Origin of the sequence: Spiroplasma endosymbiont of Eupeodes luniger (assembly GCF_964019525.1) — a bacterium.
Classification (GTDB): Bacteria; Bacillota_I; Bacilli_A; order Mycoplasmatales; family Nriv7; genus Nriv7.
Genome location: NZ_OZ026453.1, coordinates 692,057 through 749,727, shown reverse-complemented (window position 1 = coordinate 749,727; position 57,671 = coordinate 692,057). Strand labels below are relative to the sequence as shown.

At 25.3% G+C, this 57,671-nt stretch carries 87 protein-coding genes, 1 other RNA gene, 1 pseudogene and 1 riboswitch (1 of these 90 cut by a window edge); of the genes and pseudogenes, 52 read left to right on the top strand and 37 right to left on the bottom strand.

Annotation, left to right across the window (positions count from 1 at the left end; translation table 4 throughout):
* The 12 genes from AACK86_RS04425 to AACK86_RS04370 all read left to right on the top strand — a co-directional run.
* A protein-coding gene (locus AACK86_RS04425; protein WP_338981599.1) for an MBL fold metallo-hydrolase crosses the window boundary here: on the top strand, positions 1–162 show its 3' end. It extends 195 nt beyond the left edge of the window; the window shows 162 of its 357 coding nt (coding positions 196–357); its start codon lies off the left edge, out of view; the stop codon is at positions 160–162.
* Positions 149–490, top strand: coding sequence for a hypothetical protein (locus tag AACK86_RS04420; protein WP_338981596.1), 342 nt, complete (start codon positions 149–151; stop codon positions 488–490). Before AACK86_RS04425 ends, AACK86_RS04420 begins: the two co-directional genes overlap by 14 nt.
* Before the next feature lie 65 nt (positions 491–555).
* Positions 556–1,386, top strand: a complete 831-nt coding sequence (locus tag AACK86_RS04415) for an IS5 family transposase (protein WP_338981594.1) — start codon at positions 556–558, stop codon at positions 1,384–1,386.
* A 197-nt stretch (positions 1,387–1,583) separates the two neighbouring features.
* A complete protein-coding gene (locus AACK86_RS04410) occupies positions 1,584–2,264 on the top strand; it encodes a hypothetical protein (protein ID WP_338981592.1) in 681 nt (226 codons plus the stop codon).
* A gap of 257 nt (positions 2,265–2,521) precedes the next feature.
* Positions 2,522–3,391 (top strand): thymidylate synthase, encoded by an 870-nt coding sequence (gene thyA / locus AACK86_RS04405; protein WP_338981590.1) that lies wholly within the window; start codon positions 2,522–2,524, stop codon positions 3,389–3,391.
* Positions 3,392–3,393: 2 nt separating this feature from the next.
* Complete coding sequence (locus AACK86_RS04400) at positions 3,394–3,879, top strand: dihydrofolate reductase (RefSeq protein ID WP_338981588.1); 486 nt, start codon at positions 3,394–3,396, stop codon at positions 3,877–3,879.
* Positions 3,872–4,621, top strand: a complete 750-nt coding sequence (locus tag AACK86_RS04395; RefSeq protein ID WP_338981586.1) for a lysophospholipid acyltransferase family protein — start codon at positions 3,872–3,874, stop codon at positions 4,619–4,621. The genes AACK86_RS04400 and AACK86_RS04395 overlap by 8 nt, the downstream gene beginning before the upstream one ends.
* The gene (locus AACK86_RS04390; RefSeq protein ID WP_338981584.1) at positions 4,621–5,925 is read left to right on the top strand and encodes a thymidine phosphorylase; all 1,305 of its coding nucleotides are present in this window, start codon (positions 4,621–4,623) and stop codon (positions 5,923–5,925) included. The genes AACK86_RS04395 and AACK86_RS04390 overlap by 1 nt, the downstream gene beginning before the upstream one ends.
* 28 nt (positions 5,926–5,953) lie before the next feature.
* Positions 5,954–6,721 carry a segregation and condensation protein A gene (locus AACK86_RS04385; protein WP_338981582.1) on the top strand — a complete coding sequence of 256 codons (768 nt, stop codon included), beginning with the start codon at positions 5,954–5,956 and terminating at the stop codon, positions 6,719–6,721.
* The gene (scpB, locus tag AACK86_RS04380; protein ID WP_338981580.1) at positions 6,705–7,259 is read left to right on the top strand and encodes an SMC-Scp complex subunit ScpB; all 555 of its coding nucleotides are present in this window, start codon (positions 6,705–6,707) and stop codon (positions 7,257–7,259) included. Before AACK86_RS04385 ends, scpB begins: the two co-directional genes overlap by 17 nt.
* Positions 7,260–7,270: 11 nt before the next feature.
* The gene (locus AACK86_RS04375) at positions 7,271–8,005 is read left to right on the top strand and encodes a pseudouridine synthase (RefSeq protein WP_338981578.1); all 735 of its coding nucleotides are present in this window, start codon (positions 7,271–7,273) and stop codon (positions 8,003–8,005) included.
* 125 nt (positions 8,006–8,130) lie between these two features.
* On the top strand, positions 8,131–8,670 hold the full coding sequence (locus tag AACK86_RS04370; protein WP_338981576.1) for an HNH endonuclease signature motif containing protein: 540 nt from the start codon (positions 8,131–8,133) through the stop codon (positions 8,668–8,670).
* Positions 8,671–8,823: 153 nt separating this feature from the next.
* On the opposite strand, the gene AACK86_RS07750 is transcribed toward AACK86_RS04370, so the two are convergent.
* From AACK86_RS07750 to AACK86_RS04360, 3 genes are all read right to left on the bottom strand, one after another.
* Positions 8,824–9,216, bottom strand: coding sequence for a transposase (locus AACK86_RS07750; RefSeq protein ID WP_422398371.1), 393 nt, complete (start codon positions 9,214–9,216; stop codon positions 8,824–8,826).
* Complete coding sequence (locus AACK86_RS07745) at positions 9,201–9,485, bottom strand: transposase family protein (RefSeq protein ID WP_338982246.1); 285 nt, start codon at positions 9,483–9,485, stop codon at positions 9,201–9,203. The genes AACK86_RS07750 and AACK86_RS07745 overlap by 16 nt, the downstream gene beginning before the upstream one ends.
* A 346-nt stretch (positions 9,486–9,831) precedes the next feature.
* Positions 9,832–10,383 (bottom strand): inorganic diphosphatase, encoded by a 552-nt coding sequence (locus AACK86_RS04360; protein ID WP_338981574.1) that lies wholly within the window; start codon positions 10,381–10,383, stop codon positions 9,832–9,834.
* Between the two features lie 89 nt (positions 10,384–10,472).
* On the opposite strand from AACK86_RS04360, the gene AACK86_RS04355 reads away from it, so the two are divergent.
* The 10 genes from AACK86_RS04355 (at position 10,473) to AACK86_RS04310 (ending at position 17,433) form a co-directional block, all read left to right on the top strand.
* Positions 10,473–11,126, top strand: coding sequence for a hypothetical protein (locus AACK86_RS04355; protein ID WP_338981572.1), 654 nt, complete (start codon positions 10,473–10,475; stop codon positions 11,124–11,126).
* A gap of 27 nt (positions 11,127–11,153) precedes the next feature.
* Positions 11,154–11,867, top strand: a complete 714-nt coding sequence (locus AACK86_RS04350; RefSeq protein WP_338981570.1) for a hypothetical protein — start codon at positions 11,154–11,156, stop codon at positions 11,865–11,867.
* A gap of 43 nt (positions 11,868–11,910) precedes the next feature.
* Positions 11,911–12,603, top strand: coding sequence for a (d)CMP kinase (gene cmk, locus AACK86_RS04345; RefSeq protein WP_338981567.1), 693 nt, complete (start codon positions 11,911–11,913; stop codon positions 12,601–12,603).
* An 11-nt stretch (positions 12,604–12,614) separates the two neighbouring features.
* Positions 12,615–13,934 carry a ribosome biogenesis GTPase Der gene (gene der / locus AACK86_RS04340; protein ID WP_338981565.1) on the top strand — a complete coding sequence of 440 codons (1,320 nt, stop codon included), beginning with the start codon at positions 12,615–12,617 and terminating at the stop codon, positions 13,932–13,934.
* Positions 13,935–13,955: 21 nt separating this feature from the next.
* A complete protein-coding gene (locus tag AACK86_RS04335; protein WP_338981564.1) occupies positions 13,956–14,951 on the top strand; it encodes an NAD(P)H-dependent glycerol-3-phosphate dehydrogenase in 996 nt (331 codons plus the stop codon).
* Between the two features lie 5 nt (positions 14,952–14,956).
* Positions 14,957–15,523 carry a hypothetical protein gene (locus tag AACK86_RS04330; RefSeq protein WP_338981563.1) on the top strand — a complete coding sequence of 189 codons (567 nt, stop codon included), beginning with the start codon at positions 14,957–14,959 and terminating at the stop codon, positions 15,521–15,523.
* 4 nt (positions 15,524–15,527) lie between these two features.
* Positions 15,528–15,860 carry a DivIVA domain-containing protein gene (locus tag AACK86_RS04325; RefSeq protein ID WP_338981561.1) on the top strand — a complete coding sequence of 111 codons (333 nt, stop codon included), beginning with the start codon at positions 15,528–15,530 and terminating at the stop codon, positions 15,858–15,860.
* A 22-nt stretch (positions 15,861–15,882) separates the two neighbouring features.
* An RNA gene (gene rnpB / locus AACK86_RS04320) (RNase P RNA component class B) lies at positions 15,883–16,278 on the top strand.
* 58 nt (positions 16,279–16,336) lie between these two features.
* A complete protein-coding gene (pgsA, locus tag AACK86_RS04315; RefSeq protein WP_338981559.1) occupies positions 16,337–16,954 on the top strand; it encodes a CDP-diacylglycerol--glycerol-3-phosphate 3-phosphatidyltransferase in 618 nt (205 codons plus the stop codon).
* A gap of 23 nt (positions 16,955–16,977) precedes the next feature.
* Positions 16,978–17,433: a CinA family protein gene (locus AACK86_RS04310; RefSeq protein ID WP_338981557.1), complete on the top strand. Its 456-nt coding sequence runs from the start codon at positions 16,978–16,980 to the stop codon at positions 17,431–17,433.
* A gap of 332 nt (positions 17,434–17,765) precedes the next feature.
* Here the strand turns inward: AACK86_RS04310 and AACK86_RS07740 are convergent, their stop codons facing one another.
* A complete protein-coding gene (locus AACK86_RS07740) occupies positions 17,766–18,158 on the bottom strand; it encodes a transposase family protein (RefSeq protein WP_422398306.1) in 393 nt (130 codons plus the stop codon).
* Positions 18,143–18,598 carry a transposase family protein gene (locus AACK86_RS07735; protein ID WP_422398228.1) on the bottom strand — a complete coding sequence of 152 codons (456 nt, stop codon included), beginning with the start codon at positions 18,596–18,598 and terminating at the stop codon, positions 18,143–18,145. Before AACK86_RS07735 ends, AACK86_RS07740 begins: the two co-directional genes overlap by 16 nt.
* 124 nt (positions 18,599–18,722) lie before the next feature.
* On the opposite strand from AACK86_RS07735, the gene AACK86_RS04300 reads away from it, so the two are divergent.
* The 7 genes and pseudogenes from AACK86_RS04300 (at position 18,723) to AACK86_RS04265 (ending at position 23,380) form a co-directional block, all read left to right on the top strand.
* Positions 18,723–18,881 (top strand): hypothetical protein, encoded by a 159-nt coding sequence (locus tag AACK86_RS04300; RefSeq protein ID WP_338981553.1) that lies wholly within the window; start codon positions 18,723–18,725, stop codon positions 18,879–18,881.
* A complete protein-coding gene (locus AACK86_RS04295; RefSeq protein ID WP_338982687.1) occupies positions 18,872–19,051 on the top strand; it encodes a hypothetical protein in 180 nt (59 codons plus the stop codon). Before AACK86_RS04300 ends, AACK86_RS04295 begins: the two co-directional genes overlap by 10 nt.
* Positions 19,052–19,059: 8 nt before the next feature.
* Positions 19,060–19,580, top strand: a pseudogene (locus AACK86_RS04285) (hypothetical protein).
* 206 nt (positions 19,581–19,786) lie between these two features.
* Positions 19,787–21,325, top strand: a complete 1,539-nt coding sequence (rny, locus tag AACK86_RS04280) for a ribonuclease Y (protein WP_338981547.1) — start codon at positions 19,787–19,789, stop codon at positions 21,323–21,325.
* Between the two features lie 221 nt (positions 21,326–21,546).
* Positions 21,547–21,957, top strand: a complete 411-nt coding sequence (locus tag AACK86_RS04275) for a hypothetical protein (protein ID WP_338981545.1) — start codon at positions 21,547–21,549, stop codon at positions 21,955–21,957.
* A 184-nt stretch (positions 21,958–22,141) separates the two neighbouring features.
* Entirely contained in the window at positions 22,142–22,360 is a 219-nt protein-coding gene (locus tag AACK86_RS04270) for a hypothetical protein (protein WP_338981543.1), read from the top strand.
* Between the two features lie 51 nt (positions 22,361–22,411).
* Positions 22,412–23,380, top strand: coding sequence for a hypothetical protein (locus AACK86_RS04265; RefSeq protein ID WP_338981541.1), 969 nt, complete (start codon positions 22,412–22,414; stop codon positions 23,378–23,380).
* A gap of 191 nt (positions 23,381–23,571) precedes the next feature.
* Here the strand turns inward: AACK86_RS04265 and AACK86_RS07730 are convergent, their stop codons facing one another.
* Entirely contained in the window at positions 23,572–23,964 is a 393-nt protein-coding gene (locus AACK86_RS07730) for a transposase family protein (protein WP_422398306.1), read from the bottom strand.
* Positions 23,949–24,401, bottom strand: a complete 453-nt coding sequence (locus AACK86_RS07725; protein ID WP_422398227.1) for a transposase family protein — start codon at positions 24,399–24,401, stop codon at positions 23,949–23,951. Before AACK86_RS07725 ends, AACK86_RS07730 begins: the two co-directional genes overlap by 16 nt.
* Before the next feature lie 443 nt (positions 24,402–24,844).
* Between AACK86_RS07725 and AACK86_RS04255 the strand changes: the two genes are divergently transcribed.
* Both AACK86_RS04255 and AACK86_RS04250 read left to right on the top strand, forming a co-directional pair.
* On the top strand, positions 24,845–25,996 hold the full coding sequence (locus AACK86_RS04255) for a hypothetical protein (protein WP_338981537.1): 1,152 nt from the start codon (positions 24,845–24,847) through the stop codon (positions 25,994–25,996).
* Positions 25,997–26,051: 55 nt separating this feature from the next.
* Complete coding sequence (locus AACK86_RS04250) at positions 26,052–26,555, top strand: hypothetical protein (protein ID WP_338981535.1); 504 nt, start codon at positions 26,052–26,054, stop codon at positions 26,553–26,555.
* Positions 26,556–26,827: 272 nt separating this feature from the next.
* On the opposite strand, the gene AACK86_RS04245 is transcribed toward AACK86_RS04250, so the two are convergent.
* From AACK86_RS04245 to AACK86_RS07690, 8 genes are all read right to left on the bottom strand, one after another.
* Positions 26,828–27,214, bottom strand: a complete 387-nt coding sequence (locus AACK86_RS04245) for a hypothetical protein (RefSeq protein ID WP_338981533.1) — start codon at positions 27,212–27,214, stop codon at positions 26,828–26,830.
* Positions 27,215–27,383: 169 nt separating this feature from the next.
* Positions 27,384–27,776, bottom strand: a complete 393-nt coding sequence (locus tag AACK86_RS07720) for a transposase (protein ID WP_422398359.1) — start codon at positions 27,774–27,776, stop codon at positions 27,384–27,386.
* Positions 27,761–28,213, bottom strand: coding sequence for a helix-turn-helix domain-containing protein (locus AACK86_RS07715; protein ID WP_422398226.1), 453 nt, complete (start codon positions 28,211–28,213; stop codon positions 27,761–27,763). The genes AACK86_RS07720 and AACK86_RS07715 overlap by 16 nt, the downstream gene beginning before the upstream one ends.
* A gap of 105 nt (positions 28,214–28,318) precedes the next feature.
* Positions 28,319–28,867: a DUF1295 domain-containing protein gene (locus AACK86_RS07710; protein WP_422398225.1), complete on the bottom strand. Its 549-nt coding sequence runs from the start codon at positions 28,865–28,867 to the stop codon at positions 28,319–28,321.
* 230 nt (positions 28,868–29,097) lie between these two features.
* Entirely contained in the window at positions 29,098–29,490 is a 393-nt protein-coding gene (locus tag AACK86_RS07705; RefSeq protein ID WP_338982644.1) for a transposase family protein, read from the bottom strand.
* Positions 29,475–29,927 carry a transposase family protein gene (locus tag AACK86_RS07700; RefSeq protein ID WP_422398224.1) on the bottom strand — a complete coding sequence of 151 codons (453 nt, stop codon included), beginning with the start codon at positions 29,925–29,927 and terminating at the stop codon, positions 29,475–29,477. The genes AACK86_RS07705 and AACK86_RS07700 overlap by 16 nt, the downstream gene beginning before the upstream one ends.
* A gap of 501 nt (positions 29,928–30,428) precedes the next feature.
* The gene (locus tag AACK86_RS07695) at positions 30,429–30,821 is read right to left on the bottom strand and encodes a transposase family protein (protein WP_422398306.1); all 393 of its coding nucleotides are present in this window, start codon (positions 30,819–30,821) and stop codon (positions 30,429–30,431) included.
* Complete coding sequence (locus tag AACK86_RS07690) at positions 30,806–31,258, bottom strand: transposase family protein (protein WP_338982632.1); 453 nt, start codon at positions 31,256–31,258, stop codon at positions 30,806–30,808. Before AACK86_RS07690 ends, AACK86_RS07695 begins: the two co-directional genes overlap by 16 nt.
* Positions 31,259–31,423: 165 nt before the next feature.
* Between AACK86_RS07690 and ffh the strand changes: the two genes are divergently transcribed.
* The gene (gene ffh, locus AACK86_RS04225; protein WP_338981524.1) at positions 31,424–32,764 is read left to right on the top strand and encodes a signal recognition particle protein; all 1,341 of its coding nucleotides are present in this window, start codon (positions 31,424–31,426) and stop codon (positions 32,762–32,764) included.
* 162 nt (positions 32,765–32,926) lie between these two features.
* On the opposite strand, the gene AACK86_RS04220 is transcribed toward ffh, so the two are convergent.
* Positions 32,927–33,154, bottom strand: a complete 228-nt coding sequence (locus AACK86_RS04220; RefSeq protein WP_338981521.1) for a hypothetical protein — start codon at positions 33,152–33,154, stop codon at positions 32,927–32,929.
* A 316-nt stretch (positions 33,155–33,470) separates the two neighbouring features.
* Between AACK86_RS04220 and AACK86_RS07685 the strand changes: the two genes are divergently transcribed.
* Positions 33,471–33,842 carry a helix-turn-helix domain-containing protein gene (locus tag AACK86_RS07685; protein ID WP_422398223.1) on the top strand — a complete coding sequence of 124 codons (372 nt, stop codon included), beginning with the start codon at positions 33,471–33,473 and terminating at the stop codon, positions 33,840–33,842.
* Complete coding sequence (locus tag AACK86_RS07680; RefSeq protein WP_422398370.1) at positions 33,827–34,219, top strand: transposase; 393 nt, start codon at positions 33,827–33,829, stop codon at positions 34,217–34,219. Before AACK86_RS07685 ends, AACK86_RS07680 begins: the two co-directional genes overlap by 16 nt.
* Before the next feature lie 254 nt (positions 34,220–34,473).
* Here AACK86_RS07680 and AACK86_RS04210 read toward each other — a convergent pair whose 3' ends face one another.
* The 11 genes from AACK86_RS04210 to AACK86_RS07670 form a co-directional block, all read right to left on the bottom strand.
* On the bottom strand, positions 34,474–34,974 hold the full coding sequence (locus AACK86_RS04210; RefSeq protein WP_338981519.1) for a hypothetical protein: 501 nt from the start codon (positions 34,972–34,974) through the stop codon (positions 34,474–34,476).
* Between the two features lie 41 nt (positions 34,975–35,015).
* Complete coding sequence (locus tag AACK86_RS04205) at positions 35,016–35,261, bottom strand: hypothetical protein (protein ID WP_338981516.1); 246 nt, start codon at positions 35,259–35,261, stop codon at positions 35,016–35,018.
* Positions 35,262–35,270: 9 nt separating this feature from the next.
* Complete coding sequence (locus AACK86_RS04200) at positions 35,271–35,597, bottom strand: hypothetical protein (RefSeq protein ID WP_338981513.1); 327 nt, start codon at positions 35,595–35,597, stop codon at positions 35,271–35,273.
* A gap of 13 nt (positions 35,598–35,610) precedes the next feature.
* Positions 35,611–36,600, bottom strand: a complete 990-nt coding sequence (locus tag AACK86_RS04195; protein WP_338981511.1) for a hypothetical protein — start codon at positions 36,598–36,600, stop codon at positions 35,611–35,613.
* Between the two features lie 31 nt (positions 36,601–36,631).
* Positions 36,632–36,868 carry a hypothetical protein gene (locus AACK86_RS04190; RefSeq protein ID WP_338981509.1) on the bottom strand — a complete coding sequence of 79 codons (237 nt, stop codon included), beginning with the start codon at positions 36,866–36,868 and terminating at the stop codon, positions 36,632–36,634.
* 16 nt (positions 36,869–36,884) lie between these two features.
* Positions 36,885–37,070, bottom strand: coding sequence for a hypothetical protein (locus AACK86_RS04185; RefSeq protein WP_338981507.1), 186 nt, complete (start codon positions 37,068–37,070; stop codon positions 36,885–36,887).
* Positions 37,071–37,155: 85 nt separating this feature from the next.
* The gene (locus AACK86_RS04180; RefSeq protein ID WP_338981505.1) at positions 37,156–37,350 is read right to left on the bottom strand and encodes a hypothetical protein; all 195 of its coding nucleotides are present in this window, start codon (positions 37,348–37,350) and stop codon (positions 37,156–37,158) included.
* Positions 37,351–37,423: 73 nt separating this feature from the next.
* Positions 37,424–37,993, bottom strand: coding sequence for a rolling circle replication-associated protein (locus AACK86_RS04175; RefSeq protein ID WP_422398369.1), 570 nt, complete (start codon positions 37,991–37,993; stop codon positions 37,424–37,426).
* Between the two features lie 208 nt (positions 37,994–38,201).
* On the bottom strand, positions 38,202–38,690 hold the full coding sequence (locus AACK86_RS04170; protein ID WP_422398222.1) for a transposase family protein: 489 nt from the start codon (positions 38,688–38,690) through the stop codon (positions 38,202–38,204).
* A 155-nt stretch (positions 38,691–38,845) separates the two neighbouring features.
* Positions 38,846–39,238: a transposase family protein gene (locus AACK86_RS07675; protein ID WP_422398368.1), complete on the bottom strand. Its 393-nt coding sequence runs from the start codon at positions 39,236–39,238 to the stop codon at positions 38,846–38,848.
* Positions 39,239–39,495: 257 nt separating this feature from the next.
* On the bottom strand, positions 39,496–39,675 hold the full coding sequence (locus AACK86_RS07670) for a hypothetical protein (protein ID WP_422398221.1): 180 nt from the start codon (positions 39,673–39,675) through the stop codon (positions 39,496–39,498).
* Positions 39,676–40,097: 422 nt separating this feature from the next.
* On the opposite strand from AACK86_RS07670, the gene AACK86_RS04160 reads away from it, so the two are divergent.
* The 5 genes from AACK86_RS04160 (at position 40,098) to AACK86_RS04140 (ending at position 43,099) form a co-directional block, all read left to right on the top strand.
* Positions 40,098–41,036 carry a hypothetical protein gene (locus AACK86_RS04160; RefSeq protein WP_338981502.1) on the top strand — a complete coding sequence of 313 codons (939 nt, stop codon included), beginning with the start codon at positions 40,098–40,100 and terminating at the stop codon, positions 41,034–41,036.
* Positions 41,037–41,186: 150 nt separating this feature from the next.
* Positions 41,187–42,017, top strand: coding sequence for a hypothetical protein (locus AACK86_RS04155; RefSeq protein ID WP_338981500.1), 831 nt, complete (start codon positions 41,187–41,189; stop codon positions 42,015–42,017).
* Entirely contained in the window at positions 42,007–42,495 is a 489-nt protein-coding gene (locus AACK86_RS04150; protein ID WP_338981499.1) for an alkaline phosphatase family protein, read from the top strand. Before AACK86_RS04155 ends, AACK86_RS04150 begins: the two co-directional genes overlap by 11 nt.
* Complete coding sequence (locus tag AACK86_RS04145) at positions 42,492–42,941, top strand: alkaline phosphatase (RefSeq protein ID WP_338982686.1); 450 nt, start codon at positions 42,492–42,494, stop codon at positions 42,939–42,941. Before AACK86_RS04150 ends, AACK86_RS04145 begins: the two co-directional genes overlap by 4 nt.
* Entirely contained in the window at positions 42,935–43,099 is a 165-nt protein-coding gene (locus tag AACK86_RS04140) for a hypothetical protein (protein ID WP_338968912.1), read from the top strand. Before AACK86_RS04145 ends, AACK86_RS04140 begins: the two co-directional genes overlap by 7 nt.
* A gap of 255 nt (positions 43,100–43,354) precedes the next feature.
* On the opposite strand, the gene AACK86_RS07665 is transcribed toward AACK86_RS04140, so the two are convergent.
* The 8 genes from AACK86_RS07665 to AACK86_RS04110 all read right to left on the bottom strand — a co-directional run bounded on the left by AACK86_RS07665 (position 43,355) and on the right by AACK86_RS04110 (position 46,630).
* A complete protein-coding gene (locus AACK86_RS07665; protein ID WP_422398367.1) occupies positions 43,355–43,747 on the bottom strand; it encodes a transposase family protein in 393 nt (130 codons plus the stop codon).
* Positions 43,732–44,016, bottom strand: coding sequence for a transposase family protein (locus AACK86_RS07660; RefSeq protein WP_338982246.1), 285 nt, complete (start codon positions 44,014–44,016; stop codon positions 43,732–43,734). Before AACK86_RS07660 ends, AACK86_RS07665 begins: the two co-directional genes overlap by 16 nt.
* Positions 44,017–44,289: 273 nt before the next feature.
* A complete protein-coding gene (locus AACK86_RS07655) occupies positions 44,290–44,682 on the bottom strand; it encodes a transposase family protein (RefSeq protein WP_422398306.1) in 393 nt (130 codons plus the stop codon).
* Complete coding sequence (locus AACK86_RS07650; protein WP_422398220.1) at positions 44,667–45,119, bottom strand: transposase family protein; 453 nt, start codon at positions 45,117–45,119, stop codon at positions 44,667–44,669. The genes AACK86_RS07655 and AACK86_RS07650 overlap by 16 nt, the downstream gene beginning before the upstream one ends.
* Before the next feature lie 19 nt (positions 45,120–45,138).
* On the bottom strand, positions 45,139–45,375 hold the full coding sequence (locus tag AACK86_RS04125) for a hypothetical protein (protein ID WP_338981495.1): 237 nt from the start codon (positions 45,373–45,375) through the stop codon (positions 45,139–45,141).
* 183 nt (positions 45,376–45,558) lie between these two features.
* The gene (locus AACK86_RS04120) at positions 45,559–45,831 is read right to left on the bottom strand and encodes a hypothetical protein (RefSeq protein WP_338981492.1); all 273 of its coding nucleotides are present in this window, start codon (positions 45,829–45,831) and stop codon (positions 45,559–45,561) included.
* A gap of 131 nt (positions 45,832–45,962) precedes the next feature.
* Positions 45,963–46,322, bottom strand: coding sequence for a hypothetical protein (locus AACK86_RS04115; protein ID WP_338981490.1), 360 nt, complete (start codon positions 46,320–46,322; stop codon positions 45,963–45,965).
* A 119-nt stretch (positions 46,323–46,441) separates the two neighbouring features.
* A complete protein-coding gene (locus AACK86_RS04110) occupies positions 46,442–46,630 on the bottom strand; it encodes a hypothetical protein (protein WP_338981488.1) in 189 nt (62 codons plus the stop codon).
* A gap of 164 nt (positions 46,631–46,794) precedes the next feature.
* Positions 46,795–46,984: riboswitch (cobalamin riboswitch) on the bottom strand.
* 104 nt (positions 46,985–47,088) lie between these two features.
* Here AACK86_RS04110 and yihA point away from each other — a divergent pair.
* From yihA to AACK86_RS04060, 11 genes are all read left to right on the top strand, one after another.
* Positions 47,089–47,673, top strand: a complete 585-nt coding sequence (yihA, locus tag AACK86_RS04105; RefSeq protein ID WP_338981486.1) for a ribosome biogenesis GTP-binding protein YihA/YsxC — start codon at positions 47,089–47,091, stop codon at positions 47,671–47,673.
* Between the two features lie 26 nt (positions 47,674–47,699).
* Positions 47,700–48,068 (top strand): hypothetical protein, encoded by a 369-nt coding sequence (locus tag AACK86_RS04100; protein ID WP_338981484.1) that lies wholly within the window; start codon positions 47,700–47,702, stop codon positions 48,066–48,068.
* Positions 48,069–48,137: 69 nt separating this feature from the next.
* A complete protein-coding gene (locus AACK86_RS04095) occupies positions 48,138–48,518 on the top strand; it encodes a hypothetical protein (RefSeq protein ID WP_338981482.1) in 381 nt (126 codons plus the stop codon).
* Positions 48,484–48,726 carry a hypothetical protein gene (locus tag AACK86_RS04090; RefSeq protein WP_338981480.1) on the top strand — a complete coding sequence of 81 codons (243 nt, stop codon included), beginning with the start codon at positions 48,484–48,486 and terminating at the stop codon, positions 48,724–48,726. The genes AACK86_RS04095 and AACK86_RS04090 overlap by 35 nt, the downstream gene beginning before the upstream one ends.
* Positions 48,727–48,739: 13 nt before the next feature.
* Positions 48,740–49,198: an HAD family hydrolase gene (locus AACK86_RS04085; protein ID WP_338981478.1), complete on the top strand. Its 459-nt coding sequence runs from the start codon at positions 48,740–48,742 to the stop codon at positions 49,196–49,198.
* A gap of 53 nt (positions 49,199–49,251) precedes the next feature.
* Positions 49,252–49,866, top strand: a complete 615-nt coding sequence (locus tag AACK86_RS04080) for an HAD-IC family P-type ATPase (RefSeq protein ID WP_338981476.1) — start codon at positions 49,252–49,254, stop codon at positions 49,864–49,866.
* Between the two features lie 65 nt (positions 49,867–49,931).
* Complete coding sequence (locus AACK86_RS07645; RefSeq protein WP_422398219.1) at positions 49,932–50,384, top strand: transposase family protein; 453 nt, start codon at positions 49,932–49,934, stop codon at positions 50,382–50,384.
* Positions 50,369–50,761, top strand: coding sequence for a transposase family protein (locus AACK86_RS07640; protein ID WP_422398306.1), 393 nt, complete (start codon positions 50,369–50,371; stop codon positions 50,759–50,761). The genes AACK86_RS07645 and AACK86_RS07640 overlap by 16 nt, the downstream gene beginning before the upstream one ends.
* A 241-nt stretch (positions 50,762–51,002) precedes the next feature.
* The gene (locus AACK86_RS04070; RefSeq protein WP_422398366.1) at positions 51,003–53,621 is read left to right on the top strand and encodes a valine--tRNA ligase; all 2,619 of its coding nucleotides are present in this window, start codon (positions 51,003–51,005) and stop codon (positions 53,619–53,621) included.
* A gap of 63 nt (positions 53,622–53,684) precedes the next feature.
* Positions 53,685–53,891 carry a hypothetical protein gene (locus tag AACK86_RS04065; protein ID WP_338981470.1) on the top strand — a complete coding sequence of 69 codons (207 nt, stop codon included), beginning with the start codon at positions 53,685–53,687 and terminating at the stop codon, positions 53,889–53,891.
* Positions 53,892–54,294: 403 nt separating this feature from the next.
* Positions 54,295–55,395, top strand: coding sequence for a ComEC/Rec2 family competence protein (locus tag AACK86_RS04060; protein ID WP_338981468.1), 1,101 nt, complete (start codon positions 54,295–54,297; stop codon positions 55,393–55,395).
* 290 nt (positions 55,396–55,685) lie between these two features.
* Here AACK86_RS04060 and AACK86_RS07635 read toward each other — a convergent pair whose 3' ends face one another.
* Both AACK86_RS07635 and AACK86_RS07630 read right to left on the bottom strand, forming a co-directional pair.
* On the bottom strand, positions 55,686–56,078 hold the full coding sequence (locus AACK86_RS07635) for a transposase family protein (RefSeq protein WP_422398365.1): 393 nt from the start codon (positions 56,076–56,078) through the stop codon (positions 55,686–55,688).
* A complete protein-coding gene (locus AACK86_RS07630; RefSeq protein ID WP_422398218.1) occupies positions 56,063–56,515 on the bottom strand; it encodes a helix-turn-helix domain-containing protein in 453 nt (150 codons plus the stop codon). The genes AACK86_RS07635 and AACK86_RS07630 overlap by 16 nt, the downstream gene beginning before the upstream one ends.
* Before the next feature lie 368 nt (positions 56,516–56,883).
* Here AACK86_RS07630 and AACK86_RS04050 point away from each other — a divergent pair, with 368 nt between their 5' ends.
* Complete coding sequence (locus tag AACK86_RS04050) at positions 56,884–57,162, top strand: hypothetical protein (RefSeq protein ID WP_338981465.1); 279 nt, start codon at positions 56,884–56,886, stop codon at positions 57,160–57,162.
* The gene (locus AACK86_RS04045) at positions 57,147–57,539 is read left to right on the top strand and encodes a transposase family protein (protein WP_338982682.1); all 393 of its coding nucleotides are present in this window, start codon (positions 57,147–57,149) and stop codon (positions 57,537–57,539) included. Before AACK86_RS04050 ends, AACK86_RS04045 begins: the two co-directional genes overlap by 16 nt.
* The last annotated feature ends 132 nt before the right edge of the window (positions 57,540–57,671 follow it).

The window sequence follows — 57,671 nt, the reverse complement described above, 5'->3', positions numbered from 1 at the left end:
GATCATACTGACCATACAAGTAATTTAGAAACGATTGTTAATACGGTTAATGTTAAAAATATTTATGGCAGTCGTTCATTTTTTGAACGCTATCAAGGCAAACCAAACAAAAAAATGACCAAAACAATGAGCAGATTTAAAAATTATTGTGCAAGATGTTAAGCCAAGTTATAACATCTTAGGTTTATCATTTGATAATTTAACTTATAAAATTCAGGACTTTATTAATAGCAATTCAAGTAAAGATGAAAATAATCAAAGTTTAGTATTATCTTTTGTTTATCAAAATCAGCGGTTTTTATTAATAGGCGATACCGAAAAGAAAGTAGAACAAGAGTTATTAAAAAAGAATTTGCTTTCAGAAGTTAATTTTTTACAAGTAGCCCATCATGGTAGTAAAACATCAAGTTCATTGTCATTTTTAAATAAGATTAAACCTAAAACTTGCTTTGCTTCGGGTGTTAATCCTGATACTTATGGATTAGAATAGACTTCTTGCGATACCTTTTTTATTAAAATATTCTTATAAAATATAATTTATGAGGATATCAAAATATGAACAATAATAAATTTAATACTCTTAATGATAAAGAATGGTTAAGATTAACAGGAATAAAAAAATCCACTTTTAATAAAATGTTAGATATTTTACAAGTAGCTGAAATAGAAAAATTTAAAAAAGGTGGTAAAACTAATAAATTATCACTAGAAAATAGATTATTGATGACTTTATCATATTGACGAGAATATCAGACTTATTTTCATCTTGGTAAAAATTTCGGAATTAGTGAAGCTAATTGTTATCGGAATATCAAGTGAATTGAAGATATTTTAATTAAAAACTCTGATTTTCAACAACTTGCTGGTAAAAAAGCACTAATAAATGATTATTTTAATGATAAAACTATTATTATTGATGCTACCGAAACTCCAATCCAACGCCCAAAAAAAGACAAAAACAATCTTATTCTGGTAAAAAGAAAAAAACACACCATTAAAACACAAGTAATTATCGAACAAGAAACCAGAAAAATTATTGCAACAAATTTTTCGCTTGGGGAAAAACATGATTATGCTTTATTTAAAGAATCAAAAATCCCAATTTTAAAAAATACCAAATTAATAGTTGATAGTGGTTATCAAGGAATACAAAAAATTCACAATAATGTTCTAATACCTACAAAGAAAACAAAGAAAAACCATTTAAATAAAGCACAAAAACAACATAATAGACTAGTTTCAAAAATGAGAATTATTATTGAAAATATTTTTGCTATTCTTAAAAAATTTAAAATTATGACAGAAAAATATCGTAATCGTAGAAAAAGATTTGGTTTAAGATTTAATTTAATTGCCTCAATTTATAATTTGCAATTATTAATTTAACATAAAAGATTTATTTAAAATTAAAGAATTTAAATAATAAATTCATTTTTTGTTGTGGCAAAATATTAATTTTTTAGATAAAAGACATAATTAATTAAAATTATATTTTTCTATTACTGTCTTTTTACAAATATTTGTAATTTTTTTAATAGGTTATGCAAGAAGTCTAATATATTAAATTTGATGTTTTATTAAAAATGAAAGATTTTCAATTATGGAAAGTTACCAATGCTTGTCAAGAAGTAAAACAATATGCCTATATTAATCTTTTGTGTGCTCAAATTAATAAACGTTTTAAAACTGATTCTGCTACCAATCAATCAATTGAAAACTTAATTCGGTTAACTAAACTTAATGATATTGTTGGGTTTAAAGTGGCGTATCAAAAATTAACAAATTATAATTTTGAAGCCGTTGCTATTAAAAGTCTTAAAGAACACTATATGCATTTTATATTTGATGATGAATATGGAATATATTTTCAATTTAAAAATTATAATTTTAATAGTTTTATTGACTTTATGCAAATAAGAGAAAATAATCATCGTTTACCTTCAGAACCAAAGGTAGGACAAAGAGCTGTGCCCGATGAATTAGATAACTGTATGGGCAAAAACGAACAATGTACGATAGTTAAACGCCAAGCGCCACCGGTGTCTGTAAAGCCAGCAATGAAACCATTAAATTCACAAGCAAAAAATGAACAAGGAGCAAAGTCTAATTTAGAAATTGGTGCTTTGAAAGAGACTCTTAATTGGGAAATAGAACAAGTGGCCGCCGAAAGAAATAGGTGCAATCTTTATCAAGGTCAGCTTGATAGTAATGGAAATTTTAATAATCAAAAAAACAAGAAAATTTATATAGTAATTCCCCATTAGCAAGTATATTAAATCCTGTGTTTGATGAATTTAAACAAAAATATAACATTAAGAATTATGAAACTTTTGTTGAAAATCTAGACGATTAATTCACTTCCCTGTAATTGTTAAAAACAAAATTTTATAACTAAGAAATCATAGTAGCTAAGGTAATTTGAAATTACCTTAGCTTTTTACTTTTTATTAAGCGTAATAGTTTGTTATTAGATTTTATGTTAAAATTAAAAACAGAATAGAAATTATCGCGAGGTGAAACAATGGAGCAGTATTTAAGTTTATGTCGTCAGATATTAGAAAAAGGTCAAAATAAACCTAATCGTACCCTTATTGATACAATTAGTATTTTTGGTTATCAAATGCGGTTTGATTTACAAAAAGGGTTTCCGCTATTAACCACAAAAAAAGTTTATTTAAAAGCTGTTATTTATGAATTATTATGATTTATTAAAGGTGATACTAATATTAGAACATTAGTTCAAAATAATGTTAATATTTGAAATGAGTGACCGTATAAAAAATATCAAAATTCACCTGATTTTAAAGGTGAGGAATTACAAGATTTTATTTCTAAAATTAAAAATGATGAGCAATTTGCTAAAAAATATGGTGATTTAGGTCCGGTTTATGGTAAACAATGGCGAAATTTTAATGGTATTGATCAATTAAAAAATTTAGAAAAGCAATTAAAAGATAATCCGCATTCACGAAGACATATTTTATCTAGTTGAAATCCTGAGGAAATTGAAGAAATGGCATTACCGCCTTGTCATACATTATTTCAATTTTATGTTAGTGCTGACAATAAATTATCTTGTCAGTTATATCAAAGAAGTGCTGATGTATTTTTAGGTGTTCCTTTTAATATTGCTAGTTATGCTTTATTAACTTATATGCTAGCATCTGTTTGTGGGTATGAAGTTAGTGATTTTGTGCATACAATTGGTGATGCACATATTTATACTAATCATTTAGAACAAATAAATGAACAATTAACAAGAACTCCAAAAAAATTAGGCAAATTAATAATTAATCGTTCAATAACTTCAATTTTTGATTTTAAATATGAAGATTTTTTGTTATTAGATTATGAATCGTATCCGGCGATAAAAGGACAAGTGGCAGTTTAATTATGGTAATTTTGGTATGAGCAATGGATAAGAATGGTGTTATTGGTAAAGATAATAAATTGCCGTGATGTTTAAATCAAGAATTACAATATTTTAAAGAAGTTACCATCGGAAAAACAATTTTAATGGGAAGAAAAACTTTTGCTAGTTTAAAAGTTAAACCTTTATCACAAAGAAAAACTATTGTTGTTAGTTGAAATCCTAATTATGAATTTAATCATCCTGATGTAACTGTGAGTAATGATTTAGAAGGTATTTTAAAACAATATGAGCATAGTTGTGATGACTTATATGTTTGTGGAGGTGCTTTGATTTATCAAATTGCAATCCCCTATGCCAGCAAATTATTTGTTTCACTTATTAATGATTCATATGGCGGCGATACTTATTTTCCAGAAATTGATTTCCATCAATTTAAAGAAATTAGTAAGAAACAATATGATAAATTTGTTGGATTAATTTATGAAAGGAAAGTTACTAATGAATAAATGAAGAGTAATAATTACATTGCCATATTTGCTACAAACTTTAAGAAAAGCAAAAAAAATGACAAAGAAAGTGCTTCGTGATCCTAATTCAGTATCAGAAGAATATCGTTATAAATGATTGCAAAAGCGAGCACGATATTTTGTATGGTTATATAATGTTAAAGTTTATCCCCAAGGATTAGAAAATTGAGTTAATAATAAGGGATGTGTGATGATTGCCAATCATCAATCAAATTTTGATGCTTTATTATTACTTTTAATTAATGATTTTAGTAAATTTTCTCCCTTGGCATTCATTGCTAAGCAAGAATTACAAGAACATAAAATATTTAAACGCTTTGTGCAATTAATTGATGTGTTATTTTTAGATCGTAATAATCCAAGGCAAGCATTAGAAGTTTTTAGTGATGCGAAGATGTTAATTCGCGTCCCACGAACAATGGTTATTTTTCCAGAAGGAACGAGAAGTAATAGTTCAACAGTACAAGAATTTAAGCCAGCAGCACTTAGAATTGCGTATCAAGCATATGTTCCAATTATTCCGGTTGCTATTATTAATTCGTATGAAGTTTTTAATAAAAAATTTCAAGGAAAGAAAAAAATTTATCTTGTGATTCAAAAACCATTAGACCCTGCTAATTTTATTAATATTACTACTGATAATTTAGCAAGAAATATACAAAGTAATATTCAAAAAGTCATTAATAATTTTAATTTAAAAAATAAGGATGAAAAAAAATAATGTGAATGTTAGATTTAATTAATAAGAAAAAAGAAAATCAACAATTAACAACAAAAGAAATTGATTTTATTATTAGTAGTTTTACTAAGGGTGATATTCCTGATTATCAAATGAGTGCTTTTTTAATGACTGTTTGATTTAATGGTTTAAATGAACAAGAAACATTTGATTTAACAAAATCATTAATTAATTCTGGTGATTCGTTAGATTTATCATCAATTAGTGGTTTTAAAGCTGATAAACATTCTACAGGTGGTGTTGGTGATAAAATAAGTTTACTTTATGCTCCTTTGTTAGCAAGTTTTGGCATTAAGGTAGCAAAAATTTCTGGAAGAGGATTAGAACAAACTGGTGGAACGATTGATAAGTTAGAAGCGATTCCTAATTTTAATGTTAATTTGCAATGAAATGATTTTTTAAAAGTAATTAATGAATGTGGAATGATTATTATTAGTCAAACGCAAGATTTTACTCCGGCTGATAAGAAAATTTATGCTTTAAGAGATACTACGGGAACTGTTGATTCCATTCCTTTAATAGCAGCCAGTATTATGGCTAAGAAAATTGCTATGGGTAGTGATGGTCTTGTTTTAGATGTTAAGTGCGGTAATGGTGCTTTTATGAGTAATTTAAATGATGCTAAAAAATTAGCAAGACTAATGTTACAAATTGCTCAAAAATTAAAAGTTAAAACTGCTGTTATTATTAGTGATATGAATCAACCATTAGGAAGAATGATTGGTAACATTTGTGAAGTTTATGAAGCGTATGAATTTTTACAAGGTAAAAATCAAGATTCAGCATTATTAGAACTTGTAACGTCTCTAAGTGCAATTAGTTTATTACAAGCAGAAATTTGTAGTAATTTTGATGAAGCAAAACAAAAATGTATTGAGCAACTAAAATCATTAGTGCCATTGAATATTTTTAAACAATTTATTAAACAGCAATCTGGTGATATTGATTTTGTTACTAATTTTGTTTGAAAAGATGCTGTTAAATTTGTTATTGAAATTAAGGCATCAGTTTCAGGATTTGTTAATTTTCATAACTGTTATGGTTTAGGTAATTTAGCAATGCATTTAGGAGCAGGAAGAGAAACAAATTCTTCATCAATTGATTATATGGCCGGAATTTTTATTAATAAAAAAACCCAAGAAAAGGTTAATGTTAATGAAACGGTATTAACTTTATATACTAATATTAATAATGTCAGTGAGTTTAAAGCAATGGCAAAAGAATTATTTACAATTGAACAATCTTTACCGCTAATTAATAATATTATTTATGAAATAATGCAATAAGATAATTAGATAAGGTGGATAAGTAAATATGAGTAAATATCTGATTAAAATTGATAATTTTCAAGGACCATTAGATTTACTTTTACATTTAATTAAAGAAAAAAATCTTGATATCTTTACTGTTGATGTTAGTATGATTACAACGCAATATTTAGATTATTTAAATAAAATGGAAACATTAAATTTAGATATTGCTAGTGAATATTTAACAATGGCAGCATATCTTTTAGAATTAAAATCACGGCGATTATTACAACAGACTAATTTAGAAGAAGATAATAGTGATTATCAAGCCGATAATCGTCAAGAATTAATTCAAAAATTATTAGAATATCAAACTATTAAAGAAACAACTGGTTTTTTTAAAGAACAAGAAATTGTTCGTCAGCAAGTTTTTACGAGACCAGCAATTGTTTCTAATTCTCAACAATATGCATCGTTAGCGAAGGAAACTAATTGAGATTTTAACTTAGAGCAGTTAAGTTTTCAATTACAAGAAGTGTATAAAAGGTATCAATTAAATATGCCAATAACAACACGCGTGGCTAAACAACAAATATCACTACAAAAACGGGCATTAGAAATTTTTAATTTTTTAAAACAAAATCCCCAAAAAAGTTATAATCTTTATGATATTTTTGTTGAAAGTGATAATATTACAAATAATTTGCTTGTTGTTAGTTTTAGCGCCATTTTGGATTTAGTTCGTAGTCAGCAAATATACATTAAACAAGAAGATATGTTTGCTCCCGTAACATTAAAATATCGAGGTGAATTTAGTGAAGAAAGTGAATAATTATGCTTTAATGGAAGGATTACTTTTTATTGCTGGTGAAGAAGGCATTAGTAATCAAAAAATTGCTAAAAAGTTAAATCTTAGTCTTAATCTTGTTAATGAAATGTTAATAACTTTCCAACAACAGTTAGAAGCGGATGAATCGCGAGGCATAGCATTAATGAATAATAATAATGTTTTTAAGTTTATGACAAAACAAGAACATTTTAATATTTATGAATCATTAGTTATTGAGCAAACTAGTAAATTATCAACTGCTGCATTAGAAACGCTAGCAATTATTGCTTATAAAGGTCCAATAGTGAAAAGTGAAATTGAAAGTATTCGTGGTGTTAGCAGTGATTTTATGGTTGCTAAATTAAAAGCCCGAGAATTAATTGTTGAATCTGGAAGAAGTGATGCTCCGGGGCGACCAATATTATATGGTGTGAGTCAATATTTTTTAGATTATTTTAATTTATCTTCGTTAGATAAATTACCACCATTACCAGAATCTTTTTTTGATAAAGATGAAGATACTAATTTGTTTATTAATTAAGGATAATGATAATGAAAAAAGAACGATTACAAAAAATAATTGCCATGCGTGGTTATTGTTCACGACGAAAAGCAGAACAATTAATTTTAGCTGGCAAAGTTGCAGTTAATGAACAAATTATTATGGAATTAGGATTTAAAGTTGAAGTAAATGCTAAAATTACTGTTAATGGTCAATTATTACGAGCAGAACAAGAAAATATTTATTTAGCTTTTAATAAACCAATTGGCTGTATTACTTCTTTGGATGACCCCCTTGGAAGAAAAACTGTCTTTGATTATTTACAAGATATTACTGTGCGGATTTATCCGATTGGCAGATTAGATTATTATACTAGTGGATTATTATTATTAACTAATGATGGTAATTTTGCTAATTTAATTATGCATCCAACTCACGGCATTAATAAAGTTTATGAAGTAACGGTTAAAGGTAAAATTACTTCCACAATGATTAATAATTTATTAAATGGTGTTTTAATTGATGATGATTTTTTAGCTAAAGCAGTACAAGTTAAATTATTAAAGGTAAATAGTAATCAACAATTTTATATGTTAGCAATAACAATTCAAGATGGTCACAATCAACAAATTCGGAAAATGATTAAAGCAATAAATTGTAAAGTTTTAGCATTAAAACGCGTTGCTGTGGGAATATTAACCCTTAGTGGTATTAGTGAAGGTCATTATCGGTTATTAACTAATGATGAAGTTAATCAATTAGAAATAATGGCGAAAAAAAAATAATCCGTAAGGATTATTTTTAGATTGTTTTAAGATTTGATAATGATTTTTGTTATTAATATTTTTTATAAAATTAAATTAAAATAATATTGACATAAAAAAATTAGTATATTTATTAGTTTTTAAAAATGGAGGCATATAAAAAAGGTTTTTATATAAAACAAGATAAAACAAATCGTATGCATATTTTGTTTAATTCAAATTATCTAGATAGTGTGCTAAAAAACTTATTTGATGAAAATATTATTATTAATAAAGATAAAAATCAGGTAGTATTTTCTAATAAAATTCATGATGATTTGGTTTCTGATTTTCGTAAAGATAAAGGGTACAAGCAGATAATTACTACTAAAACTGTGCGTAATAAAATTATTGTTGAAGAAAAATTACAAGAAGTTAAATATTGTCAATTTTGCAAGAAGAGTAGTACTTTTATTAGTTATAAAGGTGATATGTATTTTGAAGTTCATCATTTAATTCCTTATAACACAATAATACAAAAATATTTTGATAAAACTTTAGACTCTAAAATAAATTTATTTGTATTGTGTCCTGAATGTCATAGAAAAATTCATCATTCTAATATTAATGTTCAAAAAGAAATGATAATAATTTTAATAAAATTTTCTCAAGCAATTGAAACTGTTTATAATAGACTTCTTGCATAACCTATTAAAAAAATTACAAATATTTGTAAAAAGACAGTAATAGAAAAATATAATTTTAATTAATTATGTCTTTTATCTAAAAAATTAATATTTTGCCACAACAAAAAATGAATTTATTATTTAAATTCTTTAATTTTAAATAAATCTTTTATGTTAAATTAATAATTGCAAATTATAAATTGAGGCAATTAAATTAAATCTTAAACGAAATCTTTTTCTACGATTACGATATTTTTCTGTCATAATTTTAAATTTTTTAAGAATAGCAAAAATATTTTCAATAATAATTCTCATTTTTGAAACTAGTCTATTATGTTGTTTTTGTGCTTTATTTAAATGGTTTTTCTTTGTTTTCTTTGTAGGTATTAGAACATTATTGTGAATTTTTTGTATTCCTTGATAACCACTATCAACTATTAATTTGGTATTTTTTAAAATTGGGATTTTTGATTCTTTAAATAAAGCATAATCATGTTTTTTCCCAAGTGAAAAACTTGTTGCAATAATTTTTCTGGTTTCTTGTTCGATAATTACTTGTGTTTTAATGGTGTGTTTTTTCTTTTTACCAGAATAAGATTGTTTTTGTCTTTTTTTGGGCGTTGGATTGGAGTTTCGGTAGCATCAATAATAATAGTTTTATCATTAAAATAATCATTTATTAGTGCTTTTTTACCAGCAAGTTGTTGAAAATCAGAGTTTTTAATTAAAATATCTTCAATTCACTTGATATTCCGATAACAATTAGCTTCACTAATTCCGAAATTTTTACCAAGATGAAAATAAGTCTGATATTCTCGTCAATATGATAAAGTCATCAATAATCTATTTTCTAATGATAATTTATTAGTTTTACCACCTTTTTAAATTTTTCTATTTCAGCTACTTGTAAAATATCTAACATTTTATAAAAGTGGATTTTTTTATTCCTGTTAATCTTAACCATTCTTTATCATTAAGAGTATTAAATTTATTATTGTTCATATTTTGATATCCTCATAAATTATATTTTATAAGAATATTTTAATAAAAAAGGTATCGCAAGAAGTCTAATATTAAAAATATTGATGATATTGTAAAGTTGTATCGAGAAAGTTTAAAACAAATTTAAATGATGAAGTTAAGCAATTAGAAATAATGGCGAAAAAAAATAATCCTTACGGATTATTTTTGTATTTCTTTAAATTTTTCTAGTAATTTTTCTTTTCCTTCATTAATTAGAAGTTCATTATATTTAGTATATAGTTCACGACAATGAGCTAACTCTTTTAAAGCTCATTGTTCATCTTTTCATTCTTTAACAATAACTGCTTTTTTTTGTAATTGTTTATATTGGATAAAGAAATTTTTAATTTTTGCTAAAGTATGTTCAGGGACATCTTTTAAAGATTTAAGATGATTAAAATGAGGGTCATCGGCTAAAACACCAAATAGCTTAGTATCAATTTCACCACCATCAATCATTTCTAAGGCTCCAAGAATTCTAACATTGGCTTGACATCCAGCAATTGTTGGATATGTTGCTAAAGCAATAACATCAAGCGGATCACCATCTCAGTCTAAAGTATTTTCAATACAACCATATTCGGCAGGATAAACATTAGCACCATATAAAACACGATCTAAAATAATTCTTTTAGTTTCAAAATTATATTCATATTTGTTACTACTACCAGTAGTAATTTCAATAACTACAGGAACGATATTATTTTCCATTAATAAATTTTCTCCTTTTCTTTATTTGTAAAAATATTATACAATAAATATGTTGAAATAACGGTAATTAATTAAGGAGTAATAAATTAATGAGAAAGACAGCAAGATTGTTATGAGTAACATTTAAAAATGATAGTCAATTAACAATTAAAAAGTTAGTTTTAATTGCTAATTTTTTAGCTATTTGTTTATTAGTCGGTTATATTAGTAAATTTATTCCGCCCTTATTTTTGCCTTACTTAAAATTAGAATTTATTGATGTTTTTATTATTATTGCTTTTCCGTTTTTAGGAATTATTTATACTTATTTTTTAGTATTTTTAATTCCTTGAATGTTAATGCTAATTACTAGTACTAGTGGTCCAATTGCTTATTTAGCGTTAATGTTAGCAACAGGAGGATTTTATTCAATATTTTTAATTGTCCAAATACCATTATTTTTTATTATTCAATTTTGTGGATGAACAAAAAATAGTTCTGGTAAATTTTTAACAATTATTGTTTGAATTATTAGTAATTTTTTAGCAGCTATCATTAATTCATTTTGAATGACTTTTTTAAATTGAGCTTTTATTTTGGAATTATATGGGATGGCATCTTTACGAAATCAATTATTTGTAGTTTTTTTACCATTTAATTTAATAAAATTTTGTTTGGAAGCTTTAGTTTATAGTTTAATCGTAACAGCAACTTGACCATTAATTGAAAAAAATGCTAACGCAAGTTATTATATTTTATTATAATTATATTAGAGAAATGAGGCGGTAGTAGTGAAAATTGAACAAACAAGGATGGGACGATTTTCGCTCTTACGAGAGCAAATTAATCGTGAGATTGAGTTAGATCAAGCATTATTGCAAGAAGAAGAGTTATTGAAAGATTATATTACGCGTTTTAGTCATATTGATAAGGAATATTTTCAAGAATTTCTTGATAATATTAATCAAGAATGAGAACTATTAAGTCCACAACTACATCAAGACCATTCAAAAGATTTTATTAATTTTGAAGTTAGATATGAAATTAATCAATATTTAACCGATATTCGTAGTAAGTATGATTGTGATTTAAATGATAATGTTAATTTACAACAAATTTTACAAGACCATAATTATCATCATAAGTTTGGACAGCATTTAAATGGTACTAGTGAAAGTAAATATCAGGAAATAGTTTTAGCATTAGAAAATTCTGTTAAAAATTTACAAACTAAAATTTCTTCAGAAACGAAATTAGCCCAGCAATTAATTAAAATCTATCAAGAAGATTTAAAAAAGCATCCTGAGGCGTTAATGCCTAGTAAAAAACCGTTAGTAGAATTATTATCCAATTCAGCAGTAATTACTGATGAGCAATTTAATCAGTTAGTAACAATGTTTAAAAAACAAAAAATTAGTTTTAAATGATTGGTATTGTTAATAATTGGTAGTATTATCTTGATTATCGCATTATTAATTGTTCTTTTACTTTTATTAATTCAATAATATCATTATATTAGATGTATAATTTATTAGAGGTGGAATAAAAATGAAACAGATAAATATTGCTATTGATGGACCAGCTGGAAGTGGTAAGTCAACAACTGCTAAATTAGTCGCTAAACGGTTACATTATATTTTTATTGACACTGGTTTAATGTATCGGGCTTTAACACTTTATTGTTTAGTAAATAAAATTGATATTGATGATAATCGAGCAGTTATTAATGTGTTGACTAATATTAGATTTAGTTATGATGCTAATGGCAATATTTATGTGAATGGGGTAAAACAAAATTCTTATGATTTAAGTAGTAAAAAGGTTGTTGAGTATGTTAGTCCTATTAGTGCTATCAAAGCAGTAAGAACATTTATGGTTAAAAGTCAAAGAGCAATTGTTCAAGGTTTTGGTTATATTCTTGCTGGCAGAGATATTGGGACAGTTGTTTTGCCTACTGCGCAATTAAAAGTATTTTTAACAGCAACAGTTAGTAAACGAGCACAAAGAAGAGTGGAACAAGCACGACAACAAGGAATAGTTTTAGAGTTGTCTAGTGTTCAAAATAATTTACAAGATCGTGATCGTCAAGATTCCGATCGTAAAGTTGGTCCCTTAAAGAAAGCAAATGATGCGATTGAAATTGATAATAGTAATTTATTATTAGATCAAATTGTTGATTTAATTGCAACAATGGCTTATGAAATTAAAAAAAATCAATGCCTTTTGCAAATGCATAGTTAGGAAAAAATAAAATGAAAAATTCTGCAGTTGTCGCTATTGTTGGGCGACCTAATGTTGGTAAGTCAACATTATTTAATCGCTTAATTAAAAATCGTTTATCAATTGTTGATGATACAGCAGGAGTTACGCGAGATCGGATTTATCAAAAGGCACAATGACTTAATCGTGAATTTTGATTAGTAGACACAGGTGGTCTTGGTTTTGGTAATGATGAATTACAAGAACAAATTTTGTTACAAGCACAAATTGCGATTGAACAAGCGGATGTTATTATTTTTACTACTAACTATCAAGAACGCTTGCAAGATGAAGAAAAACAAATTGCTAAAATTCTTTATGGAATTAATAAACCGGTTATTTTGGTTGTTAATAAATATGATAATCAACAAGTTAATAATGAACTATATGAGTTTATTCAATTAGGATTTGGTGAACCAATTGCTGTTTCGTCAACGCATGGAATTGGAATTGGTGATTTGTTAGATAAAATTATTTTTAGTTTAAATCAATTAAATTTAGAAATAAAACCAGATCTTGAAAATGAAACTAAAATGGCTATTATTGGCCGACCGAATGTTGGTAAGTCTAGTTTAACAAACGCATTATTAAATGAATCGCGGGTTGTGGTTTCTAATGTTCCAGGCACGACAACTGATGCGGTTGATAGTTCATTTGTTAGAAATGGGCAAAAATTTGTTGTTATTGATACGGCGGGAATTAGAAAACGAGGAAAAGTTCAAACAAATTTAGAAAAGTATAGTGTATTGCGGGCTTTAAAAGCTGTGGAACGAAGTGATATTGTTTTATTAGTATTAGATGGTAAAGAAGGTATTAGAGAACAAGATGCTAAAATTGGTGCCATTGCGAAAGAGGGTTATAAACCAGTAATTATTGTTGTTAACAAATATGATGAAATGGAAAAAACAAAAAAAACCTTAGATGATTTTCGTAAAGAAATTCAAGTTCATTTTAAATATCTTCATTATGCTTTTGTAATTTTTGTTTCGGCATTAAAAAATGTCCATCTCGGAAAGATTTTTCAAAATATTAATAAGATTCAAGAAAAACAAAATTTACGAATTCAAACTAGTGTTGTTAATGAAATTCTTAGTAAGGCTCAATTATTACATCAACCACCTATTTTTCAAGGTGAACGATTAAAGATATATTATGCTACGCAAGTAAGTAAGCAACCGATTACTTTTGTTTTATTTGTTAATAACCCGAAGCATTTACATTTTTCATATGCAAGATTTTTGGAAAATCAGTTACGAGAATATTTTGACTTTCAAGGAATTCCTTTACGATTGATTTTTCGTCAAAGAAAATAAATATTTAAGGAAGGTAAAAGAATGCAAAAAATTATTATTTTAGGAACTGGTGCATTTGCTAGTGCTTTGGCACAAGTTTTAGCAGATAATAAAAATGAAGTATTAATGTATGGCATTGAAAAAAGTGAAGTTGATGATATTAATAATAATCATCAAAATAGTAAATATTTTCAAGAAATTCGTTTAAATGAAAATATTGTGGCGACTAATGATTTAAAACAAGCTTTATGTGATGCTAAAGTTATTGTTTTTGCGGTTCCTTCACAGGTTTTACCTAGTGTTTGTCAGCAAATTAATGAGTTAGTAACTTATCCAGTGCATTTTATTAATATTGCTAAAGGTTTTGAACCTAATACTGGTGAAAGGTTATCGTTAACAATTCGCAAAAATTTAAATCCTGATATTATTGAAGATTTGTCAGGATTATATGGTCCTAGTATTGCAATTGAAATTGTTCAAAGATTTCCCACACAAGTAACAGCGGTTAGTGAGAATTTATTATATGCGAAAAAAGTTCAGCAATATTTTAATAGTGAAAATTTTTCGGTGACGATTACTAATGATTTTATTGGTGTTGAATGTGCTAGTGCTTTAAAAAATGTTGTTGCGATTATTTCGGGAATGTTAAAAGGTCAAAATGCTAGTGATAATACTGTTGCATCTTTTATTACTATTGGTTTAAATGAAGCAATTAAATTTAGTAATAAAATGGGGGGAAAAACAGAAACATTTTTAACGCCAGCCGGCATTGGTGATTTAATTTTAACAGCAATGTCACCGAAATCTCGTAATTATCAATTTGGTTATGAAATTGGAAAAACTAATGATCCAGAAACTTTTATTAAGAAATTACAAAAAACTGTTGAAGGTTTTGGTACTTGCAAGTTAGTTAATGAGCAAATGTCAAAATTAAAGTTAAACCTCCCTTTGTTTGCATTATTATATAAAATTCTTTATTCATATGAAAATCCGCAAATTGTAATTAACAACTTTTTAAAACATTTTCCAATTGAATAAAAATAATGAACATAAATTCGTTAAATATTTTTCATAAGTGAAGACTTTTATTACAGTTTTATAAGGTTCTTTTAATTACGGAAGATGAATTAATTATTTTATTATTACTAATGCATTCATTATCGGAAGAATATCAATTTATAACTCCGCGGGAATTAGAAAACTTTTCTAATTTTGATGTTAACAAAATTGATAAATTATTAGTTCAATTATTAGAAAAAGATTATTTACAAATTAGTAATTTTAATGATAAGTTAACAATGTCATTAACACCATTATTTAATAAAATTTTTCAGATTTTGCAAGATGATAATGTAATTATTGAAGATAAGTTTATTGATATTAATAGTGTTTTAATAACACCGTTATCTTTTGAACAAAAATTATTTATTGAACAACATTTGAATGATGAAAATTTAATTAATAAGGTACAATCGTTAAAAAGTAATAATAAAAAAACTAATTTTATTAAATTACAACAGTTGATTTTAAATCCTAATAATAAAAAAAGTTTATCACAATTTAATTGATTAATTACTGATATGATTGATGCCATAAAAAAGGAGGAATAATTTTATGAAAAATGATAATAGTTTTAAATTGGCAAAAGAGGATATTTTAGAAAAAGAATTTCAAATTAATTTTAAAGGTTATGATGCCCAAGAAGTTGATCGGTTTTTAGATATTGTTCAAAAAGATTATGATGCTTTTAATAAAATTATGGAAACTCATGTTGATGAAATTTTGCGTTTAAAAGAAAAACTTAAAGAAATAATTGAAGAACATGAAAAGTTAAAAAGTAATTATGAAATTGTTATGCAACAACGAGATAAGTTAGAAGAAAAAGGTTTACGAAATGTTGATATCATAAATCGGTTAAGTAAACTTGAAAGTAAAGTTAATAAGTAGTAAAATGGATATGAGATTAAAAATCCGTGCTAATCGCTGTTAGAAATTTATTTTTAATAGAGGAAAGTCCACACTCACACTAGCTGTGATGCTAGTAATGTTTATGCTTGGAGAAAAAATAATCCAAGGATAAGAAACAGCATTTGCTGTTTCTTAGATGGCTAATTAATAACCTAAGTTAATTATTTAATATGGTTTAGTAGTTTATAAAAGTGCCATAGTGACGATGCTAATGAGAAATTATTAGAGTGGAACGTGGTAAACCCCATAAGTGAGAAACCCAAATTATGGTAGGGGAACTATTAATTGCGAATGATAAGTAATTAATGGATATTTGTTAATTTTAAAGGTTAATTAATATAGATAAATGATTAGCGCTTAAAGCATTGATGTCTTTAAGAACAGAATGTGGCTTACGAGATTTTTAACTCGTTTTTTATTTTTAGGTTATAATTATTTATATAGGAGGGTTGCTAATGAATTTACCAAATAAAATAACATTAGTACGAATTATTTTAGTACCAATAATTTTAATTTTAATGTTGTTAGGCGGACCATTTGATAACTATAATTTTGTTAGTGGTAGTATTAGTATTGATAGTAATGTTAAAATTAATATTCTTTGAATTATTGCAGGGTTCCTTTTTATTATTGCTTGTTTTAGTGATTGATTAGATGGTTATCTTGCTAGAAAAAATCAGCAAGTAACAAACTTTGGTAAGATTGCTGATCCGATTGCTGATAAGATGTTGACTAGTGGTGTTTTAATTATTATGACAATTCCGCAAATTATTCCCGTTTGAGTAACATTAATTTTGATTTCTCGCGATATTTTGCTTGATGGGATAAGAATGTTTTTAGCAACTAAGAAAGTTGTTATTGCTGCTAATTATTATGGTAAATTAAAAACGCTAATGCAAATGGTGGCGTTAACATTATTATTTTTTATTAATCATATCTGATTTGGATGAGATAGTGGTTGAGGTTCCTGAAAGTATCACATTATTTTAATACCAATGTATTTATCATTATTGCTTTCAATTTGGAGTGCAATTACTTATATTCTTGGAATTAAACAGAGCAATCAAAAATAAATATTAATTAGGAGGAAAAAAAGTTGCACGATTTAGTTAAATTATTAGAAAAGAAAAATTTAACCATTAGTAGTTGTGAAAGTATTACAGGAGGAGCTTTTAGTGAAGCATTAGTTAAGACGGAAGGAGCAAGCAAAGTATTTCGTGGTGGATTAATAGCTTATAGTGCTCATTCTAAAGTTCATTTAGCAAGAGTTCAGTTAACAACTTTACAATCATTTGGTGCTGTTAGTGTTGAAACAGCTATTGAAATGGCACAAAACGCAAAAAATTTATTTGATAGTGATATGGCAATTAGTTTTACTGGTAATGCTGGTCCTGAAAATTATGAAAATAAGCCATTAGGTTTAGTATATATTGCATTGGCTTATAATAACAAATGTTTAGTTTATGAATATCAATTATCGGGAAATCGCAAACAAATTATTAATAAATGTGTTAAATTAACTCCAGAATTAATTAAAGAAAATTTAAAATAAACTAGGAAAAGTTTATTTTTTTTGTTAATTTATTTAGTGGAGGTAAGAAAATCTCAAAAAATAAAAGAAATACTACCGAAATTATTAATCGTGAAGAGCTTTTACAACAAGCATTACAAACAATTATTAAAGAATATGGTCAGGATGCGGTTGTAGATATGAATAGACTTCTTGCATAACCTATTAAAAAAATTACAAATATTTGTAAAAAGACAGTAATAGAAAAATATAATTTTAATTAATTATGTCTTTTATCTAAAAAATTAATATTTTGCCACAACAAAAAATGAATTTATTATTTAAATTCTTTAATTTTAAATAAATCTTTTATATTAAATTAATAATTGCAAATTATAAATTGAGGCAATTAAATTAAATCTTAAACCAAATCTTTTTCTACGATTACGATATTTTTCTGTCATAATTTTAAATTTTTTAAGAATAGCAAAAATATTTTCAATAATAATTCTCATTTTTGAAACTAGTCTATTATGTTGTTTTTGTGCTTTATTTAAATGGTTTTTCTTTGTTTTCTTTGTAGGTATTAGAACATTATTGTGAATTTTTTGTATTCCTTGATAACCACTATCAACTATTAATTTGGTATTTTTTAAAATTGGGATTTTTGATTCTTTAAATAAAGCATAATCATGTTTTTTCCCAAGTGAAAAACTTGTTGCAATAATTTTTCTGGTTTCTTGTTCGATAATTACTTGTGTTTTAATGGTGTGTTTTTTCTTTTTACCAGAATAAGATTGTTTTTGTCTTTTTTTGGGCGTTGGATTGGAGTTTCGGTAGCATCAATAATAATAATAGTTTTATCATTAAAATAATCATTTATTAGTGCTTTTTTACCAGCAAGTTGTTGAAAATCAGAGTTTTTAATTAAAATATCTTCAATTCACTTGATATTGCGATAACAATTAGCTTCACTAATTCCGAAATTTTTACCAAGATGAAAATAAGTCTGATATTCTCGTCAATATGATAAAGTCATCAATAATCTATTTTCTAGCGATAATTTATTAGTTTTACCACCTTTTTTAAATTTTTCTATTTCAGCTACTTGTAAAATATCTAACATTTTATTAAAAGTGGATTTTTTTATTCCTGTTAATCTTAACCATTCTTTATCATTAAGAGTATTAAATTTATTATTGTTCATATTTTGATATCCTCATAAATTATATTTTATAAGAATATTTTAATAAAAAAGGTATCGCAAGAAGTCTAATAAAAAACTTCCATCCAAAGATAATGTTATTAGTTCGGGAAGTTTATTATTGGATATGGCAATTGGGATTGGCGGGTATCCTCGGGGCCGAGTTATTGAAGTTTATGGTGCTGAATCTTCAGGAAAAACCACTTTAGCATTACATACTATTAGTGAAGTTCAAAAAAGTAATGGTAAAGCGGCTTTTATTGATGTAGAACATGCATTAGACTAGACCCAAATTATGCTCAAAAAATTGGTGTTATTTTAGAACAATTATTAATTGTTCAAGCTGACTCAGGTGAGCAAGCGTTAGGAATATTAAAAGTTTTTGTTAAATCAAATGCTATTGATTTGATTGTAATTGATTCTGTGGCGGCATTAACCCCCCCCAAGTTGAATTAGATGGTGAAATGTCTGATCAAACAATTGGTGCGCAAGCGCGATTAATGTCAAAGGCATTACGCAAGTTAAATTCATATATTGCTAAAACTAATTGTTTGGTTTTTTTATTAATCAAATTAGAGAAAAAGTGGGAATTATTTTTGGTAATCCAGAAATAACCCCTGGAGGTACAGCATTAAGATTTTATTCATCATTACGAGTTGAATTAAGAAGAAGTGAACAAATTCTGCTTAATAATCAATTGGTTGGTTATAAAACTAAGGTTAAAATTGTTAAAAATAAAGTTGCTGCTCCTTTTCAAATGACAGTTTTAGATATTTACTTTGATCGGGGAATATGTAAGTTAGAAGAATTGATTTCATTAGGTATAAAGGCTAATATTTTGCAAAAAAATGGTTCTTGATATAATTATGGTGAGCAAAAACTTGGTTTAAGTCGTGATAAGGTTAGAGAATTTTTTATTGCTAATGTTGATTTACAAGAACAGTTGCATTGTAATGTTGCTGAGTGATTACATAATGTTAAGTAATTTTTAATAGCAAGTCTTTTAACGAATGACTTGCTTTTTGCTTTTTAATCTTGATATTGGTATTTAATTAGTTATTAAAAAATGATATTATTAATAGGTAAACATTAAAGTAATGTTTTAAAGTAATTATCTACTATTTAAAAAAAATTAAATTAAATTTTATTAATAATTTCAAAAGAAAATTAACTATTCAGAAAGGAAAATTTATGAGTAAATTAGAATTCGGTCTTTTGGTTGGAATTTTTTTAGCATTGGTGATTGGCATTGGCGTTGGTTTGTTAATTAAATATTTTGTTCGTACTAGTAATGATAAAAAGAGTCAAATAAAATTGGAACAAGCAGAAAGAGAAGCAAAAAATATTATTCAATCAGCAAAGGCAGATATCAAAGTAGAAATTGCGCAAATGAAAAAAGAAGTAGCAATGGATTTAGAACAAAGAAGAAGTCAAAGTAATAATTATGAAACCTTATTAATGAAACGCGAAAAAAATATTATTGAACGCGAAGAAGTGTTGGAATCTCAATATCGTGAAATTCTTCAAAAAAAAGATAATATTAAAAAAATTGAAGAAAAATATTATGATAAGTTAGAGAAAATTGTTTTGGAATTAGAAAAAGTTGCGGGACTTAGTCAACAAGAAGCAAAAGTAGTTTTGTTTAAGGAATTAGAGGAGAAGCTTGATTTAGAGTTAGGGCAATTAATTAAAAATCGTGAAAATGATGCTAAAATTAAAGCAAAAAATATTGCTGACAATATTATTGCTGTTGCTATTGAAAAGTATGCCCATGATGTTGTTGCTGAAAAAACAACATCATTTGTTAAGTTACCTAATGATGAAATGAAGGGACGAATTATTGGTAAAGAAGGTAGAAATATTAAGGCTTTTGAACAAGCGGCAGGTGTTGATATTATTATTGATGATACTCCAGAAGTTATTCAAGTGGCATCTTTTAATCCGATTAGACGAGAGATTGCCGTTCGAACTTTAAATTCATTAATGCGCGATGGGCGAATTCAACCAATAAGAATTGAAGAAGTTTTAAAGAAAACCGAAGATGAGTTGGAAGCTTTAATTCAAGAAACTGGACAAAAGGTACTTAATGACTTAGGAATTACTAATATGAAGCTTGGATTAGTTTATTATCTTGGAAGATTACGATATCGTACTAGTTTTGGTCAAAATGCTTTACAGCATTGTATTGAAGTAGCAAAATTGGCAGGAACAATGGCTGCTGAGTTGGGATTGGATGAAAAATTAGCAAGAAGAGCGGGTTTATTACATGATATTGGTAAAGCAATTGATTATGAAATGGATGGTTCACATGTTAATTTGGGGGTGCAATTAGCAAAAAAATATGGTGAACACCCGCTAATTATTAATGCTATTCATGCGCACCATGGTGAGGTTAGTCCGCAAAGTATTTATGCGGTTTTAGTAATGGCAGCGGATACTTTATCGGCAGCTAGACCCGGAGCAAGAAATAATTCTTTAGAAGAGTTTATTCAAAGAATGCAACAAATTGAAGAAATTTGTCAATCAATTCCTGGGGTGCAAAAATCTTATGCTGTTCAAGCGGGAAGACAAATTAGAATTATTGTTGATCCTGGTAAGGTTAGTGATGCTAAGGTTTATAAAATTGCTCATGATGTGAAAGTTAAAATTGAAAAAGAAATTACCATTCCTGGCGATATTCATATTACTGTTATTAGAGAATTAAGAGCTAATGAGGTTGTTGCTCGTTAAAATTAAATAATAAAATAAAATAATTAGGAACAATCTATGATGATGCTGTTCCTTTTTGATATTAAATGGTTAAATGATTGTATTTTTATTTTAAAGTGATTAAAATAATAGCAAGTAAAAGTAATTATTAAATTATCTATAAAAGTATTATTATCAATATTAGCAATAGTATAATTTTAATTACTTTTTATTTGTTATATGAAGGGAATGTGTTGATTTAAATGAATAGAATTTTAAAGCAGTTACTAACTTTTACTTTTATTATTACACCAATAAGCACAATAATTGGTTGTAATACAGGTAGTTTTAATGATGACAATTTTAAAATAAAAAATGCGAAGCTTGTGGCAGCAACTAATGAATTAGCAAGTAAAGAACTTAACCCTTTGTTTTTAGAGCAAATTTTTGTTGACGATAATATTGTTAATTTAATTACCAAAAAGTTATCAGATTGTATTGCGGGATTATTATTTGTATATGTTAGTGATGTTACGATTGAATTAAAAGATAATAATATTATGGTTTTCAGGGATGTTGATATCATTAATGTTAATGTTATTTTAAAAGGAAAAGCGATTGATAAAAATAAAACCGAAGTTAAAAATTGAAAGGAAAATTACTATTACAGTTAATCGTCATCGGGATTTAGAAAACGAAGCTAGTAATATTTTAAATAAGTTTGAAACTGTTGAGAATGTCTTTCATTATCAATCAATTAATCAAATAACATATGTATTATAGCAACACATACCTAATAATAAAGAAAATGATTTAACGGTTAATATTGAAATTGATAATAATGATTGAGAGCAAGTGATGCAAACAGAACCAACGAATTTTTTTGTGCTGAAAGTAAAAATATCAATATTACATCATACAGTTTTAATTAAAACAAAGGATATTGTTGTTAAGGTATGAGGTTTATTTGAACCAATTAGTAATTATTTGGATAATTTTAAAGATATTCTTGAAGAAAATTGTTATCTTAGTAAAGAAGAAGTCATTGAAGTTGTAAAAATTCGGTTGTTGCTGTAGTTCCTAATAATATTACGATAGCATATGAAGTGTTAAATTGAAAAGACCCCTATGTATCCTGAAAGTTTTGATGCGATAGTTATTGTTAAAGCAATAAAGGATGGTAAAGAAATTAATACTATTCAAGTTAATGTGAAAGTTAAGGGATTAAAAAGTGCGATTAAATCTTATTTAAGTAAGTTTAAAAATATTGATGGGCCTAAATATTATGATAGTGAAGATGAAGTTATGCAAGCCATTAAAGAATTAGTTGATGTTTCACCGCCAAAAGGAATTACAATTGTTAGTAAAGTTTTGCATTGAGATTTAGTTGCTACTAGTGAATTATCAAATGTTGACTTAGAAGTTGTTGTTAAAGCAATGAATAATACTACTGAGGTTGGTGAAGTTAAGCTTAAAGTTAAGGCGACTACTTGTAGTGAAAAAATTAAAAATGAAGTAAGTAACTATTTAAATAAGTTTAATAGTGTTGTTGAAGCTCGTGCTTATAAAAATGAGCAAGATATTCAACAAGTAGTTAGAAATTTAGTTACGGAAATGCCACCAGTTGGTGTTAAGATAAAATATGAAGTTTTAGATTGAAAAAAAGTTTATATTAGTGATTATGATGTCCAAGTTAAAATTCAAGCAATTCATAATTGTGAGATTTTAGAAACAAAAACTATTACTGTTAAGGTTTTGGCTTCAACAGGTGAAGAAATAAAAAATTATGTTCATTCAGAACTTGCACGGACATTTCCTGAAAATCAAACAAAGATTGATGAACCGCTTGCAACTATGGTTGAGTTTACAAATTATTTACAAAATAAAACAAAAGATATTTATAAAGGCGATTATGAATTATTAATCGTTCCTAATGAAACCGATTGAAATGATAAAGTAATAGCGGCTGCTGGTAAAGACTTTGGGCAAGTTACGGTATTATTTCAATTAAGAGAAAAAAATTCTCGTGATATTATTTCTGATAGTGATAAAAAGATTAATTTTTTAGTTAAAGCAAAACCTAGAAATAATTCATAATTTAAGGAGCAGAAAGAGAGAATAGACTTCTTGCATAACCTATTAAAAAAATTACAAATATTTGTAAAAAGACAGTAATAGAAAAATATAATTTTAATTAATTATGTCTTTTATCTAAAAAATTAATATTTTGCCACAACAAAAAACGAATTTATTATTTAAATTCTTTAATTTTAAATAAATCTTTTATGTTAAATTAATAATTGCAAATTATAAATTGAGGCAATTAAATTAAATCTTAAACCAAATCTTTTTCTACGATTACGATATTTTTCTGTCATAATTTTAAATTTTTTAAGAATAGCAAAAATATTTTCAATAATAATTCTCATTTTTGAAACTAGTCTATTATGTTGTTTTTGTGCTTTATTTAAATGGTTTTTCTTTGTTTTCTTTGTAGGTATTAGAACATTATTGTGAATTTTTTGTATTCCTTGATAACCACTATCAACTATTAATTTGGTATTTTTTAAAATTGGGATTTTTGATTCTTTAAATAAAGCATAATCATGTTTTTTCCCAAGTGAAAAACTTGTTGCAATAATTTTTCTGGTTTCTTGTTCGATAATTACTTGTGTTTTAATGGTGTGTTTTTTCTTTTTACCAGAATAAGATTGTTTTTGTCTTTTTTTGGGCGTTGGATTGGAGTTTCGGTAGCATCAATAATAATAGTTTTATCATTAAAATAATCATTTATTAGTGCTTTTTTACCAGCAAGTTGTTGAAAATCAGAGTTTTTAATTAAAATATCTTCAATTCACTTGATATTCCGATAACAATTAGCTTCACTAATTCCGAAATTTTTACCAAGATGAAAATAAGTCTGATATTCTCGTCAATATGATAAAGTCATCAATAATCTATTTTCTAGTGATAATTTATTAGTTTTACCACCTTTTTTAAATTTTTCTATTTCAGCTACTTGTAAAATATCTAACATTTTATTAAAAGTGGATTTTTTTATTCCTGTTAATCTTAACCATTCTTTACCATTAAGAGTATTAAATTTATTATTGTTCATATTTTGATATCCTCATAAATTATATTTTATAAGAATATTTTAATAAAAAAGGTATCGCAAGAAGTCTATTGAACACCAGTGTTTAATTTCATTGACACTTTAGAAAAAGGTTATTACAAAGAATTTACAATTAAAAATCACGGCTTTAAAAATGAGAGTTATTTTTATCATAAGACTTCAACTATTTTACCAAATTCAGAAATAATCAACCCTACAAATGCAACCAAAATTGAAGTTATAAAAAAAATTAAAAAAAACTTAATGAAACAATTAACAATCTTGCTGGCGTAAATAATGCAATTTAAGGCATCGACTATAATACAGAAATTAAAGATAATGACAACAATTACTTAGACGATAGCGCTACTTTTGATTTGACAACAGACAATGTCGCTGACAGAACATTTACCGTTAAATTCACTGCGATTGAAACGAGTACACAATTGCAAGGAACAAATACAATTAAAATTGTCATTCCAAAACAAGAGTATACCAACGATAATGTCCTTAAAATTAAGGCATTTAATAAAACCCTAATTGCTGGAAATAACTATTTACAATTATTACACGGTGAAAATGAAATATGAAAATATGACACCAAAAGGGCTAACGATTATTACCTAATTAAGTATCTTTTTGGAACCTTAAATTACCTCAATGTTAAATTTAGTTTTCTACGATATGACTCTGATTTACGAAATGATATTTACCTATATTTTAAAAACAACATTTCTAGTATTAACAATAACGATTACAAAAATGTTTTTAACGAAATCTATGAAATTCTCGGAAATTTCTTTGCTAGTTTATTTTACGCTACTTTTGACATGGACGAAAAAACTCATACCGAAATTGATTTTAAAGGAGTGGACAACTATAACAAAGATTACTTTATTCAAATTGGTTTCTTTTATCGCTCGTTAATTAATTTTTATCCCAAAAAATACTTAATCAATGTTACTGGTAATTCGGAATTACTACTAAGAAGCTATTTCTTTACTTTTGATAAAAAAACGCATCAAGAAAATTACAATGCTATTAAAGATAATAACTGTATCTATCAAATTGATTTTAATGTCCTTAAATCTTATGATAATAAACTCATCGCCTTATCAACCAACAAAACTGTTAACAGTATTAATTATCTCAATACCGATATTGATATTCGTTATGGTATTAATATTTTTACCTTAACTTTTCCACTTTATAACAAAGGTAATGTCTCTAATTACAATTTTAAAATTTATGATTTTAATGTCCTTAATTCCACGGCATTTATTCCTGATGGTTCCACCAATTCAGAATGGGATGACCTAATTCCGCTACCAAATTGCAAATATTCCGGACGATGAATACCAACCTTCAATGACATTGGTTGTGCCATTCAAAATGCTGGTATTAAAATGCTAAACTGAGCGCTGACAGCGTCACAAATCATTACAATTTTACGCCCATTAGCAATTATTGCAAAAGCAACAGTTAACTTTTCAACCGCCATTTTTCCAGTTTTTAAAACGGTACCAGCTTTTTATTATACCTTTCAATTTTTAATCGGTTTTGCCATTTTTCTAATGATATTAAGGATTTTCGTGTAATATATATATATATATATATATAATTGAAAAATAAAGTAATAAAGGAGTTAAAATAATGAAAATTTTAAATATAATAGCTCTTTCAACATTAACAATATTACCAATAATTGGCTGTTCTAAAAAAGAAAATAAATCAGTAGAACAAAAAAATAAAGTTCATGATTTTGAAATCAGAAATCTAGAAAAAGTGCAATTTTGGATTTCAGCAAGAAAAAATAATTTAAATCTTTATCCAGTTACGCAAGTTGCTATAGAAAAAAAAGATAACATCAATCTAAATGAGAAATTACCAGAATTAAAAAATTTAAATTGACTTATTTTTAGATTTACACTAGAATTTAAAGATAATCAAAGCAAACAAGATGAAATTAGACAACTAATAACTACACACGGACGAAAAATAGATGAAGATAGTGATAATAAATTATGAATAATTAATAAAAAAATAGCAATCAAAGCGCAAGGCACAAGTTTAGGCACTCTTAATCATGATAACAATATAACAAATTACAGATTAAATAAAACAAATAATTTTAAAATTGAAATTGAAAATCCTTAATAACTAAATTTAAAAACTGTTAAAATACTACCTTTTTAAGGTGGCAGTCTATGGTGACAAATACCTGCGCCCTTAAACAACCAAACAATTTTTTTATTTTGAAAAAATAAAAAAGCAGTATTTAAATTTAAATACTGCTTTAGTAAAAATAGTTTAAATCTTAATTTAAATTAGATAATTAACAAATATATTGAAATTAAAATTTAAACTCAGATTATTATTTATAATACATATAAGAAATATCTTGCTCTTTTAATTAATAATGTTAAATTTTATTCTATCCCTAGTCAATCGCCTTCAGTGTTGGTTATAATGACAAAACCATTTTTTTCATTATCTAATATTTCAAAATAACCATTTATTTGTTCAAAGTGAAGCAGTATCGCTTTTACGAGAGTATTGGAATCTTCATTTGTGACACTTCCGCCTCAGCCAGAATGATCATTTATAACAAATTTATTTTTAATAATTTTAGTAATGTTTGCTGGTGAATTTTTATTTTGTTTGATTTCATTTCATGTGGTTTTGTTAACTTTAATTTTTAATTTATCATGGGCTAGAAATTTATATCATTTTTCAATGTTATCATAAACATTATGATGAATTGAAGTTGGCAACGCAATATCAGATGTTGCATGATGATGAAAAGCAAAATACATTAGACTTCTTGCATAACCTATTAAAAAAATTACAAATATTTGTAAAAAGACAGTAATAGAAAAATATAATTTTAATTAATTATGTCTTTTATCTAAAAAATTAATATTTTGCCACAACAAAAAACGAATTTATTATTTAAATTCTTTAATTTTAAATAAATCTTTTATGTTAAATTAATAATTGCAAATTATAAATTGAGGCAATTAAATTAAATCTTAAACCAAATCTTTTTCTACGATTACGATATTTTTCTGTCATAATTTTAAATTTTTTAAGAATAGCAAAAATATTTTCAATAATAATTCTCATTTTTGAAACTAGTCTATTATGTTGTTTTTGTGCTTTATTTAAATGGTTTTTCTTTGTTTTTTTTGTAGGTATTAGAACATTATTGTGAATTTTTTGTATTCCTTGATAACCACTATCAACTATTAATTTGGGATTTTTTAAAATTGGGATTTTTGATTCTTTAAATAAAGCATAATCATGTTTTTTCCCAAGTGAAAAACTTGTTGCAATAATTTTTCTGGTTTCTTGTTCGATAATTACTTGTGTTTTAATGGTGTGTTTTTTCTTTTTACCAGAATAAGATTGTTTTTGTCTTTTTTTGGGCGTTGGATTGGAGTTTCGGTAGCATCAATAATAATAGTTTTATCATTAAAATAATCATTTATTAGTGCTTTTTTACCAGCAAGTTGTTGAAAATCAGAGTTTTTAATTAAAATATCTTCAATTCACTTGATATTGCGATAACAATTAGCTTCACTAATTCCGAAATTTTTACCAAGATGAAAATAAGTCTGATATTCTCGTCAATATGATAAAGTCATAAATAATCTATTTTCTAGTGATAATTTATTAGTTTTACCACCTTTTTTAAATTTTTCTATTTCAGCTACTTGTAAAATATCTAACATTTTATTAAAAGTGGATTTTCTTATTCCTGTTAATCTTAAGCATTCTTTATCATTAAGAGTATTAAATTTATTATTGTTCATATTTTGATATCCTCATAAATTATATTTTATAAGAATATTTTAATAAAAAAGGTATCGCAAGAAGTCTATTATACAAATGCTTCATCAAATCATAATTTCGCCAAACTAGTTAGGATGACGAGAAATTTTTCATAATCCTGTTTGTAAAAATGGGGGGTGATTGTCTAATTGATAGAATTTATTTTTTTGATAATCGCTAATAATTTCAAAAAAGAAAAAACAAAGAAATAATATAAAAGGGATAAAATTATAATAATGGTTTTGAGAAAAATAATTTTTGTTAATTGATAAGGCAAATATTGTTGGTAAAGAAATAATGGCAACACTAATACCTTTAAGTAATCAAAAACTACCAAACTTAACGAAGGAATTACGCATTTTATCAAAACGATGATCTACTTTCGTTTTAATAATTCTTATAAAAAGATAACTTCCTAAGCGAAGGGCTCATATGTTAATAGCAGTGAACAGTAGAATTTGTGTTAAACTTCATTGTTTTTTTCAAGTTACAATAGTAATTGATAAAATAATAAAAGTTAATGTGTAAGTTAAATCTGTAAAAATATCAGATTTAAGAATAAAGGCAATGATAAAAAAAATTAAATTAATGCCGATGCTAATGAAAAAAATTCATATAATTATTAAATAATCCATTGGGGGGAGGTGGGGGGGGGGGGGGTATTCTCCTTAAAAACAGTTGTTTTGTTAATTATAATAGACTTCTTGCATAACCTATTAAAAAAATTACAAATATTTGTAAAAAGACAGTAATAGAAAAATATAATTTTAATTAATTATGTCTTTTATCTAAAAAATTAATATTTTGCCACAACAAAAAATGAATTTATTATTTAGATTCTTTAATTTTAAATAAATCTTTTATGTTAAATTAATAATTGCAAATTATAAATTGAGGCAATTAAATTAAATCTTAAACCAAATCTTTTTCTACGATTACGATATTTTTCTGTCATAATTTTAAATTTTTTAAGAATAGCAAAAATATTTTCAATAATAATTCTCATTTTTGAAACTAGTCTATTATGTTGTTTTTGTGCTTTATTTAAATGGTTTTTCTTTGTTTTCTTTGTAGGTATTAGAACATTATTGTGAATTTTTTGTATTCCTTGATAACCACTATCAACTATTAATTTGGTATTTTTTAAAATTGAGATTTTTGATTCTTTAAATAAAGCATAATCATGTTTTTTCCCAAGTGAAAAACTTGTTGCAATAATTTTTCTGGTTTCTTGTTCGATAATTACTTGTGTTTTAATGGTGTGTTTTTTCTTTTTACCAGAATAAGATTGTTTTTGTCTTTTTTTGGGCGTTGGATTGGAGTTTCGGTAGCATCAATAATAATAGTTTTATCATTAAAATAATCATTTATTAGTGCTTTTTTATCAGCAAGTTGTTGAAAATCAGAGTTTTTAATTAAAATATCTTCAATTCACTTGATATTCCGATAACAATTAGCTTCACTAATTCCGAAATTTTTACCAAGATGAAAATAAGTCTGATATTCTCGTCAATATGATAAAGTCATCAATAATCTATTTTCTAGTGATAATTTATTAGTTTTACCACCTTTTTTAAATTTTTCTATTTCAGCTACTTGTAAAATATCTAACATTTTATTAAAATTGGATTTTTTTATTCCTGTTAATCTTAACCATTCTTTATCATTAAGAGTATTAAATTTATTATTGTTCATATTTTGATATCCTCATAAATTATATTTTATAAGAATATTTTAATAAAAAAGGTATCGCAAGAAGTCTAATAGACTTCTTGCATAACCTATTAAAAAATTACAAATATTTGTAAAAAGACAGTAATAGAAAAATATAATTTTAATTAATTATGTCTTTTATCTAAAAAATTAATATTTTGCCACAACAAAAAATGAATTTATTAGACTTCTTGCATAACCTATTAAAAAATTACAAATATTTGTAAAAAGACAGTAATAGAAAAATATAATTTTAATTAATTATGTCTTTTATCTAAAAAATTAATATTTTGCCACAACAAAAAATGAATTTATTAGACTTCTTGCATAACCTATTAAAAAATTACAAATATTTGTAAAAAGACAGTAATAGAAAAATATAATTTTAATTAATTATGTCTTTTATCTAAAAAATTAATATTTTGCCACAACAAAAAATGAATTTATTATTTAAATTCTTTAATTTTAAATAAATCTTTTATGTTAAATTAATAATTGCAAATTATAAATTGAGGCAATTAAATTAAATCTTAAACCAAATCTTTTTCTACGATTACGATATTTTTCTGTCATAATTTTAAATTTTTTAAGAATAGCAAAAATATTTTCAATAATAATTCTCATTTTTGAAACTAGTCTATTATGTTGTTTTTGTGCTTTATTTAAATGGTTTTTCTTTGTTTTCTTTGTAGGTATTAGAACATTATTGTGAATTTTTTGTATTCCTTGATAACCACTATCAACTATTAATTTGGTATTTTTTAAAATTGGGATTTTTGATTCTTTAAATAAAGCATAATCATGTTTTTTCCCAAGTGAAAAACTTGTTGCAATAATTTTTCTGGTTTCTTGTTCGATAATTACTTGTGTTTTAATGGTGTGTTTTTTCTTTTTACCAGAATAAGATTGTTTTTGTCTTTTTTTGGGCGTTGGATTGGAGTTTCGGTAGCATCAATAATAATAGTTTTATCATTAAAATAATCATTTATTAGTGCTTTTTTACCAGCAAGTTGTTGAAAATCAGAGTTTTTAATTAAAATATCTTCAATTCACTTGATATTCCGATAACAATTAGCTTCACTAATTCCGAAATTTTTACCAAGATGAAAATAAGTCTGATATTCTCGTCAATATGATAAAGTCATCAATAATCTATTTTCTAGTGATAATTTATTAGTTTTACCACCTTTTTTAAATTTTTCTATTTCAGCTACTTGTAAAATATCTAACATTTTATTAAAAGTGGATTTTTTTATTCCTGTTAATCTTAACCATTCTTTATCATTAAGAGTATTAAATTTATTATTGTTCATATTTTGATATCCTCATAAATTATATTTTATAAGAATATTTTAATAAAAAAGGTATCGCAAGAAGTCTAATATAAATTCTCTCTTTGTATGATATCTATAAATTTCTTATTACATATGATATAATTATTAGCGAAGTTAAAATTTATAAATAAATGGGGTATAAAAATGTTTACTGATTTTTTGGCGAATCGTATTACTAAAGCTATTAAGAAGAATATTAAGACATCAACTTTAACAGAACAAAATATGGAAGCTACTTTAAGTGAAATTAAACTTGCTTTATTAGAGGCTGATGTTAATTTTAATGTTGTAAAAGAATTTGTTAATAATGTTCGTGACCTTGCAAAGGGAGAGTTTATTCTTGAAGGTTTAAAACCTGAACAAATGTTAATTAAAATTGTTCATAATGAGTTAATTCGTATTATGGGACATAAAGAACATTTATTGAATCTTAATAAACGACCAACAGTTATTATGATGGTGGGGTTACAAGGAAGTGGAAAAACAACCACAACAGCTAAGTTAGCAAATTTATTACGAAAAAAGTATCATAAGAATTCTTTGTTAGTTGCTTGTGATGTGTATCGGCCAGCAGCCATTGAGCAGTTAAAATCGTTAGGTAAGCAATTAGACATTCCTGTATTTTCATTGGATGATGAAAAAGATGTTGTTAAAATTGCTAACAATGCTCTTAATTATGCAATGGAAAATAAGTTTGATGTTGTTATTGTTGATACAGCAGGAAGATTGCATATTGATAGCGTATTAATGGATGAATTATCTAATTTAAAACAAAATATTAATCCTCAAGAAATTTTTATTGTTGTTGATGCGATGACAGGACAAGAAATAATTAATGTTACTGAACGGTTTCATCAATATCTTAATTTAACAGGAACAATTCTTTCTAAATTAGATGGTGATGCTCGTGGTGGGGCGGCACTTTCTATTAGTCATTTAACTAAAATTCCGATTATGTTTGCTGGTACAGGAGAAAGGGTTGAAGCATTAGATATTTTTTATCCTGAAAGAATGGCTGACCGAATTTTAGGGATGGGCGATGTCCAAAGTTTATTTGAAAAAGCTCAAGATGTTGTTGATGAAAGATCAATTCAGAAAACAATGAATCGGATGATGATGGGACAATTTGATTTAGATGATTTAGCTAATCAAATGAAACAAATGTCAAAGATGGGTAAACTTTCAGGAATAATTAAAATGATGCCGGGGGTTAATAATCTTAGTGATGCCAAAATTGAAGGTGCTGAAAGTAAACTATTAGTTACAAGAGCATTATTAGATTCAATGACTAAAAAAGAACGAAGAGATCCACGACTTTTAAAACATTTAAAAAGAAAAAATCGGATTATTAGAGGTTCGGGACGAAATGAAAAAGAATTTAATAATTTAATAAATCAATTTGAAAAAGCTAAAAAAAGTGTTGATGCAATGGCAAAACAAATTAAATCAGGAAGAATGCCAGATTTTAGTAAGTTTAAAAGATAAAGAATTTCTAATCCTTAGTTAAGAATTAGAAATTCTTTTATTTTTATTTAATTTTATGTCACGATTATCTTTTTGAAAGTAAGTATTTTAAAATTTCCGAAGATAAATTAGCATCACTAATATTAGTTAGTATGGTGCGTCCTTGATAAATTAAATCGGTCATTAAACCATTATATTTGGATGTAATCCCAAAACTAAATCCTCAATGCGGTAGTGTTGTCGATTTTTTTCATTACCTCATGGGTTATATGTTTTAGGATTTATTGTTAAGATAAATTCATTATTTTGATTTTTTTTATCTAATTTAAAGGCACAAGGATTAACTAAATCCATTGGTGAATTAATTACAGGTTTACCAGCAAAAATATATTGAGCGTATTCTTTATACATTGCTATTCATTTATCAGCTTGTTGTTGTGTTCAATCGCTTTTACTTTCTAGGTAAGGTGTGAAAACTAACTTGGTAATAAATAAAAATTTTATTTCGTTTCATCATAGTTGTTTTGTTATGGAGTTATTACGAAATCTTGGTATCATTTCATTGCCATTAGTATAATAGACTTCTTGCGATACCTTTTTTATTAAAATATTCTTATAAAATATAATTTATGAGGATATCAAAATATGAACAATAATAAATTTAATACTCTTAATGATAAAGAATGGTTAAGATTAACAGGAATAAAAAAAATCCACTTTTAATAAAATGTTAGATATTTTACAAGTAGCTGAAATAGAAAAATTTAAAAAAGGTGGTAAAACTAATAAATTTTCACTAGAAAATAGATTATTGATGACTTTATCATATTGACGAGAATATCAGACTTATTTTCATCTTGGTAAAAATTTCGGAATTAGTGAAGCTAATTGTTATCGGAATATCAAGTGAATTGAAGATATTTTAATTAAAAACTCTGATTTTCAACAACTTGCTGGTAAAAAAGCACTAATAAATGATTATTTTAATGATAAAACTATTATTATTGATGCTACCGAAACTCCAATCCAACGCCCAAAAAAAGACAAAAACAATCTTATTCTGGTAAAAAGAAAAAACACACCATTAAAACACAAGTAATTATCGAACAAGAAACCAGAAAAATTATTGCAACAAGTTTTTCACTTGGGAAAAAACATGATTATGCTTTATTTAAAGAATTAAAAATCCCAATTTTAAAAAATACCAAATTAATAGTTGGTAGTGGTTATCAAGGAATACAAAAAATTCACAATAATGTTCTAATACCTACAAAGAAAACAAAGAAAAACCATTTAAATAAAGCACAAAAACAACATAATAGACTAGTTTCAAAAATGAGAATTATTATTGAAAATATTTTTGCTATTCTTAAAAAATTTAAAATTATGACAGAAAAATATCGTAATCGTAGAAAAAGATTTGGTTTAAGATTTAATTTAATTGCCTCAATTTATAATTTGCAATTATTAATTTAACATAAAAGATTTATTTAAAATTAAAGAATTTAAATAATAAATTCATTTTTTGTTGTGGCAAAATATTAATTTTTTAGATAAAAGACATAATTAATTAAAATTATATTTTTCTATTACTGTCTTTTTACAAATATTTGTAATTTTTTTAATAGGTTATGCAAGAAGTCTAATATATTTCATTTTTAAACTCCTTAAATTAAGAAAATTGCATTACAAAAAATACGATTTTCAAGAATATTTATTAAATTACTAAATTAATGAGACACAACGGCGGGAAAGGATATTATATTTCATCTCTGTGAGTAATTTTGATTAGAAAATGTAATTTTAACATCAACGAGTTTATCAATATTATATCTCTCATAATAAGAACCGCCAGGAACATTGCCCTTAACAACTTTTGTTGCATTAGATTTATAAAAGTCTTGAACCGCTTTTTTAGTTGAAGAATCATCATATCTAAAACCATATTCAAAACCTTCAAAACCGGAATTAGGGACAACAATATCAGAGGGCAATTGATTTTTAACATTGCTAATATCTATAGCGGTTGAATTAAAACTAGGAACTATAGTTAAATAACTATTTGAAATTTCGGAAAACTCTAATTTACAATTATCGACACATTGACTAGGATTGGTGGCTCGTTTTTTCCGTTTCATAAAGAATTGTTCCATATTAGGTTTTGGTGGTTGTTTTGTATCAAAGAAGGCACTTAGAGGGACTAAACCAATAAAAACGATAAACCTAACCACGACATAAATTTATACATATCTATTTGTCCTTTCTTTTGCGTTTAACTTCTTAAAATAAAGTATATTGTTGATAAAATACAAATCGTTCCTAAAATTTGGAAAATTGGATGTTGAGAAAATAACCTTTTCATTGGTTTAAACAAATCTAAAATTTTAATATTATTTGATAAAACTTTATTAAAATATTCTAAACCTTCACCCACATAGACTCATAAACCTAAAAAGTCGTTTAAAGCAAAAATAGAAAAAACAGCAACAAGAATAAATAAAATTGTTAATTTAAACATTTTAAAAACCTACCTTTTTATTCGCCGTCCGTGTTGGTTAACTCACGGTCTGTTTTTAGAACTATTACCACTAAATTTCTTAATTGGACCACTAGATGATTGCTTCTTAGTTCCTCAATTAGCAACTGATTTTCGATATTTTTTACGAAAACCAACTTTTGGTCGTTCGATATGAATACCTAAAATGCCACCAATTACAATATTTATCACAAGCATAATTAGCGGAAAAATAATAATGCGAATATCTGTCCCGGGAATAGTTAAAGTTCAAATTAAATCAAAAACTTTATAAAACATATCGCCAATCAAACTAGCCATTTTTTCTAAGTTTTCCATTTTTTAAACTCCTTTACTTGTTTTTCTTATTCAGATTGTTTTTTAACTTAGTAAGTATCTTACTGAATTTTTCCATTTTTAAATATTCTAATGTTTCAATATCCATTACATTATCATTTCAAAATTTATGTTGATAATTATCATTCAAAGCACGATTACTTAATTCACGCAAGAATGATAAATATTTATTATCATAAAGGTTTAAAATTGACATCGGAATTTTCAATTTAAAGAAATAAATGTCTAATTCCGGAATGCTACGATACTTGATTTTGCGATCTTTTTTATCATTTTTAGCATTAATCAGAGTTAATCGTCATTGTTCGTATTCGCTTACTGATTTAAAAGTGCCGTAAATAACTTGTAAATAGGGCCGGAAAATACTAACTGGTTTTTTTCTAATACCAACAATTATTGAATTCGCAATATCACGAACTTTAACTCATATATGTTCAGCTCGTTGTCCGCTTGGTAATATGATATGGGCAAATTGGCGAGCCGAAGCGAAATATTCTTGTAAACCTTGGGTTACTCTATCATTTTCTTTATACTCAGTTCCTTCTAAAAATAAGTTAGTTTCATCTCATAACAGTAAATGCTTTTCATCTAAAATTGGATAATTATAATCTAAAAGTGACATATGCCCTAATGAAAGCATTTGTTTATCTGTAATCGGAAAAGTAGAAATCGTTTTTCAACCACTTAATAAGTAAGAAGCTAAAACCATTAAAGCGGTTTTTCCAGTTCCTAAAGCACCAATTACTAAATTTAAAGGTGAATTTAATAAGAAATTAATAAAACTTCGACGAGCAAAGAAATGAGAAATTTTAGTATATAAAATATACAAAGCAATTAATAAATAAATAATATCAAATAACATTCGTCAACTTTGGGGATTATAATAATGCAAAATCGCACCATAAAATCACGCAATAATAAATAAAGTGCGATTTAAAGTCACAAAATCATATAATCTTAAATTTATTTTTTTAAACAATAGCATCACTTAAATCACACTTTCTTTATTTTTATTACTATCTGCCGAGCATTAATTTTTCAAGCATTTTGAAAGCGATTAAAAATAAACCAATAATCACACCAAGCAAGAAAACTCAATATGTAGCAAAGAAATTAACGACATTTGGCATATTACCACCAATAATATCAGTTCAAATATTACCGAACGCTGTAATTAATGCTTTTCATAAGTTAGTAACCGCTTGTTCGCCAGTAATTTTTGCTGGTGCATCGGCCAAGAAAGTTCCAATCATATAATCACCCCCCCTTCTAAACGAAATATGATTTAACCTTATAAAATAAAATAACCATAAATAAGATAATGAATACTAATACCATTCAAAAGGCAATATTCGCTATTAAAAGTCAAAGTAGTTCTTTGGCTAAATCAATTTCTTTACCAGAAACTCACGCCGGAATAATTTTAATTTGAATAAATAAATCTCAAAAATACAACTTGGGGTGGTAAATCAGCAGTTGGATAAATTAATTCAATAATTATTTTTTTAAACATTTTCTAAACCTACTTTTTAATTTCTTTTTAATCTTGTTCTAACAAATTTCGTTTAAACTTTGCAATAAATATTCGTTGTGCATAAGTAAAATCTTTTGGCAACTGTTTTGCTTCACCGCCATATTTCTTTTTATCTTTAAAAAAACGATAAATATTAACCGCAATATAGTATGCTAGTAATAATGTTAAAATTGTAAAGAATACTAGCCCAAATATACTCATCTTTCTTTTCTCCTTAATTTTCTAATTTTTAATTGTTATTTTAAATTGCAATTTTTCTTTTATTTTTTAACTCCTAATTTTTCATTTTTCTTAGTTGATTTCTAAATCTTAAACTTTCTAATGAAACATAATTTGCACTTTCAAAGTCTATATAATTAATATTTTTAAATTCATAGATTGCTCCGCACATTTTGGTTTTAAATTTATTAACTGTTGATTTTAAGTATTTTACAAATTCAGAATTTACAGTTCGATTAACAATATTATTCAAAGTATCGGTAAATACTTGTTTTCTAGTAATGGGATTTTGACAGTTATATGAGAATTGATAAGCCTTGATATTTAAATCATATTGATTTAGTGATTTTTCATTCAGGACATTTTTAGTTATATATTTAGAGCAATATTTTACAACCATTTCATTAGTGTTTTCACGAACTCTAATATTTTTATTAATGCCATAAGGTCAAAATTGTAAAATAATTTTATGGGGTATTTTTTCGGTGATTAAAATATGAAAATGAATAACACCTCGTTTTTGATATTCATAGGTATACAAATACTTAATATTTTTATTTTTAACTTTAAATCAGTATTTTAATTTTTTAAAAAATTTATTTAAATCACGCTTACATTTTCTAATATCAAATTCATTAACATCAGCATAAGTAAGCGTTAAGAATAGACTTCTTGCATAACCTATTAAAAAAATTACAAATATTTGTAAAAAGACAGTAATAGAAAAATATAATTTTAATTAATTATGTCTTTTATCTAAAAAATTAATATTTTGCCACAACAAAAAATGAATTTATTATTTAAATTCTTTAATTTTAAATAAATCTTTTATGTTAAATTAATAATTGCAAATTATAAATTGAGGCAATTAAATTAAATCTTAAACCAAATCTTTTTCTACGATTACGATATTTTTCTGTCATAATTTTAAATTTTTTAAGAATAGCAAAAATATTTTCAATAATAATTCTCATTTTTGAAACTAGTCTATTATGTTGTTTTTGTGCTTTATTTAAATGGTTTTTCTTTGTTTTCTTTGTAGGTATTAGAACATTATTGTGAATTTTTTGTATTCCTTGATAACCACTATCAACTATTAATTTGGTATTTTTTAAAATTGGGATTTTTGATTCTTTAAATAAAGCATAATCATGTTTTTTCCCAAGTGAAAAACTTGTTGCAATAATTTTTCTGGTTTCTTGTTCGATAATTACTTGTGTTTTAATGGTGTGTTTTTTCTTTTTACCAGAATAAGATTGTTTTTGTCTTTTTTTGGGCGTTGGATTGGAGTTTCGGTAGCATCAATAATAGACTTCTTGCATAACCTATTAAAAAAATTACAAATATTTGTAAAAAGACAGTAATAGAAAAATATAATTTTAATTAATTATGTCTTTTATCTAAAAAATTAATATTTTGCCACAACAAAAAATGAATTTATTATTTAAATTCTTTAGTTTTAAATAAATCTTTTATGTTAAATTAATAATTGCAAATTATAAATTGAGGCAATTAAATTAAATCTTAAACCAAATCTTTTTCTACGATTACGATATTTTTCTGTCATAATTTTAAATTTTTTAAGAATAGTAAAAATATTTTCAATAATAATTCTCATTTTTGAAACTAGTCTATTATGTTGTTTTTGTGCTTTATTTAAATGGTTTTTCTTTGTTTTCTTTGTAGGTATTAGAACATTATTGTGAATTTTTTGTATTCCTTGATAACCACTATCAACTATTAATTTGGTATTTTTTAAAATTGGGATTTTTGATTCTTTAAATAAAGCATAATCATGTTTTTTCCCAAGTGAAAAACTTGTTGCAATAATTTTTCTGGTTTCTTGTTCGATAATTACTTGTGTTTTAATGGTGTGTTTTTTCTTTTTACCAGAATAAGATTGTTTTTGTCTTTTTTTGGGCGTTGGATTGGAGTTTCGGTAGCATCAATAATAATAGTTTTATCATTAAAATAATCATTTATTAGTGCTTTTTTACCAGCAAGTTGTTGAAAATCAGAGTTTTTAATTAAAATATCTTCAATTCACTTGATATTCAGATAACAATTAGCTTCACTAATTCCGAAATTTTTACCAAGATGAAAATAAGTCTGATATTCTCGTCAATATTATAAAGTCATCAATAATCTATTTTCTAGTGATAATTTATTAGTTTTACCACCTTTTTTAAATTTTTCTATTTCAGCTACTTGTAAAATATCTAACATTTTATTAAAAGTGGATTTTTTTATTCCTGTTAATCTTAACCATTCTTTATCATTAAGAGTATTAAATTTATTATTGTTCATATTTTGATATCCTCATAAATTATATTTTATAAGAATATTTTAATAAAAAAGGTATCGCAAGAAGTCTAATATTTAAGTTAAGATTAAAAAATATTAAATATAATATTGAAAATGAGCGAAGATTAATTGATGAATATTTTGAAGATAACCAAATATTTTTTAATCTTAAAAATCTTGATGATTTAACAGAAAAAATTAATAATGATTTAAAAAAAATTGATTCTAATATTGAAGTGGTAGTTAATTTTTCTAATGTTGCAAAAATCTTTCACTTTGTTATTTATCTTCAAGGAACGGTATTATTTTATAATATTGCTTGCTAGTTGATTAGATGCTTTAAAAAATGTCAGAATTAGTTTAGATATTTTGTTTTTCTTTTTTAAACAAGATAGGATATAATTAAATGAAGGAGGTTTTTTATAATGAGAAATTCTAATTTTACATTTCGCCGTTTTTTTATAATTTTTGCTAATGTTTTTGTGTTTATTGGCGCGTTCTTTGTGTTAACAATGATTGCTTTTTATACAATTGCAGCATTAAGAAATCAGATTACGGAGTTAACAGCTTATGATAATGATTTTCGTAGGGTAATTACTGATATTATAAATAAGGGTTATTTTCCAGTTGTAGCATTAATTATTTATATGGGAGCAATGCAATTAATTTATAGTGCTTTAATTATTAAATGAGCAATATCACTTAATGATGAGCAATTTATTAAACATCGTTGATTAATTTTAGTTTATAGTTTTTTTAATATGACATTTTTTACTGGATTTATGTTGCTTTCATTAGATCAAAAAAGAATTGAGACGGGTATTAAAGCGAAAAGAAAAATGGCATTACATGAATCAAGTGTTTTTGCTTTATCAGGTGCGATGTTAATAATGTTTACTGCTGTTTTACTATTGACAAAAAATCTTAATAGTGAAATTGTCAATATAAAACAACCCTTTGTTATTACTTTAAGTGTTGCTGGGGTATTCTTATTATTTGGGGTGATGGGCTTATTGTCAATTAGTAAATTAAAAAATGTTAATTTACCAGATAGTAATTCTTTACAAAATGTGCCAGTAATGTCGTTTAATGATCAGTTTGCTAAGTTAATGATTGGTTTTAGTATTATTTTTATATTAGTTAAAATGCTTATTGTTCTTGTAATTAATACTATTGGTTATTTAAGTCAAATGTTTAGTCGTGAAAATCGTGGATTTTTTAGTAATATTGGAGCAACGATAAATTTAATTTTTATGTATACTATTGTTTATCAAGTATTTCAAGCATTACTTCAAAAAGATGATCAACCGCTAGTCATTGATTTATCAAATGTTGATACTAAAAGACAACACCAACGGTTTTAAGTAATTTATTATTTAATAATTTTTAAAACTGCTTCGTATTTTTATTAAGAAGCAGTTTTTATTTGGGTGTGGGATAATATTATTAATTTTGAATTTTCTTTCATTTTTTTGCGTTATAATAGCAACTAGATAGAAGTAAGGAGACTTTTAATGCTTTATCAAAAAACTAAGAAGATTGTTAAACCACGAACAAATATTATTTTAATAGTTCTTGCAGGGTTAACAACTAAAATTAATAGTTTAAAGCAAACATTACCAAAAGAAAATATGATTTATTTTCAACAGCATCGTGCCATTTTACCAACTTTACCACCATATAATATGGCTTCAATTTTAACAGGTGCGCCATTGGAGTTTCACGGGGTTACTAATTGAGAAAACAATCGTTTGGTTACGGGGGTTTTGAATACTAAGGATAATATGTATCCAACATTTTTTTATAGTATTAAAAAGCAAAAGCCTGATTATAAATTAAGTGTAATTACTAATTTTCATATGATTAAAAATATGTTGGAAAAATTTTTGTTAGATGACTTTATTGTTAAGGATACCATTAATTATCTTGATGTTAATATTAATGAATATCAACTATTAACTATTTATGATGATGAAATGTATGATATTGGTGTTAAACAAGGTTTTAATACTAATGAGTATGCTTCATTATTGCAAGAAAAAGTTATTGCTATTAATGAAATGATTTTGAAAAATCCCCAATCAACAGTTATTATTACTTCAACATCTGGGGGATATCATCAAGGAGTTGAGAATCAAGGCGGATTAGATTCGCGTGAATTAGTTATTCCTTTAAATATAATTGATAGTCATTTACAAGGGAAAACTCATAAAATTGTTAGACCAACTAGTAATGTTGATATTGCATCAATAATTGCTTATTTAATTGGTGTTGATTTAGTTCAAGCTTCAACGACTAATATTTATGAGGTTTTGCATAAGGTAGGAATAAAATATGTTGAATAATATTAAGTATATTGTTATTTTTGGGTCGGATGCTTATGGATCATATTTACTAGAAGATAATGCCGGAAGTACTTTTAAAATGTTAATGGAAAAAGGCGCATATTCGTTAAATAGTCGGAGTGTTGTTCCGATTATGTCTAGTGTTAACTGAACATCATTATTATGTGGGACCGCACCTAATTTTCATGGGCGTACGCAGTGAGATTCTGAAACAGGTGATGCAAAAAGTGTTTATGATTATGTGAATAATAAAAATGTCCCTAGTATTTTTACATTATTTAAAAAGCAAACTAATTTGAAAACAGCAGCATTTTTTCGTTGATCGCAATTCCAATATATTTTAGATGTTAATTCATTAGATTATTGAAGTAATGTGATGGTTAAAGATGTTGATTCTTGAAAACCAACTAAGAAAACTATTTGAATTAGTAGTAATGATAACATTAAACCTAATCAGATGATTATTGTCAATATTTAATTGCTAAAAAACCAGAATTATCTTTTGTTTATGTTAATGAACCAGATACTGTTGGACATAAGATTGGTCATCAAACAACAGAAATTAAAGCAATGGCGATGCAAGTTGATTTGTGAGTTAAACAGGTTTTAGAAACGATTAGTCATATTCCAAAAATGAAAGATAATACATTATTTGTTTTTATTGCTGATCATGGTGGTAAAGGTCAAGGTGATGATTGTCACGGTAATTTTAATGATTATGAGATTAAAGTACCAGTGTTCTTTTATGGTGCTGGTGTTAAAAATACAGGGCAGTTTTTAGAGCAAACTATTCAATATGATATTACAGCCACATTGGCTTGATTAATGGAGTTGGATAGACCTGATTATTGACAAGGAAGAGTTATTTATTCACCATTTATTAGTTATCAAGAATATTATGAGGATGTGATATCGGAATGTTAATTATTGAACAAAAAGACTTAAATTTATTTCGAATTATGCATAATGATAAATGATTGTATAAGGTTTTTTCTTTGCCCAAAGCATTGCAAATTGCTAAAGAATATCAAAAGAAAATTAATAAATCGTTAACAATTAAAATAATTTTACAAAATCAATAATTAGCAAGTAACTGATTAAAAGCTGATAGAAAATTTTGGTAATAGTACTCTTAGTAAAGAGTACTATTTTATTTGCTTTTAATTAATAGACTTCTTGCATAACCTATTAAAAAAATTACAAATATTTGTAAAAAGACAGTAATAGAAAAATATAATTTTAATTAATTATGTCTTTTATCTAAAAAATTAATATTTTGCCACAACAAAAAACGAATTTATTATTTAAATTCTTTAATTTTAAATAAATCTTTTATGTTAAATTAATAATTGCAAATTATAAATTGAGGCAATTAAATTAAATCTTAAACCAAATCTTTTTCTACGATTACGATATTTTTCTGTCATAATTTTAAATTTTTTAAGAATAGCAAAAATATTTTCAATAATAACTCTCATTTTTGAAACTAGTCTATTATGTTGTTTTTGTGCTTTATTTAAATGGTTTTTCTTTGTTTTCTTTGTAGGTATTAGAACATTATTGTGAATTTTTTGTATTCCTTGATAACCACTATCAACTATTAATTTGGTATTTTTTAAAATTGGGATTTTTGATTCTTTAAATAAAGCATAATCATGTTTTTTCCCAAGTGAAAAACTTGTTGCAATAATTTTTCTGATTTCTTGTTCGATAATTACTTGTGTTTTAATGGTGTGTTTTTTCTTTTTACCAGAATAAGATTGTTTTTGTCTTTTTTTGGGCGTTGGATTGGAGTTTCGGTAGCATCAATAATAATAGTTTTATCATTAAAATAATCATTTATTAGTGCTTTTTTACCAGCAAGTTGTTGAAAATCAGAGTTTTTAATTAAAATATCTTCAATTCACTTGATATTCCGATAACAATTAGCTTCACTAATTCCGAAATTTTTACCAAGATGAAAATAAGTCTGATATTCTCGTCAATATGATAAAGTCATCAATAATCTATTTTCTAGTGATAATTTATTAGTTTTACCACCTTTTTTAAATTTTTATATTTCAGCTACTTGTAAAATATCTAACATTTTATTAAAAGTGGATTTTTTTATTCCTGTTAATCTTAACCATTCTTTATCATTAAGAGTATTAAATTTATTATTGTTCATATTTTGATATCCTCATAAATTATATTTTATAAGAATATTTTAATAAAAAAGGTATCGCAAGAAGTCTATTATTTAAATTCTTTAATTTTAAATAAATCTTTTATGTTAAATTAATAATTGCAAATTATAAATTGAGGCAATTAAATTAAATCTTAAACCAAATCTTTTTCTACGATTACGATATTTTTCTGTCATAATTTTAAATTTTTTAAGAATAGCAAAAATATTTTCAATAATAATTCTCATTTTTGAAACTAGTCTATTATGTTGTTTTTGTGCTTTATTTAAATGGTTTTTCTTTGTTTTCTTTGTAGGTATTAGAACATTATTGTGAATTTTTTGTATTCCTTGATAACCACTATCAACTATTAATTTGGTATTTTTTAAAATTGGGATTTTTGATTCTTTAAATAAAGCATAATCATGTTTTTTCCCAAGTGAAAAACTTGTTGCAATAATTTTTCTGGTTTCTTGTTCGATAATTACTTGTGTTTTAATGGTGTGTTTTTTCTTTTTACCAGAATAAGATTGTTTTTGTCTTTTTTTGGGCGTTGGATTGGAGTTTCGGTAGCATCAATAATAATAGTTTTATCATTAAAATAATCATTTATTAGTGCTTTTTTACCAGCAAGTTGTTGAAAATCAGAGTTTTTAATTAAAATATCTTCAATTCACTTGATATTGCGATAACAATTAGCTTCACTAATTCCGAAATTTTTACCACGATGAAAATAAGTCTGATATTCTCGTCAATATGATAAAGTCATCAATAATCTATTTTCTAGTGATAATTTATTAGTTTTACCACCTTTTTTAAATTTTTCTATTTCAGCTACTTGTAAAATATCTAACATTTTATTAAAAGTGGATTTTTTTATTCCTGTTAATCTTAACCATTCTTTATCATTAAGAGTATTAAATTTATTATTGTTCATATTTTGATATCCTCATAAATTATATTTTATAAGAATATTTTAATAAAAAAGGTATCGCAAGAAGTCTATTGTTTAATCATCCTTTAGTATCTCAATATTCGCTATTAGGAGATAATTTTTTATTTTGATAGTATACTTTAACATCATCTTTTGTAAGGATAGGTTCTTGAATTTGTGAATAGTTGTTATTATTTAAATTATTTCATAGATTGGGGGTTATTGCTAATATTGGTATTAAAAAAATTGCTTGTTTCATTTTAATTCCTGCTTTCAGTTTGGATTACTGATATTTAATATGAAAGTATCAGTTATAGTGGCAACTATAATGTGTAGTAATTATCTGACAAATACTATTAATACCAGAAGGTTGTCTTTTAAAAGTTAAGTTAGGAAATATTGTTGATTGTAAGGTAATGTCACTGTAAAATACGAATAACATTTATGGATGAGAAAATTCTGGTTTTCACATTTCTTGATGTTCATATTTAATGTTACCAGTGAAGTCATTGTCGGGTACTAATGCCTTGTGATAATTACTAAGTTTTAAAGACTTAATTTTTAAAGAACCAACTTGTTGTTTAATAATATTATTGAATTCTTTATTAATAAGTGGTTTTAAATCAGTAGCAGTTTTTCTTAAACTTCCGAGATTAAGTTCAATACTCCCAATAATTTCTTGTGCTGTGGTATATTTATTTAACGCTTTTTGCATATTCGCTTGATATTGTTCTTGTTATTTAAAATTATAAATTTGATTTTCCTTAATTTTATTACATCCATATATATTTAAAACTAATGAAAATCAAATACTACTACTAGTTAGTTTTTTAAGGTATGATGTCATTATCGCTTCCTTTGATAAATAATGTCGCCATTTTCGTTATAAGTTAATAATTCGTGTTCGTTGTATGAAGGAATTTTATTATCATTATTAGTTGCTTCATATCAACAGCCTCGTTTAAGTGGATGAGAATTTTTGTTGAATTGATAAACATATGATAATTGAAAAATTTTTGCTTGTGAATTATTAATACTAGTGGCAGTTAATTTATCATTATTAAAAATGAAAGGGCAACTATTAATGATACTTATTGAAGCATTGTTAGTTTTAAGATAACCTCGTGGTTTATTTAAAACTTGGCTTGTATTTCCGTTTTTAACGAGAATATCACCAATAAAGTTATCATATTGATTTTGACTCATTGATTGTACCTCACGAAAATAAAAGGTTTGATTGTTATTTAACATATCTTGTAATGGTTCACTGGGATTGGAAATCCGACTTCAACTTAAATTTGTTCCTAAATTATTTATTGTTGCTATTAAGATATTTTTTTTAAAATTACTGCTAAAAGTGCATCATCATCATTATTAATTTGCTTTTGATATTTTTTGATAATTTCTGGTTTTAATAACCCTTGTTCATTAACATAAGGTTGATATCATTTTTTAAATTGTAGTTCGGCATTATTAGTTAATTGATTGCAACTTGTTAACCCAATAATATTCATATTGATTATTGTTAATGCAATGATTACTTTTAAATATTTCAAATAAATTGTTAATTACCTCCTTACAATAAAAATACTTATTCTCTCTAAGAAAGAATAAGTAAAAGATGTTAATTTTATTAAAAAATTAAGCATAATTCAGTCTCATTCCTAGGAGAACTCAAAAATTTAAGCAATATAAGGCAGGTCTCCTGACTTAACATCAACCAATAATTATGCCTTCTCAAAAAACCAATTTTTAATGGCGAATATAATTATTGTCCGTATCACAGTTGCTGGGACAGTTTTAGAATAATACTAAATTCCCTTTTCATAATTACAATTAAGTAATTAACCTTACAAACTAAATAGTTGTATATTTTTATTCTATACGATAAAATTTTAGGCACAAGGTAAAATTTTAATAAAATTAAAAATTATTTCATTTTTAATTTTAAAAAATAAAAGTGGTGAAAACAATGAAAATTACTAAGAGTGTGTTTCTTAAAGGTGCTATTAATAAGGAACAATGAATTGATGATGAGATTAGTGAAGTATTGTTATTAGGACGAAGTAATGTTGGAAAATCAACATTTATTAATTGTTTATGTAATAATAAACAATTAGCAAAGGTGTCTAGTTCGCCTGGTAAAACACAAATGCTTAATTTTTTTGCTATTAATGATAATGAATTTCGTTTTGTTGATTGCCCTGGTTATGGTTTTGCAAAAATAAGTAAGAGTATTAAAAAACAATTTGTTAAAATGATGGATACTTATTTATTAGAGCGAAAAAATTTAAAGTTAGCAATCTTATTATTAGATTTAAGACGAATTCCTAATGCTGATGATTTAGTAATGTTTAATTTTTTACGAGAACGAAATATTAATATTCTCATTGTTACTACGAAGTTAGATAAACTAAAAAAAAATGATATTGGAAAGCAAGAAAAAATAATTAAACAAACATTGCTGATTATTAATGATATTGACATTATTAAAACATCAAGTATTAGTAAAATGGGTTATGATGCTGTTCTTGAAAAAATTACTGAATATATTTAAAAACTAAGTTTAGAGGTAGAGTTATAATGAAATTAAGAAAGATCAAGTCAAATAGCAATCTTTGTCATCAGAAGCATTTAACACATACTGATAAACAACATCGTTGATTTGAAATCAAAGAAATTTTACGCTCAGTTTTTGCTATTTTATTAGTTATTCCGATGTGAATATCAATGGGTAAAGTAAATCCATTAGCAGTATATTTTGGAAATCCAATTATTCAATTAATGCTTGCGAGTATTGTCCAGTTTATTTTAGGATTTAATTTTTATAAAGCCTGATATCAAGAATTGTTTCAACAACGACGAGTCGGTATGTATTCATTAATCATTTTGTCGTCTTTGGTGGCATTTATTTATAGTATTTATTTAATTGTTTTGATGTTACAATATTAACCATATGGTAAGCAACATATTATTGGTTTATTTCAAGGAATTAGTCATCAACAATTAATGAATTATATGATGATTGATAATAAATTTCAACATATGTATTTTGAGATTGGGGCTTCAATTATAGCTTTTGTTTTAGTCGGCGATGCAATATCGCAAATAGTTCGTAATCGTGCGATTGATGGCTTACAAGATTTAATAGGTTATGCAAGAAGTCTAATGTCGTTACAAGTAAAAGAGGCGACTATTTTTAAAGAAAATAATAAATATGTAACAATTGCTGCTATTGATATTAAAATTGATGATCAGTTATTAGTTAAAAAGGGTGATAAAATTCCTACTGATGGTGTTTTAATGGGGGAATTAGCATATATTAATGATTCATTAATTACAGGTGAAAGTCAAATTGTAAAAAAAATTGACTGGTGAATTATTAATTGGTGGTTCTGCTAATGCTGTTGAAGCTTTTATAATGCGAGCAACAAAAATTGGTAATGAAACGATATTAGCAAGTATTATTAATAAAGTAGAACAATTGCAACAACAAAAAACCAATTTACAAAAGATTGCTGATAGGATTGCGGCGATTTTTGTTCCTTTTGTTTTAGGGTTAGCATTATTAGTTTTTTTTAGTTTATGCTTTTATTTTACCGTTATTTAATTTATCATTTATTATGTCTGATCCTTATGGTATTGCTATTAAAACTGCAATTTCAACATTAATTATTGCTTGTCCTTGTGCTTTGGGATTAGCAACACCTTTAGCAATAACTGTGGGAATTGCAAAGTCAACCCAAGAAGGAATTATTTTTAATAAAGTTCATGCTTTTGAAAAAATTAATCAAATTGATATTGTTGCTTTTGATAAAACCGGAACTGTTACTGATGGCAAATTAAGTATTAAGGCTATTTATGGTGAAGAAAAGCATATTACTTTTGCTGTGAGTTTAGAAAATTTATCAGCGCATCCAATTGCTACTGCTTTTAAAGCATACCAAGAAGCATATAATATTAGTAAAGTATCCTTGACGGATGTGAAAGAAACTATTGGTTTTGGCATTCAAGGGTTATGTAATAAACAGCGAGTTACGATTTCTTCGGTTACTAAATTATTAGAAAAAAATTTGTTTTAGCAGTTCCTTTACAAAGAATTGTTGAAAAAAGCAAAGAAATTAATCAATTGATATTGGGGTTAGCAATTGATAAAGTTATTGTAACTTTATTTGTGTTAGAGGATCAGATTAAGTTAAATGCGATTAAAACGGTTGCTAAGTTGAAGCAAGAAGGTATTGAAGTTTATATGATTAGTGGTGATAATGAAGTTATTACTAGAGGAGTTGCTACTGCTATTGGTATTGAGCATTACTTTGCTAATATTCAACCATTAGATAAAGCTAATCTTATTAAGAAATTGCAAAAACAAGATAAAAAAGTGGCTTTTGTTGGTGATGGTGTTAATGATAGTATTGCTTTACAACAAGCTGATTTATCAATTGCGATGGGAACAGGAGCGGAAATCGCAGTTAATCTTAGTGATATTATTATCATTAAACCTGATGTTTTAAATATTTATAAAGCGATTGTGTTAACGAAGCAAACAAGAAGGGTTATTTGAACTAATTTTATGTGAGCATTTTGTTATATCCTTATTGCCTTACCAGTAGCAATGTTATCTGGTTGATTTTGAATATCAATTCCTAATTTTGAATTTGCAATTTTTGCAGCCGCGGCGATGGCATTTTCTGATCTTACTGTTGTTTTAAATTCATTATATTATCGTTGAAAAAAGATTAAATATTAGACTTCTTGCGATACCTTTTTTATTAAAATATTCTTATAAAATATAATTTATGAGGATATCAAAATATGAACAATAATAAATTTAATACTCTTAATGATAAAGAATGGTTAAGATTAACAGGAATAAAAAAATCCACTTTTAATAAAATGTTAGATATTTTACAAGTAGCTGAAATAGAAAAATTTAAAAAAGGTGGTAAAACTAATAAATTATCACTAGAAAATAGATTATTGATGACTTTATCATATTGACGAGAATATCAGACTTATTTTCATCTTGGTAAAAATTTCGGAATTAGTGAAGCTAATTGTTATCGCAATATCAAGTGAATTGAAGATATTTTAATTAAAAACTCTGATTTTCAACAACTTGCTGGTAAAAAAGCACTAATAAATGATTATTTTAATTATAAAACTATTATTATTGATGCTACCGAAACTCCAATCCAACGCCCAAAAAAAGACAAAAACAATCTTATTCTGGTAAAAAGAAAAAACACACCATTAAAACACAAGTAATTATCGAACAAGAAACCAGAAAAATTATTGCAACAAGTTTTTCACTTGGCAAAAAACATGATTATGCTTTATTTAAAGAATCAAAAATCCCAATTTTAAAAAATACCAAATTAATAGTTGATAGTGGTTATCAAGGAATACAAAAAATTCACAATAATGTTCTAATACCTACAAAGAAAACAAAGAAAAACCATTTAAATAAAGCACAAAAACAACATAATAGACTAGTTTCAAAAATGAGAATTATTATTGAAAATATTTTTGCTATTCTTAAAAAATTTAAAATTATGACAGAAAAATATCGTAATCGTAGAAAAAGATTTGGTTTAAGATTTAATTTAATTGCCTCAATTTATAATTTGCAATTATTAATTTAACATAAAAGATTTATTTAAAATTAAAGAATTTAAATAATAAATTCATTTTTTGTTGTGGCAAAATATTAATTTTTTAGATAAAAGACATAATTAATTAAAATTATATTTTTCTATTACTGTCTTTTTACAAATATTTGTAATTTTTTTAATAGGTTATGCAAGAAGTCTATTATATTAATTAAGTATCATTTTTTATATTTCTTAATGTTTGATATAATTATTGAAAATAAGTAGGAGAGAATTAATGAAATCATTAAATAAAAAATATGAGCATTTTGAAGTAGAAAATGGTAAGTATGATTATTGATTAGAAAAACGATTATTTAGTGCTGATAATATTAATAATAAACCTGTTTTTAGTATGATTTTGCCTCCACCTAATATTACTGGTAAATTACATTTGGGTCATGCTTGGAATAATACTTTACAAGATGTTATGGCGCGTTATAAAGTTTTAACTGGTTATGGTGTTACTTGATTTCCGGGAATGGATCATGCGGGGATTGCTACCCAAGTAAAAGTTGCTGAAAGAATATGAGATGAAGAGAAAAAACGGATTACTAGTTCTTCTCGTGATCAGTTTATTACTAAAGTTAATTCGTGAAAGGATGAATATGCTAAGATAATTCGTGAGCAATGAGCAAAATTAGGATTAGCATTAGATTATCGTTATGAGAAATTTACTTTGGATAGTGATGTTAATCAGTTAGTTAATGAAACATTTGTTAAATTATATAATGATGGTTTAATTTATCGTGGCAAAAAAATTATTAATTGAGACCCACAATTAAAAACAGCGTTATCAAATATGGAAGTAACTTATAAAGAAGTTCAAGGTAAAATGTATTATCTTAATTATCCCTTAGTAGATAGTGATGAAATGATTACAATTGCCACAACAAGACCAGAAACGATGTTTGCTGATCAAGCCTTAGTTTTTCATCCTAATGATGTTCGTTATCAAAAGTATCTTCATAAAGAAGTTATTAATCCGGTTAATAAACAAAGAATTCCGATAATTGCTGATGAATACATTGTAATGGAATTTGGAACAGGAATAATGAAATGTACGCCTGCTCATGATTTTAATGATTATCAAATTGCTAAAAGACATAATTTGGATTTAATTATTTGTATGGATTCTGGTGGCATAATGAATGCCACAGCTTTACAATATGAGGGATTAGACCGTTTTGTTTGTCGACAGCAGTTAATAGGTGATTTAGAAAAACAAAATTTAGTTGTTAAAATTGTTGATTTTGTTCATCAAGTAGGATATTCAGAACGCAGTGATGTTATTATTGAACCATATTTATCAGAACAATGATTTGTTAAAATGCAACCATTAGTAAATAAAGCTTTAAAATTACAAAATAGTGCTGATGCGATTTTGTTTTATCCATCAAGATTTGCAAATATTTTAGATCAATGGTTAGAAAATATTCAGGATTGATGTATCTCCCGACAATTATGATGGGGTCATCAATTGCCAGTATGATATCATCAAGATACTAAGGAAATTATTGTGGCCATAACACCTCCTAATAAAGAAGAATGAGTACAAGATAGTGATGTTTTAGATACTTGATTTTCTAGTGCTTTGTGACCTTTAATATTTGCGCAACAAAATAATGATAAATTATTTTTTAAAAAATATTTGCCAAATTCCTTGTTAGTTACTGGTTATGATATTATTTTCTTTTGAATTAGTCGGATGATTTTTGAATCATTATATTTAGTTAATAAAAAACCTTTCAAAGCAGTATTAATTCATGGTTTAATTCGTGATGAACAAGGAAGAAAAATGTCAAAATCTTTAGGTAATGGGATTGATCCAATGGATATTATTACTGAGTATGGTGCTGATAGTTTACGATTTTTTTTATTAACTAATAGTACTCCGGGGCAAGATTTACGATTTAGTATTACTAAAGTTCGTTCTTCGTGAAATTTTATCAATAAACTTTGAAATGCTAGCAGATATGTGCTTTTAAATTTAGCCGATGATTTTAAGCCAGTGAATAATATTTTAGATTTACAATTAGAAGCTGTTGATTATTGAATTTTAAATAATTTTAATTTTGTTCTTGAAAAAGTGCAAGCAAATATGGAGAAATATGAATTTGTTGTTAGTGGTAAATATCTTTTTAATTTTGTTTGAGATGATTTTTGTTCTTGATATATTGAGTTATCAAAAAGTAATTTACAAAATCCTAAAACTAAAATGGGGTCAATTCAAGTCTTATTTTATCTTTTAAAACAAATTATTATTTTATTGCATCCTTTAATTCCTTTTGTAACTGAAGAAATTTATCAAAAAATGTTTAATAATGGCAAATCAATTATGGAAGAAAAATATCCGATAGTTTTAGAAAATATTGCTCCCGTAAATTATTTAGTTAACGTTATTAATATTACAACAGTTATTAGAGAATTACGAGCAACAAGAAATATTAAGCATCACATTGCTTTGAATTTTAATTTAAATTCTGATAATCAAGATTATCAGAAATATGCTCAGGAAATTAATGGTTTTTTGCAAAAGTTAACTAATAGTCAAATGACAACTATTAATGAGAAAATATCTCATTTAGGACAAACAATCGCGCTTCCTTTAATTGATGGAACAATTGATGTTTTTTTAGATATGACAATTAATAAAAAAGAACAACAATTATTTATTCAAAAGCAGTTACAAGATATTCATTATGAGTTAGAACGAAGTAAAACAATATTAAATAATGAACAGTTTTTAAATAAGGCACCAATTGCAAAAGTTAATGCTGAAAAGCATAAATATGAACAGTATGAAGAATTATATAAACAATTGCAAAAAAAATTACAAGACATTTTATCTTAGTTATTAATAAATATTTTAAAGGAAATTCATTATTTTATAAGTAATTTAATTACGGGTGAAAAAATGAAGAAAACTAAAATTATTATTTTTGCTATTATAATAATTATTCTTATTTTAATGGGATTTTTATTATTGCATTTTTTTATTAATGCTGATATTAATATTGTAAAACCACAACCAAATATTGTTACTAAATCAAGTATTGAGATTAATTTTTTAGTTAAAAATAATTTTGCCATTGCTAAGAAATATTTTGCCAAAAAAGATTAGTATTAGTAAAAATGAACAAAAAATTAATAAACATCGCTTAGTGGACATTATTTTTTATTATCAAGTGCCGTTGTATTATTTTCAGCCCTTGGCAGCAAAAAAAATTATTACAAGTTATTTACAATGATATTACTATTGAATTAGAGCCATTTTCGCAAGATGTTGCTAAAGTTTATATTGAAGATGTTACTATGTATTTTTTGCAAGGCATTTTAAAGTTAGAACGACGCATTATTAATGACATTGTGAATATTTTATTATCTTCTTTATCCATTCAAGTTCGGTGACAAACTTTAGAGAAATATTTACACGATAGTAAATTAAATAAATATTATGAAATTATTTTGCAGTTAATATGAGTTTAAAAATATTTCCAACAATTATTTTGATTATTTGCTGGTTGTTGTTAATAACAAATGTTAGTTATTATTCGTTATTATTAACAGGCGTAGCAATATTAGGCTTTGTGTTTTATAATATGAAATTTTATTGAAAATATTTCTTTTTTATTGTTATTTTTTTATTTATTGTGTTAATTTTTTTACTAGTAATTAAAACTATTGTTTTTGAAAATCATAGTTCTGAGCAATGATTAACTGTTAAAGTTGTCCAAAAATATTGTAATTATTATGTTGTTGAATATCAAAAAAATTATTTAATGATAAAAAAATATTTTTTTAATATTAGTTTAAATATTGCTGATCAAGTTAAAATTAAAGGCATAATATTTAAGCATCAAGCAATTAATAATTTTCATCAATATAATTTGGGTTGAGATTATTATGGTAAGCATATTGTTGGTGAAATTAAATTAACTAATAAGCAGTATTTTCATTATGAAGCGTTCACATTACGAAATTATATTTGAAAATGATTACAACAGTATGATTATAATAATTTGTTAGATTTTTTTCTTTTGCAAAATTATTCTGATAATCATTCTGAGTTATTAGCAATGTGACAAAAATTAAATATTAGTCATTTATTAGTAGTTAGTGGTTTTCATATTAATTTACAAATAACATTATTGCGTTGGGTTTTATGTAAGTTAATTAAAAAAAGTATTTTGCGAAATAGTATTATTTTTGCTTGATTAAGTTTTTATGTTTATTTATTAAATTGACAATTATCAGCATTAAGAGCATTGTTATATTGAACAGGTTCATATATTAATAAAATTTTTAAATTAAATATTTCATCATTAGATTTATGAGCAGTAATTTGCTGTTTTTTTCTGATAATGAATCCCTTGGTACTTTATCAAACTAATTGGCAATTTTCATTTTTAATTAGTTTAATAATAATTTATGTTAATCAAATTTGTTGAAATTTTAATAAAATTATGAAGTTATTATTTACGCAATTAACTATTAGTATTATTACTTTGCCAATAACGATATATATGCAAGGTCATATTAATTTATTATTTTTAGTTCATCAAATTATTTTTAGTAGTTTAGTTCAAATTTTTTATTATTTTTTTTCTTGTTATTATTTGAATTAAACCGTTATTACTTTTTTTACATTATCTTTATCAAGGAATTTTAATATTTACTTATTTTTTAGTTTCAACAACGATATTTTTCCATTTAACAGAAATGCCAATGTGATTTTATTTTATATATTAGACTTCTTGCATAACCTATTAAAAAAATTACAAATATTTGTAAAAAGACAGTAATAGAAAAATATAATTTTAATTAATTATGTCTTTTATCTAAAAAATTAATATTTTGCCACAACAAAAAATGAATTTATTATTTAAATTCTTTAATTTTAAATAAATCTTTTATGTTAAATTAATAATTGCAAATTATAAATTGAGGCAATTAAATTAAATCTTAAACCAAATCTTTTTCTACGATTACGATATTTTTCTGTCATAATTTTAAATTTTTTAAGAATAGCAAAAATATTTTCAATAATAATTCTCATTTTTGAAACTAGTCTATTATGTTGTTTTTGTGCTTTATTTAAATGGTTTTTCTTTGTTTTCTTTGTAGGTATTAGAACATTATTGTGAATTTTTTGTATTCCTTGATAACCACTATCAACTATTAATTTGGTATTTTTTAAAATTGGGATTTTTGATTCTTTAAATAAAGCATAATCATGTTTTTTCCCAAGTGAAAAACTTGTTGCAATAATTTTTCTGGTTTCTTTTTCGATAATTACTTGTGTTTTAATGGTGTGTTTTTTCTTTTTACCAGAATAAGATTGTTTTTGTCTTTTTTTGGGCGTTGGATTGGAGTTTCGGTAGCATCAATAATAATAGTTTTATCATTAAAATAATCATTTATTACTGCTTTTTTACCAGCAAGTTGTTGAAAATCAGAGTTTTTAATTAAAATATCTTCAATTCACTTGATATTCCGATAACAATTAGCTTCACTAATTCCGAAATTTTTACCAAGATGAAAATAAGTCTGATATTCTCGTCAATATGATAAAGTCATCAATAATCTATTTTCTAGTGATAATTTATTAGTTTTACCACCTTTTTTAAATTTTTCTATTTCAGCTACTTGTAAAATATCTAAAATTTTATTAAAAGTGGATTTTTTTATTCCTGTTAATCTTAACCATTCTTTATCATTAAGAGTATTAAATTTATTATTGTTCATATTTTGATATCCTCATAAATTATATTTTATAAGAATATTTTAATAAAAAAGGTATCGCAAGAAGTCTAGTGTTTAACAAGCTTTGTTAGTAAATTTTATTTTTTAATTAGATAAAGATTTTAATAATTTTAAACTTAGTATATCCCCTATATAGAAATTTCTACACTTTAACATCCGCATCCTACCCTTGGAACTAATTTAATAGCGTGTATATTTTTAGGAAATCCACCCATTCATTTTTTTATTGCAAAACGAAACAAATTGCTATAGCTAATAGGGTGTTATCTATCAACTGGTAAACTTCTTTTGGTTATGGCGACCACTCACAATTTATCGTGCTTTAATACATACCAACATTATTAATTCACTTGTATTTAATTTTCAAAGAACAAATTTTAACACCTTATAAAATAAAAAGACAATCATTGCTGACTGTCCTTAATACTTATTCAAACCTTTTCCCACCTAACAAAACTTTATGCGCCCATTTTCAACAACTTGCTGGTAAAAAAGCACTAATAAATGATTATTTTAATGATAAAACTATTATTATTGATGCTACCGAAACTCCAATCCAACGCCCAAAAAAAGACAAAAACAATCTTATTCTGGTAAAAAGAAAAAACACACCATTAAAACACAAGTAATTATCGAACAAGAAACCAGAAAAATTATTGCAACAAGTTTTTCACTTGGGAAAAAACATGATTATGCTTTATTTAAAGAATCAAAAATCCCAATTTTAAAAAATACCAAATTAATAGTTGATAGTGGTTATCAAGGAATACAAAAAATTCACAATAATGTTCTAATACCTACAAAGAAAACAAAGAAAAACCATTTAAATAAAGCACAAAAACAACATAATAGACTAGTTTCAAAAATGAGAATTATTATTGAAAATATTTTTGCTATTCTTAAAAAATTTAAAATTATGACAGAAAAATATGGTAATCGTAGAAAAAGATTTGGTTTAAGATTTAATTTAATTGCCTCAATTTATAATTTGCAATTATTAATTTAACATAAAAGATTTATTTAAAATTAAAGAATTTAAATAATAAATTCATTTTTTGTTGTGGCAAAATATTAATTTTTTAGATAAAAGACATAATTAATTAAAATTATATTTTTCTATTACTGTCTTTTTACAAAT